Here is a 57,671-nt window from a genome sequence, read left to right on the forward strand (position 1 = left end):
CCAAAGAGCCAGTGACGCCGCCCGTTGGCAGCGACACAGTGACCAGCCTGCTGTTCCGCGTGCGCTCCGTCCCGGCAGCGCTTTACAAGGCCCTGGGCGGATTCGCCACCAATGGGGTGAATATCACCAAGCTGGAAAGCTATCTGGTGGATGGCCGCTTCGTTGCCGCCCAGTTCTATGCCGATGTCGAAGGCCATCCCGACGAACGGCCTTTGCAACTGGCCATGGAAGAGCTGAATTTCTTTGCGCGCGAGGTGAAAATCCTCGGCGTCTATCCGGCCCACCCGTTCCGTCGGGCGGCCAATCAACAGGAAGGCCAGGATTGACGGCTGATTCCTATCAATTGGTGGCGCAGGTGGTGGGGGCGGAGGATTGCTGCCGCCTGCGCCACATTGCCGGCATGTCGCGCCGCGATGTGGCGGCGGCGCGCATCGGCCTCGCCAACAGCTATTTCGGGGTGCATGTCCGCCATGGCGCCGAGATTGTCGGCATGGGTCGCATCATTGGCGATGGTGCCTGTTGTTTCCAGATTTGCGATATCGCCGTTGATCCGGCGCATCAGGGCAGGGGGCTGGGCAAGCAGATCGTGGCAGCCCTGATGGCGCATCTGCGGGCCCATGCGCCGGCCGGTGCCTATGTCAGCCTGATCGCCGATGGCGACGCCCGCTTTCTATATGCTCAGTTCGGTTTTGCCCCAACGGCACCCGCCTCCATCGGTATGGCGCTGAACCTTTGACCGGGGACGGTGTTACCTGATGGCAAATCTCCCGGCGGGTGGGCTGGCTGCCAGCTGTCCTAAACCTATATCTTTCGGGATAAGGCACAACGCTTAACGAAATCAGACACCAACCGCCTTAAATTGTTTTTTAGGGCAGGGGTGCCCAAGGCAAGCCAGGGATAAGCCGTGATGCCGCAGGGCCAGGGAAAGAATATTCTGATCGTTGAGGATGAGTTTCTGATCGCCATCCATGCGGCCGAAGTGATGGAAGGGTTGGGATTCTGCGTGGTCGGACCGGTCGCCACCATTGAACAAGCCCTGGAACTGTTGCGGGAGGGGGCATTTGACGGGGCGATTCTTGACGTCAACCTTTCCGGTACCCTGGTCTTTCCGGTTGCCGAGGCGCTGGTTGATCGGGGTATCCCCTTCATTTTGACCAGCGGGTATGAGGCCACTGGCCTGCCGGAACGCTGGCGCGATCGCCCCCATTTGCGCAAGCCGGTGATTGAACGCGATCTGGCGCGATTGGCCGGACATGTCTTCACCGCTGACACGGCCATGGTTGCTGCGAATGCCTGATGATGGCGCCGGCCCGTCGCTGGCGGAGCCTGAAAGGGCAGACAAGATGACAAGACAACGTATCCTGCTGGTGGAAGACAGTCCGACGCAGGCCCTGCGGCTGTTGTTTCTGCTGGAGGAGCAGGGATACGAGGTGGAGCATGTGGAAAGCGCCGAAGAGGCGCTGCGCGTGCTGAACCGCACGGTCCCGCATCTGCTGATTGTCGATCATCATCTGCCGGGATTACAGGGGGCGGACCTGTGTAGACAGGTCCGTTTGCATGTCGCCACCCTTTCCATGCCCATCCTGGTCCTGACGGCGGATGAAACACCGGCCCGCCAGCGGGAGGGGCTGGATAGCGGGGCCGATGATTTCCTGCCGAAATCCACCGATCCGGCCGTGTTGATGCTGCGCGTGCGCAACCTGTTGCGCCATGCCCGCCGGGACGCCGATGTGGATGTCTTGCCACAGACGGTGTTCCGCCAACCCCGCGCGCTACTGGCTGGCTTCAACATCGACGATGCCCGCGAGCTGCAGGCCCTGCTGCTGGAAGAGGGCTGTCTGGTACAGCGCGCCAGCGATGCGGAAACGGCGCAGCGCCTGCAGGAACAGATGCCGATGGATGGTATCCTGCTGGCCGAACGGTTACCGGGGTGCGGCTGGCTGGATTTTGCCCGCCAGGTGATCGGCGGCTCGCAACTGCCACCCGCCATCATCCTGGTGATGCGTGATGTCGCCGGCGGCCAGCTGACGCAGGAGATGCTGGAAGCCGGTATCAGCGACATCTATGTGCAGGGGGCTCCCCTGGCCCCGCTGCGGGCACGGCTGCGCGCCATCATGCGGCGGCGATTTCTGGAGGAACAGAACCGCCGCCTGCTGGCCGATTTCCGGGAACGGGAAGGCCGGGCGCTGATGCTGGAGGCAGAGCGCAATGCCGCCCAGGCCCGCGCCGCCCTGGCCGACCAGTTGGCCTTTGCCAATAAACGGCTGGCCGATCAGGCCCTGATCACCAGCACCATCACCCGCAATGTGCGCACCGGTCTGATCCTGACTGATGCGGCGGGTGCCATCACCTATATCAATCCACCGGCCCAGTCGCTGCTGGGGCAGGCGCCAACAGATGCCGACCGGCATTGCCTGTTTGCCCGCTTAGGCGTGAAACTGACTGACGGTCAGCTGCCCGGCGAAATCACCGACCGTTCCGCCATGCTGACGGCTTCGGATGGGCGGAATGTGCCGGTGCTGTTTTCTGTCACCCCCCTGCCGGGGGGCGGGCCGGAGCATGATGCGGAAGCGGTGGCCCCCTCCGGCGCGGTGGTGCAGATCATCGATGTCACCGAACGGCGTCAGGCAGAGGAGCGCCAGGCCCTGTTGATGGCGGAATTGTCCCATCGGGTCAAAAACACCTTGGCGACGGTGCTGTCCATCGGGGCGCAGACGCGCCGCCGCCACACAACCATTGACGGATTCTGGTCGTCGTTTGAGGGACGTCTGCGCGCCCTGTCGGAAACCCATAACCTGCTGGCCGAACATTTCTGGGAATGGGTGCAGTTGCGGGAAGTCATCGGGCATGAGGTGACCCCCTATGCCCAGACCCCGCAGGATGTGATGCTGGACGGGCCGGCCATTGAACTACGCCCCCGCGCGGCGCTGGCCCTGGCGCTGGTTTTCCATGAACTGGCAACCAATGCCGCGAAATATGGTGCCTTCCTGAGGGCGGAAGGGCGGTTGCAGGTGACCTGGAGCCTTGGGCAGAAGGAAGGCGGCCCGCCGGTCATTCTGCTGGAATGGCGGGAAATTGGCGGGCCGCCCATCAGCCCGCCATCACAGAACGGCTTCGGCTCCACCCTGATCCGCCAGAGCATCGCCTATGAATTGCGCGGGAAATCCAGCCTGGATTTCCCGCCCGATGGGCTGCGCTGCCATTTGGAAATTCCGCTGGGGCCGGATTTGCGGGTGATCGGGCCGGCTGGCTGACCCCGCCAGTCGATACCGTTTTCCCATAGCCCCTTCCATAAACAGCATAGAAATTCGGGGGGCCGAGACCGGCCACCCTATGTTAGGTTGCCAATATGGGGGAACGGAAAGAATAACGTGATGCAATCGTTCGATGCCCGGCAGGTAGTGATAGATGCGTTCGTCGCGCGCCTGCTGGACGGCTTCCACCGGGTCTATGGCCATCTCTACCCGGAACACAGCAATGCACTGTCGACAACGGCAGTGCTGGCCATGGAAGCGCTGGTGAATTCCACCGCCCCCTATCATGATTACGAACATTCCATCATGGTCACCATGGTCGGACAGGAGATTGTCCACGGCAAAATGCTGCGGGAGGGGAATGTCACCCCCACCGAATGGGTGAATTATCTGGTGGCCCTGCTGTGCCACGATATCGGTTATCTGCAGGGGGTGTGCCCCGGCGACCGGGGGGCGGTGGCGGTGATCAATGCGGAGGGCGACACGGTGACGGTGCCGCCCGGTATGACCGATGCCTATCTCACCCCCTATCATGTGGAGCGGGGAAAGCTGTTTGTTGGCTGGCGCTTTAAGGATGACCGCATCATTGATTGCGATTTTGTCTGCACCTGTATTGAAAATACGCGCTTTCCCGTGCCGGATCATGGGGAAAAGGCGCTGGAAAGCTGGCCGGGGCTGGTTTCCGCCGCCGACCTGATCGGCCAGATGGCTGATCCGGATTATCTGCGCAAACTACCCGCCCTTTATCAGGAATTTGAGGAGATCGGCGCCAATGCGCGCATGGGGAACAAATCCCCTGCCGATCTGCGCCGCACCTATCCGGCCTTCTTCTGGAATCATGTCCACCATCATATTCTGGGGGGCCTATCCTATCTGGAAGTGACGCTGGAAGGGCGTAAATGGATTTCCAGCCTGATGTCGCACGTCTTCGTGCAGGAACATACGGCCAAGGGCAGGGGGTAAGGCCATGTTCCGTCCAGCCGATATCGTGATTGAGATGCTGTTGCGCCGCCTGTCGGAAAGCTATGCAGAGCTGTTTCCGCTGGCTCCGGCGGAATATCGGGCCGCCTTGCTGCGGGCCTGCCGCATCGGCGCCACCCATGCCGCCCGTACCGACGCGCTTTACCATAATCTGGACCATACGGTGCAGGTGGTCTGCGTCGGTGTGGAGATGCTGAAGGGCAAGATGCTGCGCGACGGCGATCTGGACGCGCATGAGGCGATGCATTTCATCGCCGCCCTGTTGCTGTTCGCCATCGGCTTCAACCGCCGGCTCTTGCCGGGTGATCAGGCGGATCGGGTGGTGATCCAGCCCGATGGCACCAGCGTGGAACTGCCCGACGGGGCAACGGATGCGTTCCTGCGCCCCTATGCGCCGGAACGCGGCATGATGTTCGTGCGCGCCCATTTCGCCGACAGTGCGATTCTGGATGCCGATCTGCTGGCCGACTACATTGATTATACCCGTTTTCCGCCATGTCCGGAGCGCCAGCCGGACCTGACCGGCTTTCGCGGGCTGGTGCGGGCGGCCCGCCTGATCGGCATGGTCTCCGATCCTTATTTCATGAAGAAGCTGAAACCCCTGACCCAGGAGTTCCAGGAATCCGGGATGCTCGGCCAGCTTGGCGTGGCCGATGTGGTGGAGTTCCGGGCCAATTATGTCCAACTGTTCTGGAACACCCTGAACCCGCTGATCTGCGAAGGCATGGAGTTGTTGGATTTCACCAATGACGGCCGCGACCGTCTGGCCTCGATGCGCCTGCATCTGCTGCGCGAAGAGCATCTCAGCGCGATCCACCGCCGCCCGACCTGACGCTTTTGCGGAAATGCGCCGAGAACAGCTTTATGAGTTGAGTATATTTTCCATAAGATAACTTATTGATAATTTTGTTGTAGGCGCAACGTTAAAATGTCAGTGCCCCTCCGCACGCCTGAAAAGCGGACGTGCGGAGGTCGAGATTGTCGTCACTCAGCGATAAACCAGCACCGGCGTTGTCGAATGGGTCAGCACCTTCACCGTCTGGCTGCCCAGCACCACGGCCGCCAAGCCGCGCCGCCCGTGGGAGGCCATGGCGATCAGGTCGCATCCTGCCTTTGCCGCTGTCTCAATGATGGCTTCATAGGGATGATCGGCCTGCACCAGCGAGGTTTCGGCAGCGACACCGGCTTTGCTGGCCGCTTCCGCTGCCGCCGAGAGCAACTTTTCCGCATGGCCAACGGCGTGGCCTTCATATTCGGCGCGCGTCTGGGCCAGCTGTTCGGTCTCTACCGAGAAGACGTGGAACGGTTCGATCACGGTCAGGACATGGACCTGGGCGCCGATTTCCTTGGCAAAGGCCACCCCCTTATGCAAGGCGGTCAAGGAAAGCTCCGACCCGTCCACTGGAATGAGAATGCGCTTGTACATCGGCTTCCTCCAACCCTGATTATTGATTACGGGTTCAGGATACGACCTATCGGTCAGAGATGCCTTGATCCAGGTCAGTTGATGCAGGTTTCCAATTCGGCGCCCCGCTTGATCAAGGTCGGGGTCACGACATAGAAGGGGCGAAAAACCACGCTAAGCAGACAAATGGAGAACATCAGGCCGTGAGGCGTTCGGTTGGCGTTCTCAGCATCCGGTAGCCATCCTGGTCGAGCTTTGCTAGTTCCGCCCAAAGGTAGTCGCCGGTGAGGTTGATGTGCTGCCAGCCCAAGGGTGCCAGATAGGGCAGCAGGTTGTCGGGAATATCCTCGCCCTGCCCGCGCAGGAACCGGATAACGCGGTCCATGTAGACTGTGTTCCACAGGATGATGGAGGCCACGACCAGGTTCAGGCCGCTGGCCCGGTGCTGGCGGCTTTCCAGGGTCCGGTCCCGCAGGCGGCCGAGCCGGTGGAAGCAGACGGCGCGGGCCAGCGCGCGCAGCAGGGCGTGGTTTGTTGCGGCCAGCGCCGCATAATCGGTACCGTCATCGCGGGTCAGCTCGCTGGTCTCCGCCACGGCGGCCTTGAATTTCTCCCAGGGAATGACCGCCTCGATGGCTGCAAAGGCATCCGTGCCCTTGTCGCGCGCATTGATCAACGCCTCGCCCACCCTGGCCAGCAACCGAACCTTGTCATTCATGGCCCGGCTGTTTGCCTGGATCGTCTCGGCCGCGCGGCGTTCCGCCCGTCGGAACAGGCCGCCGATGAGACGGTCGAACATGCCGATGATATCGTCGGTGAGCCGGGTAATGGTTTCCAGCACGGTCATCGTCAGGATGGACTGCCGGCGCAGCGGTGCCAGGGCTGACAGATGCTGAGCCGATAATCGGCCGCCCTCCCGGATCAGGAGATGGACACGATCCACATGGATGCTTTCCCGGATCGCCGGATCGATGCCGAGGGCACGCAAGACGGACAGTTGTTCAGTCAGCCTGGACATGGCGCGATGACCCGTGGCGCCGGGCGGCTGACGTGCCCAGGCCAACAGGCTCATGCCTGTATCCGGACGTTCCACCAGCAACCCGTCAATGCCCTCGCGCTGCTCCACCGTCAGGGCGGCATCGATCTGCCTTTCGAGATGACGCTCGGCCTGCAACAGGGCGGTGGCCACTAGGCGTTCGATGGTGGAGGCAGCGGGAGCCGCGACCATCCGCCGCCGCAGTTCCTCCATCAGCAGGCCGGCCAGACCCATGTCGCTGGTGGTGGCCAGCGCGACCGGGAGCAGCCATTTGGCGATCTCACGCCGGATCGGTTGCGAGAAGGTGGTGTAGCCATAGATAGCGTACAGCGCTTCGAGCTGGTCATAGCGTGTCTGCTACCGGGTGGCATATTCCGCCAGCGCGTCGGGTGGCAGGTCCAACTGATCGGCGACGAAAGACAACACCTGGGGCGGAACCAGTTCCCCCGGTCGCAGCAGCCGGCCCGGGTAGCGGAGCGCGCAGAGCTGGACGGCAAAGCCCAGTTGGTTGTGCGGTCGCCTCCGCCGAGCGACGACGGCGATGTCAGCAGGGCTCAGCGTGTGATGGCAGATCAGGTCGGTCTCCGCCGTGGGCAGCGCGAACAGCGCTTCGGCCTGGGCATCGGTCAGTACGCTGCGGCGCGGCATGGCGGCTCTGTCCCAGTTGGAGTATAGTCTGTTTTGGACAACAATCGGCCCATAGAAATCAAGGCCTTCCGGCACCAAAATCCACGAGAGTTCAATTGGGACAACGAGCCGCCATCTATTGCCGGGTTTCGACCGCCGATCAGTCATGTGAGCGGCAGGAGCGCGACCTGGCCGCTTTCGCCCGCCGCGCAGGTTATGAGGTGGCCGCGATATTCAAAGAGACCGGATCGGGAGCGAAACTTGACCGTGCCGAGCGACGAAAGGTGATGGCACTGGCCCAAGCTCGTAAAATTGACGCGGTGCTGGTCACCGAACTTTCCCGATGGGGTCGCTCGACCATCGACCTTCTCAACACGCTACGCGAACTGGAAAGCTGGAAGGTCTCCGTCATCGCCATGAATGGTATGGCCTTCGACCTGTCGTCACCACATGGACGAATGCTGGCAACCGTCCTCTCCGGCATTGCCGAGTTCGAACGCGATCTGATCAGTGAACGGGTCAAATCCGGCCTCGCCGCAGCAAAAGCACGCGGCAAGAAGCTGGGCCGCCAAACCGGTGAACGGCCAAAATCAGACCGGCTCGGGCCCAAGGTCATGGCGCTTATTGCTCAAGGGCAAAGCTATCGATGGATCGCCCGCGAACTCGGCATCAGCAAAAACACCGTCAGCGATATCGCAAAACGATTTCGAACAGAAGACTCCAAGCTTTGGAAACCACTTTCCATCAAAGAGGTTGCCCTCCTATTCGCCGGCAGCCCCTTTCCATGGTGGGTTGCCGGTGGTCACGCGATAGAGCAATTTGTTGGTTCTGCTTTCCGATCCCACGGCGACATTGATGTTATGATGTTGCGCCGAGATTCGACCGCCGCTCGAAATCTATTGTATGACTGGGATGTGTGGATGGCAGATCCGCCAGGGCAATTGCGCCCCTGGCCTAGAAACGAGACCCTTCCTGCTCATGTGTCAGACGTTTGGTGTCGAAAACATGCTGATGATCCATGGCGCTTCCAGTTGATGCTGGACGAAGCAGATGGCCCTAAATGGAGATCGCGACGCTCCCCGGCGGTCTCGATGCCTGTCGGGTCACTCGGCTTTCACAATCGAGACGGCGTTCCGGTCCTCAAGCCAGAGGTCCAACTGTTCTACAAGGCAAAAGCTCCGCGACCCAAGGACGCGCTCGACCTCGAACGCTGCCTTGCATTGATGACCAACGACCAGAAAAAGTGGCTTCGTCGTTCAATCAAAACGGCTTATGGCGATGAAATGTCTTGGCTCGCCCTGATATGAGGCCAATTCTCGCTTAGGGTGTCATTCCGCCCTCAGCCGGAACCGACCCCATTTACTGCCGCGTGTCCACGGCCGATCAGTCCTGTGAGCGGCAGGAACGGGATCTGCTGACCCTGGCCATGCGGGCGGGGTATGAGGTCGTCGGCATCTACAAGGAAACCGGGTCCGGTGCCCGGCTGGACCGGGCGGAGCGGAAGAAGGTGATGGCGCTGGCCCCGGCGCGGCTGATCGATGCCGTGCTGGTGACGGAACTGTCACGCTGGGGCCGCAGCACTATGGACCTGCTGGACACGCTGCGGGAACTGGAGGCCCGCCGCGTGTCGCTGATCGCCATGAGCGGCATGGCCTTCGACCTGGGCACGGCCATCGGTCGAATGCTGGCTACGGTGCTGGCAGGGGTCGCGGAGTTTGAGCGCGATCTTCTGCGCGAGCGAGTGCGATCCGGTCTCGCCGCCGCCAAGGCCCGGGGCAAAGTGCTGGGACGCAAGTAGGGTCAGCGGCCCAAATCCGACCGGCTGGCCCCCAAGGTGCTGGCGCTGGTCGCGGCGGGGCGCAGCTATCGGCTGATCGGTCGGGAACTGGGGCTCAGCAAAAACACTGTCGCCGACATCGTCAAACGGGACGGGGTTGTAAAAAGCACCGATGTTCTGGTTATGTCCGCTTAGCGTGGTTTTTCGCCCCTTCTATGTCTTGACCCCTGTTCGGTCTCTACCGAGAAGACGTGGAACGGTTCGATCACGGTCAGGACATGGACCTTGGCGCCGATTTCCTTGGCAAAGGCCACACCCTTATGCAAGGCGGTCAAGGAAAGCTCCGACCCGTCCACTGGAATGAGAATGCGCTTGTACATCGGCTTCCTCCAACCCTGATTATTGATTACGGGTTCAGGATACGACCTATCGGTCAGAGATGCCTTAATCCAGGTCAGTTGATGCAGGTTTCCAATTCGGCGCCCCGCTTGATCAAGGTCAAGGCCCTTCCCTTCCCGATGTGGGACGCTCCAGACCTCACAACCGGAGAGGAAGCGTGCCATGCCAGCCAAAATGAAGGCAGCCATCTTTGTTGAACCCGGCCGGATCGTGCTGGAGGACAAGCCGATCCCCGATGTGGGGCCGTTGGATGCGTTGATCCGCATCACCACCACCACCATCTGCGGTACCGATGTCCATATTCTGAAAGGTGAATATCCGGTCGCCCGCGGTCTGACGATCGGGCATGAACCGGTGGGCATTATTGAGAAGCTGGGTTCCGCTGTTACCGGATATCAGGAAGGGCAGCGCGTCGTGGCTGGCGCCATCACACCCAGCGGCCATTCCCATGCCTGCCTGTGCGGGTGCTCCTCCCAGGATGGCGCCGGTACACGCCATGGCTTCAAGCCGATGGGTGGCTGGCGCTTTGGTAATACGATTGATGGTACCCAGGCGGAATATGTGCTGGTGCCCGATGCCATGGTCAATCTCAGCCCGGTTCCTGACCATCTCAGCGATGAACAGGTGCTGATGTGCCCGGACATCATGTCGACCGGTTTTTCCGGCGCTGAGAGTGCCAGTATCCGCATCGGCGATACGGTGGCCGTTTTCGCCCTCGGCCCCATCGGGCTATGTGCCGTTGCCGGTGCCAAACTGATGGGTGCCACCCGGATCATCGGGGTGGATACGGTGCCGGAACGACTGGCCATTGCCCGCAAGCTGGGTGCCGATGATGTGGTGGATTTCCGCGCGGGTGACCCGGTGGAACAGATCATGGCCCTGACGGAAGGGCGCGGGGTGGATGCCGCCATCGAGGCGCTGGGCACCCAGGGTACCTTTGAGGCGGGCTTGCGGGTCATCCGCCCCGGTGGCACCTTGTCCAGCCTGGGCGTCTATTCCACTGACCTGCGCATTCCGCTCAGCGCCTTTTCCGCCGGTCTGGGCGACAATCGCATTGTCACCAGCCTCTGCCCCGGCGGCAAGGAGCGGATGCGCCGCTTGATGGGGGTGATCGCCTCGGGCCGGGCCGATCTTTCGGCCCTGGTGACCCATCGCTTCAAGCTGGATGATATCGAAAAGGCCTATGATCTGTTCTCGCACCAGCGTGATGGCGTACTGAAGGTTGCCATCACGCCCTGACTGTTCAAGCCCGGCTGGCCAGCATGGATGAGTTTTCCTCAGCCTTGTTGGCCGGTCTTCGCCTTTGTCGGCTTGCCCTTACCACCTTATGCTGACCCCTTCCGGACAAGGGAGGGGTGGCGGTGCAGACAGAAGCGAAACGGGACAGGGTACTGTTTCTGGTTATCCTGGCAGGGGCGCTGGTCATCAGCGCCGCCCTGGGCGCGCGCCAGACCTTTGGCCTGTTCTTGGCCCCGATCTCCCAGGAACATGCGGTCCCCCTCACCCTGGTCGCCCTTGCGGTGGCATTGCATAATCTGACATGGGGTTTTGCGCAGCCCTTTGCCGGCGCCCTGGCTGACCGGTTTGGTGCCGCACCGGTGATTGCGGCGGGCGCGCTGGCCTTGGGGCTGGGGCTGGCCATGACCGCCCTGTTCTCCGGCGCCCTGCCTCTGATCCTGGGCATGGGGCTGCTGGTCGGGCTGGGGATCAGTTGCACCAGCTTTGGTGTGGTGATGACGGCAGTGGGCAAGCGCGCCCTGCCGGAACAGCGCAGCATGGCCATGGGGATTGTCAGCGCTGGCGGTTCGGTGGGGCAGGTGTTGATGGTACCGCTGGCGCAGATGGTCCAGGCGGGTTGGGGGATGCAGGCCGGGCTGCTGGCCCTTGTTACCGTGGTGCTGGCAGTGGCCCCGCTGGGCCTGTTGCTGGATGGTCGCTACCGGGGGGTAAAGCCGGCTGAGGAAAGCATACAGACGACGCAACCGCCAGCGCTGCCGATGCGCCAGGCCCTGCTGTCGGCCTGGAATCATCCAGGATACCGTCTGCTGACGCTGGGCTTCTTCACCTGTGGCTTTCAGCTGGCCTTCATCGGCACCCATCTGCCCGGCTATTTGCAGCTCTGCCATATGCCGGCCGGCCTCAGCGCCACGGCCCTGGCGCTGATCGGCCTGTTCAATATGGCAGGAAGCTGGATCTGTGGCTGGCTGGGCGGGCATTTCCGCCAGCATCATGTGCTGGGCTGGCTGTACCTGCTGCGGGGGGCTGCCATCGCCCTGTTCGTGCTGGCACCCAAGACGGAATGGTCGGTGATGCTGTTTGCTGCCATCATGGGCATGGCCTGGCTGGGCACGGTGCCGCTGACCAGCGGGTTGATCGCCCGCTTCTTCGGTGTCCGCCATCTGGGCACCCTGTTCGGCATCTGTTTCATGAGCCATCAGGTCGGCTCCTTCATCGGGGCCTGGGCCGGGGGTGTCGTCTTCGACCTGACCGGTTCCTATGACCTGATCTGGGCGGCAACGGCCTTGTCCGGCGCCATGGCTGCGGCCCTGCATTTCCCCATCAAGGACCGACCGGGCCCCATCGCCACGCAGCCAGCCTGAAAAGCAAAGCGCCGCCGGGGCGAGCCGGCGGCGCTGCGGTTACGAACCGAAAAGAAGGGTCAGTGCTTCGGTTCCTCGCTGATTTCCACCGGTGCCATGCGGGGGGTGAGCAGATGCACCACCAGCAACGCCAGTAGATAGGCCGTAGAGGCGACGATGAAAATCGGCGTGTAAGTACCAACCTTGTCCAGCACCCAGCCGGCATATTTGGCCATGGCCATGCCGCCGATGGCCCCCAGCATCCCGCCGATGCCAACCACCGAGCCCACCGCCGCGCGGGGGAACACATCGCTGGGCAGCGTGTAGAGATTGGCGGAAAAGCCCTGATGCGCTGCCGTGGCCAACCCAATGATCAAGACTGCCACCCACAGCGTATCGGCATTGGCGGCAAAGGCCACCGGCAGGGCGAACAGGGCGCAGATCAGCATGGCCAGCTTGCGGGCGCGGTTGATGCTGTAGCCGCGATGCATCAGGCGGGAAGACAGCCAGCCACCGGCCACACTGCCCACATCGGACAGCAGATAGATGGCGACCAGCGGGATACCAAAGGTCTTCAGGTCCAGCCCATGCCGCTTGGCCAGGAAATCCGGCAGCCAGAACAGAAACATCCACCAGATCGGGTCAATCAGGAACTTGCCCAGCGCATAGGCCCAGGTTTCCCGCACCCGTAGCAGCCGGAACCAGCCGATCCGGTGCCCCGGATCGGGCGGATCGCTGCTGATATAGGCCAATTCCGACTGAGTGACCTTGGGGTGCTTGGAGGGATGGCGATAGAGGATCAGCCACAGGGGCAGCCAGATCAGGCTGAACAGGCCGGTGACAATGAAGGCCATCTCCCAGCCCCAGGCCAGGGTGACAGCCGGCACAATCAAGGGAGTGGCGATGGCGCCGATATTAGTGCCGGCATTGAAAATGCCGGTGGCAAAGGCCCGTTCCTTCTTGGGGAACCATTCGGCCACCGCCTTGATGCCTCCCGGAAAACCACCGCCTTCGCCCACACCCAACACGATGCGGGCCAGGATAAAGCCCATCAAATCGCGGGCGGCCGCGTGGGCGAAATGGCCAATGGTCCAGATGGTGAACGCCAGGGCGAACCCCAGCCGCGCGCCCAAACGATCCACAATATTGCCAAAGACGATATAAGCAATGGCGTAACTGGCCTGAAACCAGAAGATGATGTTGGCATAGTCGGTTTCCGACCAGCCCATTTCTTTGGAAAGGGTGGGTTTCAACACCCCGATCATTTGACGATCAACATAGTTGATGGCCATCGCTGCGAACAGCAACGCTACAACAACCCAACGATAGCGGCCGATCGGGGCCGTCGGTTGTGGAACATCATTCACGCCCGACATGGGTTTCCTCCCTGAATGACATGGTCACGGGCGAAAGCATGTCCGCCCCAGGCTGACACCAAAGGGGGTTGACCTCCCCCTTTATTCGCTTTCCATGCCGCTCTATTCACGAACGGCGATAGTTTTTCTTATTCCAGTGGCTGGGCGGGGACAAAACGAACTTTCAGTTCTCCCACCCCTTCCATCGTCACCAATGCCTCGTCACCCGGTTCCACCCGATGGACACCGGTGATGGCGCCGGTGGAAATCCAGGCCCCCTGTGGCAAAGTGATCCCGCGCTGTCCCAGATTGCGCAGCAAAAAGCGGAGGGCGCGGCCCGGCCCGCCGGGAATGGCGGTCAGCGGCTTCTGACCGATCCGTTCGCCATTCACCAGGGTTTCCACCTGCAAAGCCGGCGGTTCCGGGCCCAGCAGCGTTTCCAGATCGCCCGCCAGCCGCTGCCCGATAACCACCCCGGCATTATTGCCAAAGTCGCTCACCACCACGGCCGGCCCCAGATCATTGATGGCGGACAGGGGGCTGCCCGCCGGTTCAATGCCCAGATGGGCAGCGGCAACCAGGGGGGCCAGCGGTGCATCTTCCGCAATACTGCCAGGGGCAATGTCACAGGCGATCTGCAGCAGAAGTTCCGCCTCCACCGCCGTGAAGCCGCCCTCGATGGCGCGGATATCGACAATCTCGCCCGGCTCTGCCGTGCGGATGGTACGGGCGAAGATCGGGCCCGCCAACCGCTCCTGCGGATAAAGGTCCCGGACGCCGGGAGCGATAAAGCCGACCTTCCAACCCGCAACCGCATCCGGCCACTCCTGGATGGCCGCATTCTGAATCAAATAGGCCGCTTCCAGCGTTGCCGGAATCTGCCCCGGATAATCCGGCAACGAACGCCCTGCCCGGCGCGCTTCACGAAAGGCGCGCCGGATGCCGGCTGTCAGATCATCGCCATCGTCAGGCATTCACGCCCTCCCCGCTTATTGTCTTCAGCCTGGGCCGAAGAGATTGTCATTCGTTCCAAAAAGGACTATAGGAAACCGGTGTCATTTACAAGACACCAAATTGAATTTATCGCCGAACCTGGCGAGAGGGAGGATCGTTCAGATGAACATTGTAAAGACCCGCCGACCGGCTGCCCGCTCCTTACCGGCCCGGCTGATGCTGGCCACGGCGCTGGCCCTGGTGGCGCTGCCTTTCTCCACCGCCATGGCGGTGCCGCCCGTCACCCAGGTTGCGGCCACCACCACCGGCAAGCTGGCCTTCCCCGGCGCGCTGGGCTGGGCTGCCGATACGGTTGGCGGCCGGGGCGGTGAAATTATCAAGGTCACGACATTGGCCGCCGATGGCCCCGGCTCCCTGCTGGAAGCGTTGAATCACAAGGGCCCGCGCACCATTGTTTTCGAGGTGGGGGGCGTCATTGATCTGGGCAATAAGACCGTCAAGCTGACGGAGCCCTTTGTCACCATTGCCGGCCAGACCGCCCCCTCTCCTGGCATTACCCTGATCAAGGGCGGCATGGATATCGCCGCCCATGATGTGATCATCCAGCATATCCGCATCCGCGTGGGTGAGGCGGGTCAGCCCAAGCGCAGTGGTAATGATCATGACAGTATCAGCACCATTGGCGGTGCCTATAATGTCATTGTCGATCATTGCAGCCTAACCTGGGCCACAGATGAAAATCTCTCCGCCTCCGGCCCGCGTTTCAAGGGAAATACGCCGGAAGAATGGCGGCGCAACACCTCCCACCGTATTACCTTCTCCAATAATATTATCGCCAACGGCTTACGTTACTCAACCCATGCCAAGATTGAGCATTCCAAAGGGTCGCTGATCCATGACAATGTCACGGATATTCTGATCTATGGCAATCTCTACGCCCATAATGTCGAACGCAACCCCTTCTTCAAGGGCGGTGTTCACGGCGCAATTGTCAATAATCTGATCTATAATTCCGGACAGCGGGCTATTCATTACAATCTGATGGCCGAGGAATGGGGCAATATGCCTTATCAGGTCGGTAAGATGACCGCCGTGGGCAACGTGTTCCGCGCAGGTCCGGATACGCCGGCGCATATGGCCTTCCTGATGATCGGCGGTTACGGCGATCTGGAATATTACGGCAAGGATAATATTGCCGTCGATCAGACGGGCAACCCGATTCAGCAAATCGGCCGCTATACAACAGCCCCGGCCAAGGTGATTGAGCTGAAGCGGGCCGAGATTTGGCCGGAGGGATTGACCGCCATGCCGGCCACGGCGGTGCAGCAGCATGTACTGTCGCAGGTCGGGGCCCGCCCTTGGGACCGCGACAAGGAAGATGTGCAGTTGATTTCCGATGTGGCCGAGGGGCGCGGCAACATTATCGATAGCGAAAATGACCTGCATGGCTATCCGCAACAGGTGCCCAGCGCCAAAATCTTCAATCCCGATGATTGGAATCTGGATGATATGACGCCGAAGCGGCCGGACGTGCTGGACAGCGCCACCAAGGCGAAGGGAACGTGATTGTGGCTGGGGAGGCGCCGAATGGTGCCTCCCCTTTCCGTCTCAACGAACAATATCTGCCAGATATGTCTCCAGCGCCGTATAGCCGTCCGGGCCCGGCCGTCGGCTGTCAGCCGCGTCATGGGGATCAAGGCCGCGCTCCTGTTCAACAGCGTCGGGAATGCCGTCGCCATCACTATCCAGGGGACCGCGTATTTCCGGCAGCGACGGCCAGCCGCCAACATCCTGCTGGCTGTTGATCACCTCCCCCTTGCCGTCCCGCACCTGTGCCAGCACCCGCTGATCCACCGGGTCACGCCGCAGGGACGCGCCTGCATAGGCCAATACTTTGCCCTGGGCGGTCAGCGCATCCTGTGTAGTAACCGGTGACACCTCCGCCGGTTGGCTGAGACGATAGCCGTCGCGCTCACTCCCCATCACCAGGGACCAGGGGTCGGCTGGCACCGCCCCCGCCATGGCATTGCCCTGAAAGAAGGCCCGAGCGAGCGGCGCCGATTCCCGGAAGGCCATCTGTCCCTGGCTGCCGGGACCGGGAAGATAGGCGTTATTGATGAAATTATACGTCGTTATCGCGTTCTTATCGACATTGTATCCGCCGGCTTCTCCGTGCCAGTCATAAAAGACATTGTTGCGGAAATCCATGATGGCGCCGTCCGGGTCGGCATCCGCCTCAATGAAGTTGCCGGGGCGAGGCATCCGTGATTTGTGATGGGCCCACAAATTATGGTGGAAACTATAGCGCGCACCATAGGAGCCGCGGACCAGGCTGCCATAGCCATGCTCCCCCTTGCTATGAACGGATTTGTTCAAGCTTTCGCTGATCAGGCACCATTGTACTGTGACATGGTCCAACCCCTTCATGTCCGGCTTCCATTTCTGGGAGACCGACAGGGTTTCATCCACCGACCAGCTGGCGGAAATATGGTCCAGAATGATGTACTGCCCGTCGGTGACGGACACAGCATCATCCTCTGTCCGGCTGAGATCGCCCAGGCGGACGCGTAAATAACGCATCGCCACATGGTTGGCCGCAATGATCAGCGGCTGGTCCGCCAGGGTGATGCCATCGCCCGGCGCGCTCTGGCCCGCAATGGTGATGAAATCATTATGTATTTTCAGCGGTTTTTTCAGGTGGATGGTCCCGGAAATGGCAAAGACCACCATACGGGCCCCGGTTGCCTCCACCGCTGCCCGTAGGCTGCCGGGGCCAGCATCCTCCAAGTTGCTTACGATATGCACGGCCCCTGCCCGGCCGCCTACAGCATAGGCACCCGCCCCTTCCGCACCGGGAAAGGCCGGAATGGGACCGGGGGGAACCTGCGGGAAAGGCACGGCGGCCGGGGCCACACCGCCGACCATTCCCCAGAAAAGCGCGCTGAGTAAAATCCGCCGCATGGGCTCTCTCCAGGCCGATTGATGGCACAGAAAAACGGCCATCACTGACAGGCAGTGATGGCCGAAGGCAAAGGAAACGGGAAGGCGGAAATCAGTACTTGTAGCTGGCACCCAGGAAGAACTGCCGACCGCTATGGACATAAGTGTCCATGGCCTGCAGGTCACGACCAACCCACTTATCATCATACTGGTCGGTCAGGTTGATCGCCTCGAAGGAGACGGTGAGGTGCTCATTGATATTGTATGAAGCATTCAGATCGAGGTTGAACGTGGAATTCTTGCCACGGACATCGATATTGTTACCTGGCGCCACATTGGTCAAATAGGCATCGCGGAATGAACCGGACACACGGACGCTGAACTTCTCCGTTTCATAATAAAGCGTTGCGTTCAGGGAGTTCGGGGACAGGTTTACCAGCGGCTCCGTCCGTTGGACATTGGTGGCCCCGTTCGGCAGGTTATAGACAATGTTCGACTTAACATGGGTATAGTTGAGGATACCACCCAGATTGTCGAACGGTGCCGGCAGGAAAGTGAAGGGCTTCTGCACACTGATTTCAAAGCCTTTCAGCGGCCCACCTTCGGTATTTTGTGCCCGTGTCACGGTATAAAGATTATCCAACTCTGCGGCTGGCAGCGATTCCAGGGGCAATTCCACCGTGCGGAGTACCTGGGTACTGGCTACGTTCTGGATATAGGTCTTGATATCCTTGTAGAAGTAACCGACGGAAACCAGGGTCTCGCGGTCCGGATACCATTCCAGGCCGATATCCACCGTATTGGCGCGGTAGGGTTCCAGATCCGGATTACCGATGGTCAGGGTCTTGGACTGGGTATTGATGGAGCCGCCCGGCGTCAGATCCGGCAGGCGCGGCCGCGCCATCACCTTGCCGGCGGCGAAGCGGACGAAGACGTCTTCCGTGGCTTCCACGGACACGTTCATCGATGGCAACGTGTCCCAGTAGCTGCGATCCGTGGTCGTCGGACGGCTGCCGACATAACCAAAGGCGTTCTGTTCGGTTTTTACCCGGCGCAGACCGATATTACCGCGGACCGCCTTACCCATCACCTCAAAGTTGAAATCGGCCTGACCGTAGAAGGCCAGATCCTTTTCCGTCACGTCGCGGTTCTGGCCAAGCTGATTATCCTTGGACAGGGTGAAATTACCGAACTGGTTGGTGCAGTTGCAGTAAATGCCCAGAATATCACTGATCTTATCCAGATCGGGGACAATCCAGCTGCTGGGTGTACCTGCCGGCATGTCCATATGGCGACCGAAGCCGGAGAACAGCTTGGAGATTTGCGCCACACTGGTGCCAGCTGGAAGAGCAACAGCATTTTCATTGATGCGCCGCCATTCCTCCGTCTTGAAATCATACTTCTTCCAGGCAAAGCCGGTCTTCAGGGTCACATTATCAGTCGCATCCCACAGCAGGTCAGCGCGATAATTGACAAACTCGTTCTTCGTCTTGTTGGGACGCATCCGGATCAGGGACGCATCACCCTGGGCGGAAGAGCTGCTCCAGGCCCAATTGGCCGGGTTGGTGACGTCAAAACCATAATCAAAGCCCGGCAGCTTCTTATTACCGGTGAAATCATAGCTGTATCCGTTGGAGTTATAGCGCTCCAGCGAGACGGTGGTCTGTTCAGGATTATCCTGCGTGTTGCTGGACCAACCGGCCAGCAGTTTCAAAGTAACGCTCTCGCCAATCCCCTGGTCCAGCCCTACCGAATATTGCAGGAAGTCAGCATTCAGCTCATCCCGACGGAATTCGGTGCGCATATCGACACCGTTGAAACGCCCCTGGACCAGGGCATTCTTATCATCAATGACACCGCTCACCACGTCGGTGCCGCCCATGCCGGCAGCACCGGTACGGCTGAAGGAAATGGCCTCCAGATATTGTTCTGTGCGATTCTGCTTCAACTTGGCGTAAAGAACATTCAAATCGATGCGGGTATTATCGAAAGGCTGCAGCTGGATCGCCCCCGTCAGGCCCAGGCGGTCCTGATCATAATCCAGCCGCCCATAGCGCGGAATACGCGGATGCCAAGCCTGCTGTGCGGCCAGATTGGCCGGCACGCTGCGGAATTTCGTGTTGGGGTTGGGCGCCGTGGTCGGGCTGGGAACCGGCACCTCCCAACGGGTGGTCGAAGCCCCCTCTTCAAACACATTGCGTGTGGAATAGGCTGCCGACGCCAGCACACCAATCTTGTCGTCCAGGAACTTATCAGCAACCAGAAGGGTTGCGCGCGGATTATATTTCTTCGACAGGTCGTTATAAGTACCCTTAGCCGAAGCGGCGAAGGTGAAATCCTTATAATCAAAGGGCTGCCCCGTCTGCAAATCGACCGTGGCACCCAGCGAACCCTCTTCAATCTCCGCCGATTGCGACTTGTTCACCTTGATATTGTTGAACAATTCAGAAGCGAAGATGTTGAAATCGAAACCGCGGCCGCGGTTCGCACCGCCGGAACCATCGGTGCCGCCGGTGGTGGCCAGCGCCTCCAGCCCGTTCAAACGCACGCGGGTGAAATCAGAGGAAAGGCCACGCACCGTAATGGTACGGCCTTCGCCGCCATCACGATCAATGGCAATGCCGGGAATACGCTGCAAGGATTCCGCCAGATTGAGATCAGGGAACTTGGCGATATCTTCCGCATTCACCGCGTCGACGAAGTTGCTGGCGTTCTTCTTGGTTTCAATCGCGCTGGCAAGGCTGCCACGGAAGCCGGTAACAACGATTTCTTCCAGTGTATTGTCACCGGCCTCTTGCGCCGAAACAGGGGCGGCCAGGGCCGCCGCGCAGGAGGCCGCCATCAGCCACATCGGCGCTTGCCGATAGTGCCGCCCGATAGTCTGCCGCCCCAACGTGTTCTTTTTCATTTCCATTCCTCCCAATTCGGCCGCTTTGGCGCAGGCCAGATTTATTGCCGCGAACAAAAGAGCATGAGAGATGCAAAGATCGCGTTTGTAAGATAAAGGCGCGCTCCCCAGCACCGCCAGCCATCCAACCCGACCGGATGACTTTGTTCTTATGTTCCGGCTTGGCTTAAGTAACCGGTGTCATAACCGGATCATGATCTGGATACACAGTGATGTCAATGCGCAGAAGTCATTCAAACCGCACCGGAACTTGATCCGGTGCCAGTGTCGTTTTTATGCAACCGTTACCGCGCCAGCCAGCCGCCATCGACGGCCAGGACATGGCCCTGGACATAGTCGGCGGCACGGCTGGCCAGGAACACGGCGGCCCCGCCCAGATCATCCGGCTCGCCCCAGCGGCCGGCGGGGATGCGGGCCAGGATGTCGCGGTTGCGGTTTTCATCCGCGCGCAGGGCCTCGGTATTGTTGGTGGCGAAATAGCCGGGTGCGATGGCATTCACATTAATGCCCTTACCGGCCCATTCATTGGCCAGCAGCTTGGTCAGCCCCGCCACGCCGGACTTGGATGCCGTATAGCTGGGCACCCGGATGCCCCCCTGGAAGCTCAACATCGAGGCGATGTTGATGATCTTGCCGCTGCCCCGCGTCAGCATATGCTTGGCGGCCGCCTGCGACAGGAAGAAGACGCTTTTCAGGTTGGTATCGATCACATCATCCCAATCGGCCTCGGTGAAATCCACCGCGTCGGCCCGGCGGATGATGCCGGCATTATTGACCAGAATGTCCAACTGGCCGAAATGGGCCAGCGTGTCGGCCACCAACCCCGGCAGCCCATCCATCTTGGACAGGTCGGCCGTCAGTTGCAGGCAGCGCCGGCCAGCGGCTTCCACTGCAGCTGCCGTTTCACCGGCATCGCGGCGGGCCACGGTAACAATATCGGCCCCAGCGCGGGCGAGTGCTATGGCCAGTGACTGGCCCAGGCCGGTATTGGCCCCCGTCACCATCGCCACCCGGCCGGTCAAATCAAACGGGTTCATCGGCTTTTTCCTCTGGAAGATAGGCAACAGGATGGCAGGGGGGCCAACGCGCGCCCCCTGCCCCTTACGCCAGCTGGCAGATATCCAGCACCTTCATGTCGGTATAATCCAGATTCTCGCCACCCATGGCCCAGATGAAGCCATAGGCACGGGTGCCGGAGCCCATATGGATGGACCAGGGCGGGGAGATCACCGCCTCATGGTTCTTCACCACAATATGGCGCATGGCATCCGGATGGCCCATGTAATGGAACACGCGATCCTGCTCCGGCAGGTCGAAATAGAAGTAAATCTCCGAGCGGCGTTCATGCAGGTGCGGCGGCATGGTATTCCACACCGAGCCTTCCTTCAGGATCGTCACGCCCAGCAGCAACTGGGCCGAGGCGCAGACACCCGGCACGATATATTGATAGATCGTGCGCTCGTTGGAGGTCTCCAGGGCGCCGCGCTGCAGCGGGTTGGCCTTTTCGATCGGCAGATGCTGGATCGGCAGGGCGGCATGGGCCGGCGTGGAGGCCAGATAGAACAAAGCCGGGTTGGCGGCATCATCCGAGGCAAAGCTGACAGCGACAGAACCCATCGGCACATAGAGCCCGTCGCGGGGGCCCATGGTGAAGCTCTGGCCATCGACGGTGATGCGCCCAGGACCGCCGACATTGACGATGCCCAGCTCCCGCCGCTCCAGGAAGGGGCGGCCGACAGCGGCGGCGGGTTCGGTCTGGGTGGGCAATTCCAGAATGCCATCCACCGGGGCGGCCCCGCCGATGACAAAACGCTCATTATGGGAATAGTTCAGCACCACCCGACCCGGCTGAAAAATCTCCGTCACCAGATAACGGTTACGCAGGTCACCCGTATTCGCCGCTTCCAGGCTGTCCGGATGCGTGGCGTGGAACGTCTTCTCAAACATCGAATGTCTCCCCCCAGGAAGGTTTTAGCCGCGTGGGTCCGCAGGCAGATTATTCAGGCGATAGGCACGGCGCGGCAGCGTCCAGGTCAGGTCAAAGGCCAGTTCTGCCGCCTCATCCTCATCCAGCCGCTGTTCCGTCACCAACCGCGCCAGGAAGGCGCTATCCACCCGGCGGGCCACGTCGTGGCGGGCGGGGATGGAGAGGAAGGCGCGGGTATCGTCGTTGAAGCCGGCGGTATTGTAGAAGCCGGCGGTTTCCGTCACCTGCTCCCGGAAGCGGCGCATCCCTTCCGGGCTGTCATGGAACCACCAGGCCGGCCCCAGGGTCAGGCATGGATAATGGCCGGCCAGCGGCGCCAGCTCACGCGCATAGACCGTTTCATCCAGGGTGAACAGAATGATGGACAGGCGCGGATCATTGCCATGCGCACCCAATAGTGGGCGCAGCGCCTGGACATATTCGGTCTGGCGCGGAATATCGGCACCCTTGTCACGGCCGTAAGCCGCGAAAAGCTGTGTGTTATGGTTGCGGAACGAACCGGGATGGATCTGCATCACCAGACCGTCATCCAGGCTCATCCGTGCCATTTCGGTCAGCATCTGGGCGCGGAACAGCTCCGCCTCCGCAGCATCGGCCTTGCCGGCCACCACCTTGGCGAACAGGGCTTCCACCGCCGGGCGCGACAGGTCGGCGGTGGCGGCGGTGGGGTGGCCATGGTCGCTGGCCGTCGCCCCCATGGCGATGAAATCAGCGCGGCGCTTGCGGTGGGCAAGCAGATAGCCGTCCCAGCTTTCCACATCCTCCCCCGTCATATTGCCAAAGCGCGCCAGGGCCCCGGCGAACTCCTCATGCTCCGGATCGACGACGGAATCGGGTCGATAGGTGGTCACGACATTGCCATGCCAGCCCTCCGCCCGCATGGCGCGGTGATGGGGTAGCTCATCCACCGCCCCTTCGGTGGTTGCCAGCAGGGCGATGCGGAACCGGTCAAACAGGGCGCGGGGACGGAAAGCCGGCGTGGCCAGGGCGGCAGTGATGCCGTCATAATACTCATCAGCCGTTTCCGTGGAGAGTGCCTGGGTGAAACCAAATACCTCCCCGAACACATGGTTCAGCCAGATGGAGGAAGGCGTGCCCCGGAACAGGTGGAAATGGCTGGCGAACAGCCGCCAGGCCTCCCGCGGGTCCGCCCCGCTCGGCCCCTGGCGCGAGGGCACACCCAGCTTTTCCAGCGGAATCCCCTGGCTGTAGAGCATCCGGTAAAGATAATGGTCTGGTGCCAGCAGCAGCGATGTCGGGTCGGTCCAGGCGGCATTTTCCGCAAACCAGGCCGGGTCGGTATGGCCATGCGGGCTGATGATCGGTAGGTCACGGATTTCGGCATAAAGCCGCGCGGCCACCGCGCGAGCTGCCGGATCGGACGGAAACAGACGTTCCGGGTGCAGGCGCAACGTTTTCGCCACCGCAAATCCCCCCTTGTCGCCCCCCGTTATGCCGGGATGGAGCTTCTGCCAGAATGATCACCGGCATCTTGTAGGCTTCGATGGTAACCGGTGTCAACGACGGTCGCAAGTAATTTGATGCTGGTCGTACCAGGATGTGAAATCGCTGTTCGCCTCACCCTTTCGGGGGGGCCGTCGATGAACGGATGGTCAGCCGCGCCTCATAGGCGGGGGCCGCGCGCCGGCGCTTGGTTTCCTGGTTATCCAGCAGCAATTCGGCCGCACTGCGCCCCATGTCGCGGATCGGCCAACGTACCGTGGTCAGCGGTGGCCACATGCGCGATGCCAGCGGCGTATCGTCAAAGCCGATCACCGACAGGTCTTCCGGGATGCGCAACCCGCGCAGATAGGCAACATGGTAGAGCCCGGCCGCCATTTCATCATTGGAGGAGAAAATGGCAGTCGGTCGCGGCTCCAGGCTCAACAGCCGTTCGGCAGCCGCCACACCAGATTCAAAGGTATAACCGCCGCGCACAATATGATCAGGGGACAGCGTGATGCCCCGCTTATCCAACTCACCGCAGAAACCTTCCAATCGCTCCCGCGCGGAGCGGTAACCTTCCGGCCCGGTGATGACGGCGATTTCCTTATGCCCCAGATCAAGCAGATGGGCGGCCGCCTGGGCCGTGCCAATCCGATCGTTGGAGGCGACCATATGCGCCGGCTCATCCAGCGCGGCGGAGGCGATGCGGACATGCGGGCAACCCAGTTCCCGCAGCATCGCCACCAGGGCATCATTCTCTGACACCGGGGGCAGCAGCACGACGCCGGCCAGCTTCTGCCGTTCCACAAAGGCGCGGATATCGTTGAACAGTGACGGGCTGCCCCGGTCGCAGGGATAAACCACCAGCTCAAATTCCGACCCGCGCAGCCGATCGAGAATGCCATATTGCGAGATGACGATCGTTTGCGCGTTCGGGTTGTCATAGATCAGCCCGATCAGGAAGGAGCGGCGAAAAGCCAGACCGCGCGCCTGCGGGTCTGGCACAAAGCCGCTTTCCGCGATGGCGGCATTCACGCGCTGCCGCGTCTCCTCACTGACCAGGGAGGAACCGTTGATCACGCGGGAGACCGTTTTCTTCGATACCTCCGCCATCCGGGCGATATCGTTAATGGTCGGTCGGCGTTTCGGCACCGGGGCGGTACGCTCTTGGGGGGCCGACAGATCGCTGTCCGACATGGTTTCCGTTTCCTGATCCTGGGCTGAACCGCCGGCCACCTCTTGCGGGCAGCCTTAGCGGTTCAATCTCATATAGTAATAGGGAGGCTTGGGCGAAAGCAATCGATCGCCTCAGCCTGCCAGCGCGCGCGCCACCGCCTCCGCATCGCCCGGTGCCAGGGCGGCATAGGCGCTTTCCAGTGCGTGCCGGAAGCGGGCATCCGCCGCCAGGGCGGGCGGGAACACCGCGTCGAGTGCCAGGAAGGCGGCGACATCGCTGCCTGCCTCCCCCTTGGTGCCGGCTGCAATGGTCAGCAACCGTTCCGCCAGCGGATCGACCAGCTTCGGCTGGCCCGGCTGGGCGCGCTGGCGCAGGAAATGCAGCCAGCCCGCCACGGGCAGGCAGAGCGCATCCACCGCCCTGCCCTGCGCCAGTGCATCGGCAATGGTGCCCAGCAGGCGCACCGGCAGCTTCTGCGACCCATCCCAGGCGATCTGCGACAGCAGATGCCGGATGCCCGGATTGGCAAAGCGGGCCAGGATCGCGCTGATATAGACATCCAGATCGAACCCATCCGGGGCTGGCACCGTGGGGGCAATATCCTCCCGCATCAACCGCTCAACAAAGCGGGACAGCAACGGGTGCCCCACAGCATCGGCTACGCTTTCCAGCCCCAGCAGCAGGCCCAGATAGGCCAGGCTGGAATGCGGGCCGTTCAGCAGGCGCAGCTTGGCGCGCTCGAACGCCGCCACATCGCTGGTCATCTGCACGCCGACACTTTCAAAGGCGGGGCGGCCATTGCAAAACCGGTCCTCCACCACCCATTGGGTGAAGGGTTCCCGCTGTACCGGTGCGGCATCCGCCACGCCCAAGGCCTCGGCAACGCGGGCCTTCAGCGCCTCATCCGTGGCCGGCGTGATACTGTCCACCATGGTGCAGGGGAAGGCCCCTTCCGCCTCAATCCAGCGGGCCAGGGCGGGGTCCAGCCGGTCGGTAAAATCCACCAGCGCCCGGCCCAGTTTGCGGCCGTTGTCAGAAAGATTGTCGCAACTGACCACAGTGAACGGGGGCAACCCATCGGCATGGCGCAGGCGCAACCCCTCCACCAGCCAGCCAATCAGGCTGGTGGGGGCCTGCGGGCTGGCCAGATCGGCGCGGATGGCGGGGTGATCGGCATCCAGCAGGCCGGCGCCGTTCAGGCAATAGCCCTTTTCCGTCACCGTACAGGTGACGATGCGGGTGGCCGGATTGGCCAGCCGGGCCATCACGGCGGCCCGGCTGGTGGGGGCGTGCAGCACCTCCCGGATTGCGCCGATGACGCGGTATTCCGCCTTTTCGCCCAAGGTAGCCAGCGTGTAGAGCCCCTGTTGCGGTGTCAACGCATCGGCAATATCGCGGCTGTTGAGCGAAATGACGGAGAGCGCCCAGTCGCCCCCCTGTTCCAGCACACTGTCAATATAGCTGGCCTGATGGGCACGGTGGAACGCGCCGGGGCCGATATGGACAATGCCGATCCCGACCGCTGCCCGGTCATAGGCGGGACGGCGAATGGCGGCGGGCAAGCCGGCAAGGCTGGTGTCGGTCAGTCGGCTCATAAGGTCACCCCACTTTTCCACAAGGCGATTTCACGTTCGCCATTGGTTTCATTTCGGGCCGGTACACCGCTGGCGGTGACGGCAATCAGGTCCAGCAACCGGTCGGTTGCCGCCTCCATCCCGCCTGCGCCCAATACCGTTCCGGCATCGAAATCGATCCAGCGCGGCTTGCGGCTGGCAAGGTCGCTATTGGTGGCAATTTTCAGCGTCGGCACGGGGAAGCCCAGCGGCGTGCCCCGCCCGGTGGTAAACAGCAGCAGCGTGGCCCCCGACGCCACCAGGGCGGTGCAGGAAACCGCGTCATTGCCGGGCGCTTCCAGCAGGGCAAGGCCCGGTCCGCTGACCCGGCCGCCATAGGGCAGCACCTGGGTGACGATTGCCCGCCCACCCTTTTGCACGGCCCCCAGCGATTTTTCTTCCAGGGTGGTGATGCCACCGGCCTTGTTGCCGGGGGATGGGTTTTCATGCACTGGTTGGCCATGGTTCAAGAAATAGCGTTTGAAGCCATTCACCACGCCGACCAGATCATCAAACACCTGCCGGCTGGCGGCACAGCGCATCAACAATTCTTCAGCGCCGAAAATCTCCGGGATTTCGGTCAGCACGGCCGTGCCGCCGCCTGCCGTCAACCGGTCTGTCACCCGGCCCAATAGCGGGTTGGCCGTCAGGCCGCTGAACCCGTCCGATCCGCCGCATTTCAACCCCAACACCAGATCAGACAGGGGGCAGGCTTCCCGGTGGTCCCCCTCCGCGATGGCGACCAGTTCTTCCACCGCCGCCAGCCCCTCCTCCAGCTCATCCCCCACCTTCTGGGCGGCGAAGGCGCGCAGGCGAGCGGCGTCACGGTGCGGCATCTCCGCCAGCAACCGGTCCAACTGGTTGGATTCACAGCCCAGCCCCACCAGCAGCACGCCGCCGGCATTGGGATGCTGGGCCAGGGCGGCCAGCACCGACCGCGTATGGTCCAGATCATCGCCCAATTGCGAACAGCCAAACGGGTGCGGGAAGGCATGGACCCCATCCACGCGGCCAGCAAAGCGGCGATTGCCTTCCTCTGCGATCAACCGGGCCGTGTTGGCGACACAGCCCACGGTGCACAGCACCCAGATTTCATTGCGCGTACCCACCCGCCCGTCGGGGCGGCGGTAACCCTGGAAGGTCGGCAAGACCCCAGCAACCGCAGGCGATGGTGGGTCCGGCTGGTACTGGTAATCCAGTTCGGCATCCAGGCCGGTCTTCACATTATGGCTGTGAACATGCTCCCCCGGCCCGATGGCGGCGGTGGCAATCCCGATGGGCCAGCCATATTTGCGCACCGGCGCACCGGCCGCGATGGGATGCAGCGCCAGCTTGTGGCCCTTGGGGATATCGGCGGCCAGGGTGATTTCTGCATCCCCCACCATCACCCTTTCCCCCGCCGCCAGGGGGCGCAGGGCGGTGGCGACATCATCCTGTGGGTCGATCCGCCAGACGCCCGGCAGTTCATGATCAACATTGGACATGAAGCACTTCTCCCCCCCTGCCCGACAGAACCACCGCCATGCGGGCGGCGCGTGCTGCCACAGGATCAATTGCCAGACAAATGAATGCCACCGGAGTGCCACCCTGTGCAACCGGTGTCATGCGCAAAATCGTCGCCCCTCAGGTGCCTTGCTGAATGAACGGCACCTTGGCGAAAAGCTGACGTTCCGCCCCGCGCGGATCGCTGGCCAGTTCGGGGCGGACATCGAACAGCATCGTCTCCCGCCCCTCCAGACGATAGGGGCGCCATGCCGGCAGGCCGGTATGGTTGGGGTTGCCGCTGCGGGCAAAGGCGATGAAGGCATCCATCATCTGTTGTGAGACGGCAGCGGCATCCACCCCGGTGCCGGTGATGGAATCCGGTGCGTCCAGCGTGCCGAAGACCAGCGGAATATCCAGCGTATGCGGGGCCCCCCATTTGCCACCATCCTTGGGCGAGCCCCAATTCAATTGATAGGCAAAGACGGGGGAGCCCTGTTGGGCACGCAATTCCGCCTCCACCACAGCGCCACGCCAGGAGCGGCCGGCGGTGGTGGCGGCGAAAAACACGTCGCTGGGGCTATAGGCTGGGTAAAGCCGGCGATATTCCGCCACCACTATTTCCGGGGTGATATCCACCCGCATATGCTTGGCCAGCCGGGCCGGCAGTTGCTCCCAGGTCAGGGTGAAACTATCCGGCTCCCCGCCGCCGATCAGGCTGCGGGTTTCATCCTTGGTATTGCCGATCATCATCGGGATATCGGCGGAAAGGGCCGGGGCGTCGGGATAGAACGGGTGCCGCGTCAGGCTGCGTTCATCCAGCACCGGGCCGAAATAAATCCCGCCGCTGCCGATCACCGGGTCGGTGGTTTTCAAGGCCGCCACCAACTTTTCCACCGGCAGGCGTGCCACCTCCGCCGCGCGATCCGGCGTCAGGCCCAATGCGGCCAGATAGGTTTCCGCCCGCCGGGCGGCGTTCAACGGGCCGGAGGCCGTCAATTGCTGCCCGCTCATCGTGGCGGCGCGGTGGAACAGGCCGCGTGCGGCCGGCATGGCCATCAAGGTGGCGATCTTGGCCCCGCCGCCAGACTGGCCGAACAGCATCACCCGGCCCGGATCGCCCCCGAAAGCGGCGATATTATCCCGCACCCATTGCAGTGCCAGCACCAGATCCAGCATCCCCGCATTGCCGGAATCCGCATAATCGCCGCCCACCAGCCGGCCCAGCGACAGGTAACCGAACAGGTTCAGCCGGTGGTTCAGCGTCACCACCACCACATCACCCCGGCGGGCCAGCTTGCTGCCATCATAAAGCGGGTTGGAGCCGGAACCGCTGGCATAGGCCCCACCATGGATATAGACCATGACCGGCCGGCGCGCAGTATCCAGCCCCGGCGTCCAGACATTCAAAAACAGGCAATCTTCCGAGGTCGCTTCATTGATGCGGCCCTGCGGGCAGGCGGCGCCAAATGTCAGCGCCTCCTGAACGCCTTTCCAGGACTGGGGCGGGGCCGGCGGCAGAAAACGGCGCGGGCCGGTATCAGCGCCATAGCGGATGCCCTTGAACTGGTGGATACTGTCCAGGGTGCGCCCGCGCAGCTTGCCATAGGTGGTTTTCACCAGGGGCGCGCCCTGCCCCGCCGCCCAACCGGTTCCGGCCCAGCCGGTGGCAAGGGTAGCGGCCGCACCACGCAACAAGGTGCGCCGGCCAAAGGCGTCATCCGCCCGGTCGATCATCCCGATATCCTCCCCAACGCGTGGGCCTGTGCCGGCCCTTGTCTTCTCTTAAGGGTGCGATCATAAGGAAACCGGTGTCAATAGCCAATACATCTCTTTGACAGGGGCGGACGCAACCGGCGATAAACCGATCAGCACGCTGGGAAGGATACCCCATGATCAATCGCCGCCGCTGGCTGGGCATGACGGCCCTTGCTGCCACCCTCATCGGGACTATGACCCGGGATGCCCAGGCTGAACCGGGGGCCGATTTCCCGCTGACCGGGCCGGACCCGGCAGAAATATTGCCCCTGTGGCCCAGCAGCCCGCCGGGCGGACCGGTACCGGGGCTGGTGGAACAGGTGGAGGATCGGGCCAAACCCGGTGGCCTGAAGGATCGGGCGGCACTTCACATCACCCAACCGACGCTCAGCGTATTCCGCCCCGCCAAGCCCAATGGATCCGCCCTGTTGCTGATCCCTGGCGGGGGCTATGCGCGGGTGGTGATGGATAAGGAAGGGTTTGAAACCGCCCGGCTGCTGGCAGCAGAGGGCATTACCGTCTTCGTGCTGCTTTACCGTCTGCCGGGCGATGGCTGGGCCGGTGGACCGGACACACCTATGCAGGATGCACAGCGGGCCCTGCGGCTGATCCGCCATCATGCCCCTGCCTATGGCGTGGCACCGGGACGCATCGGCGTCATGGGCTTTTCCGCCGGCGGGCACTTGTCGGCCAGCCTTGCCACCCGTTATGAGGAAAAGCTTTACGATCCGGTGGATGCCGCCGATGCGGTCAGCGCCCGCCCGGACCATGCCTGTCTGGTCTATCCGGTCATCACGCTGGCCCCGCCATCGGCCCATACCGGTTCCGCCCATAATATGTTGGGGCACGATCCGGCCCCGGATCGGGTGGCCCGCTATTCCCCGCAAAATGGGGTCACGACGCAGACACCGCCCAGCTTCCTGCTGCACGCACTGGATGACAAGGCCGTCTCGCCGGAAAACTCCCTGCTGATGCTGGCGGCACTGCAGCGCGCGGGCGTGCTGGCGGAGGCGCATTTCTTCCAGGAAGGCGGCCATGGGTTTGGCCTGCGTGGGGCGATGGGCAAGCCGGTAGCCGCCTGGCCGTCGCTTTATCTCGCCTGGGCGCGGCGCAACGGTTTTATCCCGGCCTGAAAAAACGAAGGGGGCGGCCAACCCGCCGCCCCCTACCCCGATCAAGCCGGCATATGGCCTTCGCTGTTGGCCAGATACCAGCGCGCCAACTCTTCACGCGTCGGCCACCAGACCCCATCCAGGCTCTTGGCATATTCCAGAAACTCCCGGATCGCGCGGACACGGTAGGCGCGGCCGGAGACATGCGGATGCAGGCCGACATTCATCAGCCGCGCCGTCTTCTCCCCTTCCTTGTGCAGCACCGACAATTCCTCGATCAGCGTATCGCGGAAGGCATCGGTGGTCAGGCCCCGCCGGGTCAGCAGGGTGAAATCGTTCAGCTCGTTGGAATAAGGCACGGAGACCAGCGGGCCATTCTCGGTCTTGATCCGATAGGGCTGGTCATCATTCATGATGTCGCAATAGAACAGGAAACCCTGTTCGGCCAGAATACCCGCCGTGTTCAGCGTGCCGCGCAGGGAGGAGGACAGCCAGCCCAAGGGCCGGCGACCGACATTGCGCTCATACATCTCAATGGAACGCAGGATGATGTCGCGTTCCTTGTCCGGCTGCTTGGCGAAATTGGTCAGCAGCTCGCCCTGTTCGTAATTATGGGCCAGCAGTTCCCAACCGCGTTCCAGGCAGGCTTCCACCATGGCGCTGCGCCGTTCGAAGGTCACGGCGTTGGTGGTGCAGCTTGCCTTCACGCCCAGCTCGTCGAACAGCTCATAAAGCCGCCACAGGCCGACGCGCTGGCCATATTCACGCCAGGTGAAATTGGGAAAATCCGGCGTATCGCCCGGCAGCACGTCCGGCAGAATGGCCGGGCCGCCCGCATAATAGGGCTTGTCGGTATCCTTGGTCAGATCCCAGGTTTCCAAATTGAAGGTGAGGATCAGGGCGACCTTTTTGCCGTCCGGCCAGCGCAGGGGCCCGCGCTTGGGCATCGGCACGTAATCATAGCTCAACATGGATCAGAAATCCTCAAGCAGGCGGCCGAAGCCATAAACCTTGTCCTGGATGCCGCTGGCGCGCAGGGCGTGCCAGTATGTCGCCGTATTGATGGCGATCACCGGCTTGCCCAGCACCAGCTCGGCGGCGGCGGCAAAGCGCATCATGGACAGGTTGGTGCCGACCTGGATGATGGCATCCACATCATCACCATCCAGATATCGCAGCGTCTCGCGCAGTTTCTGGTCGGTGACCTGGGCAATGGCGGTCCAGGTGGGGCAGCGCAGCGGCGCGTCGCGCACCGTCTCATATCCATAATCAGACAGGAAGTTGCGCACCTGTTCATTCGCCACCGGATAATAGGGCGACAGGAAGGCCACTTTCTTGATCCCGCCATAGGCGGCCAAAGCGGCGGCAACCGATTCAGAACCGGTGGACAGTTCCACGCCGCTGATCTCGTGGATCTGCTTGTGGAACTTGCGCGCCCCTTCGGCCCCGCCATAGAAGGTGATGGCTGACATGCCCATGACCAGATAGTCCGGGTTGCAGGTCATCACCGATTTCACGGCGTCGATGGTGTTATCGGCGATGGCCTGGGTGCCGGCCAGAAAGGTCTCGTCACTGATCGCCTGGGCATTGGCGACGATGATGCGGCTGTAATGGTTGGTCACACCGGCGGGGCGCAGATCGTCATAATCGGGCTGCACCGTGGTGTTGGTGCTGGGGCCCAGCACGCCGAACAGTTTGCGCCAGCCCCGATTATCCTTGCCTTTGACTTCCATGATGAAATTCCTTTGCCTCTGCGGAGGGATCAAGCGATAGCGGCAGCGTCGGCCAGGCTCTGGAACATGGCCTGGCGCAGCAGGAACTGGCGGCGCTTGGCCGGATCGGCTTGGGTAGCGATCAGCTCGTCCCGGCGCTTGGCCTGGGCCTCGGCTTGGCTTGCCTTCATCATTTCCATGGTCTGGATGGTCTGGGCCTGCACGAAGCTGCGGGCGGCCCCCCGGCGCTGGCGGCTGAACTGCTCCAGGCTTTCCTCATCCGGGCCGTTCTTGATGATCTTGGTCAGGCGCTGGCACAGGTTGAAGGCATCATGGATGCCGCTATTCATGCCGAACCCGCCCAGCGGGTTGTTCAAATGCGCGCTGTCACCCACCAGGAAGGCGCGGCCCTGGCGGAAGTTTTCCGCCACGCGCTGATGCATCCGATAGATGGTGCGATGATAGGTCTGCACCCCGGTCTTGCCGATCAGGCGCTGGAACACGCGGTCGCGGTTCTCGTCAGAGGTCAGTTCGGCATCCGGCGTATCCGGCTGGGCCGGCAGCAGGATGCGCCAGACCGACGGCACGCGCAGCAGCACCAGCCATTCCTCCGGATCGGCCACATAATTCACATGGGCCAAATTGGGGAAATATTCTTCCAGCGGTTCCTTAGTCGAAAGGCAGAGGAACTTCTCTGGGTAAGTGAAGCCCTCAAACCCGATGCCCAGCCATTTGCGCACGGCGGAATTGGCACCATCGGCCCCGATCACATAATCGGCCCGTACCTTTTCAATGGCAAAGGGGGTTTCAAAGGCCAGATCGACACCGGTGTCGTCCTGGTTCAGGTAGACCAGACGGCTGCTGAACTTCACTTGCGCCTTGGGGTGGGATTCCAGCTTTTCCGCCAGGGCACGGGCCAGATGATATTGTTCGCACTGCAGGCGATAGGGATAGCGGGTGATATCCGACAGTTCGCCCAGATCGAACTCCACCACCGCGCCTGTGCGGCGGTCGCGGTAATGGTAGAGCGGTGCCTTCAGGCCCTTATCCAGCAGGAAGGGGGTGATGCCCAGCTCATCCAACATTTCCAGCGTCGGCGGATGGAAGGTGGAGGCGCGCAGATCCTGCGCGCAATCGGGGCCGGCTTCCAGCACCAGCACATCAATACCCTGCTGTGCCAGATAATATGCGGCCACCGTCCCCACCGGGCCGGCACCGGCGACCACCACCTGCGTTCTGATCATCGCCCTGTTTTCCTTGCTTGGTGTATTGGCGACGTGCCGGCGTGACAAGCCGTTCGTCGCCCCCTGTTCTGTGGAGGCACCGTGAAGCCGCATGTCGCTGCGGTATCCAGCGGTGGCGAGTGCCCGTTCCGCCGGAATGGCGGAAACGGGCGAAAAGCTTATTGCGTCGCCTTGTGCAGATAGGCGATCAGCGCGTCCCGGTCTTCCTTGTTCGGCAGACCGACAAAGGCCATGGTGGTGCCCTGGATCAGGCTGGTCGGCTTGGTCAGCCAGGTTTCCAGCGTCGCATCATTCCAGGCCACACCGCTGTTACGCATGGCATCGGAATATTTGAACCCTTCCGCCATGCCCGCCTTGCGGTCGAACAGGCCGTGCAGATTGGGGCCGACCTTGTGCGGCTTGCCGGCGGTGATTTCGTGGCAGGTCTTGCAGCGGATGAACAGACGCTCACCCTTGTCAGCCGTCTGAGCGGATGCATCCTGGACCAGCCCGCCCGGAACAGCCCCCAGGGCCGCCATCGCCAGCGCAAGGATGGCGATCTTACGGGCCAGCGGATGGGCTTTGGTGCTACGGCCGGGCACTCGGGTCAAGGATGCCTCCTGATCAAGAAATCCGTGGGAATTTCAGCACCCGTTTCCAGGTACCGTCCATGGGGGATATCTGACGGTTGATCGGGCGGCTGGTCGATCAGCACATCCGCATTTGGCCACACAGTGGATAAAAACGGGGCTTCAAATGACAGGTGCCGGGGCGAATGGTTAGGCTGCCAACCGTGGCCCAAGATTGGGGTACACATTTGGTTCCCGGTGACTTTACCCCGGCGCAGATTTTGCGCCGGGGCCATTTCCATATTTCAAGGGACGGGTGATGACGCATCGTCTGAAGGCCATTCTGCTGCTGACCACCGGCCTGCTGGCCACCTTCCCCGCCCCCGCCCCCGCCCAGGATGCAGAAGCCATTTATAAGCAGCGGCTGGAAAAGCTGCTGACCGGTGCGCCACTGGATACGCTTTACCAGCCGCTGGAAGCGGTGCCCGGTGCTGCCACCCTCACTGCCCTGTCCCAGGCCAGTGCCGCGCAACGCACGATCACCGATGCGGCCCTGGCCGATGCCGCCGCCTATGCGGCTGACAGCAAGGCGGCCGCCTTCATCGTCTGGCACAAGGGCAAACTGCAGGCGGAAATCTATGGCGATGGTGTAACGGCCGCCACGCCGCTGCCGTCCAAATCGCTTTCCAAGCCGATGACGGCCATCGTCATCGGTCGGGCCCTGCAAATGGGGCTGATCAAATCACTGGATCAGCCGGTGGCGGATTTTGTCACCGAATGGCAGGGCACGCCCAAGGCGGCGATGCTGATCCGCCACCTGCTGGACATGCGCACCGGCTTTCTGGAACAGGGCTTCAATGCCGATCCGGATCACCCCTGGAATCGCGCCTATCTCAGCACCGATCACGGCAGCTACATCGTCAAGGATTACCCGCTGACCGATGCGCCGGGCAGCCGCTATGGCTATTCCAATGCCACGTCGGAACTGGTGGCCTTGGTGATTGAGCGGGCATCCAAGCGTCGCTATGCCGATTTTGTCGGGCAGGAGGTGCTGGCCCCCGTCGGCGCGCCGGGCGGCCAGGTCTGGGTGAACCGGGTGGGCGGGCTCGCCCATTCCGGCTGCTGCATGATGGTACCGGCAGAGGTGTGGCTGCGTCTGGCCATCCTGCTGCTGCATGATGGGGTGGCCGATGGCAAGCGGCTGCTGCCGGCAGGCTATGTGAAGCAGATGGTCACCGGCACACCGCAGAACCCGCATTACGGCCTGGGCGTCTGGCTGGCCGGTTCCTATGTCGAACGGCGCGGTTTTGGTGCGCCGGGTGCACCCGGTCCCAGCATCCTGCACAGCGAGCCTTATCTGGATCGTGATCTCTACCTGTTCGATGGCAATGGCAGCCAGACGGTATTCATCTCCCCGCAGACCGGCTTGATCGCCCTGCGTCTGGGCAATAACCCGCCCAAGGGGATGGATTGGGACAATAGCCGCCTGCCCAACATCTTGATCCGGGGTTTGAAAGACAAAGTGAAGATCGAACCACAATCACGTTGATTTTTAGAGCGTATTTCCGCTGGCCGGAAACACGCTCTAACATTTCGTTTTCCTCAATCGCCGGCGCTGCATCCGCAGCTTGGCTACGCCGCATATGCGGCGCGGCGGCAGTCGCCGCCGGAGCTGTTTTCGGTTGACCGAAAACAGCTCTAAAAAAAGGGCGCCGCATCGGGCGCCCTTTTTTCATTTCACTTTGCCCATTTCTTCTCAAAGGCCCAGACATCCTCGAACCCGATCAGGGAGCAGAATTCGCGGAAGCTGAACATCGGAATATCGGGCGACAGGCTGGTGCCGGTTTCCTTCAGATGTTCCATGGCCTTTTCCATGGCGGCAGCGGCCACCAGGCTGTTCATGGCCGGGAAGATGGACATGGCATAGCCCAGGCCTTCCAGCGTCTTGGCATCACGGATGGGGGTCAGGCCGCCATCGGCCATATTGGCCATCATCGGCTTATCGACGGAGGCGGTGACGGTACGGGCTTCCTCGTCGCTGGTCAGCGCCTCGGGGAACAGGATGTCGGCACCGGCTTCGGCATAGAGCTTCATGCGGTGCAGCACGCCTTCCAGCCCCTCACTCTGCCGGGCATCGGTGCGGGCGATGATCAGGAAATTCTCATCCTGGCGGGCATCTACGGCGACACGGATCTTCTCCGCCATGTCTTCGGCCGGGATCACCCGCTTGCCGGGCGTGTGGCCGCACTTCTTGGGGAATTCCTGATCTTCGATCTGAATGGCGGTGACGCCAGCCTGTTCATAGGCGCGCACCGTGTGATGCACATTCAACAGCCCGCCAAAGCCGGTATCGGCATCGGCCACCACGGCAGCGTTGCAGGTGCGCACCAGCGTGGCCATGCGGTCCACCATCTGGGTAACCGACGCGATGCCGGCATCCGGCAGGCCATAGGCCGATGCCACCGTCCAATAGCCGCTGCCATAGACGACATCGAAGCCGACCTTGTTGGAAATGACCGCGGTGATCATGTCCTGGATGCCAGGGGCGGTGATGAACTGACGGGCGGCCAGTTTCTGGCGCAGGATGGGATTGGCCATGATGTTAACTTTCTATATCAACCAAGCCAGGGAAAGCGCTGACGGCGCTGGGTTTCATATTGCGCGATGGCATCGCTGCGCTGGTTCAGGATGGTCATCACCTCGTCCCAGCCATTCAGCAGCGCATCGCGCTTTTGCGGATCGATGCTGATGGCGACGGTCGACCCATCGGGCCGGGTGATGAAACCCGCTTCCAGATCGACATGCAGTTCCAGGCCCGCTTCGGCATCGGCCAGCAGGGCGGCGTGTGTGGCTTCATCCACCACCACCGGCAACATGCCGTTGCGATAGCAGTTGCCCCGGAAGATGTCCCCGAAGCTGGGGGCGATGATGCAGCGGATGCCCTGATCCAGCAGCGCCCAAGGGGCCTGTTCACGCGATGAACCACAGCCGAAATTGGCCCCCGCCACCAGGATGGCGGCTTGGCGCCACGGTTCCCGGTTCAGCACGAATTCCGGCACTTCACGCCCCTGCCCGTCGAACCGACGGTCATGAAAGGCATAGCGGCCCAGGCCCTTCTTGGCCGTGATGGTCAGGAAGCGGGCGGGATAGATGATATCGGTGTCGATATCTGCCTCGTTGAACGGGGCGGCGACGGCGGACAGGCGGATAAAGGGTTCCATGGGCTTACACCGCCTCCAGATAATCACGCGGGTCGGCAATATGGCCGGCGATGGCCGATGCCGCCGCCATGGCCGGCCCCATCAGATGGGTGCGGGCCCCCTGGCCCTGCCGCCCCTCGAAATTGCGGTTGGAGGTGGAGGCACAGCGCGCACCCGGCGGCAGCCGGTCATCATTCATCGCCACGCACAGCGAACAGCCCGGCTCCCGCCATTCAAAGCCGGCATCCAGAAACACCCGGTCCAGCCCTTCCTGTTCGGCCTGGGCCTTCACGGCACCCGATCCCGGCACCACCAGCGCCGTAACCCCGGCGGCCACCTTGCGGCCCCTCAGCACATGGGCGGCCATGCGCAAATCCTCGATCCGGCCATTGGTGCAGGAACCGATGAACACATGGTCAATGGCGACATCGCGCAGCGCCTGCCCCGGCACCAGCCCCATATAGGCCAGCGCCTTCGCGGTCTTTGCGGCCTGTTCAGCATCATTCAGGCGGGCCGGGTCGGGCACCTGGCCCGTGACATCGGCCACCTGATCCGGGCTGGTGCCCCAACTGACCTGCGGCACCAGACGGGTCGCATCAAGGGTGATTTCCCGGTCGAACACCGCCCCTTCATCACTGGGCAGGGTGCGCCAATAGGCGACCGCCGCATCCCAATCGGCCCCTTTGGGGGCCTTGGGCCTACCCTTCAGCCAGGCGAAAGTCGTCTCATCCGGGGCGACAAGGCCGGTGCGGGAACCGGCCTCAATGCTCATATTGCACAGCGTCATCCGGCCTTCCATGGACAGGGCGCGGATGGCGGGGCCGGCATATTCGATGGCATGGCCGATAGCGCCATTGCTGCCCAGCTTGCCCACCACGGCCAGGATGATATCCTTGGCCCCGACACCGGGCGGCAGATCGCCGGTGACATTCACCCGCAGCGTCTTAGCCTTGGGCATCCGCAGGGTCTGGGTGGCGAGCACAGTTTCGCATTCGCCCGAACCGATGCCGAAGGCCAGCGCCCCGAAGGCGCCATGGGTGGCCGTGTGGCTGTCGCCGCACACCAGTGTCAGCCCCGGCAGGGTGAAGCCCTGCTCCGGCCCGGTGACATGCACAATGCCCTGGCGCGGGTCACCCAGGGTCAACAGCTCAATGCCGAATTCCCGCGCATTGGCCTCCAGCAAGGCCACCTGGGCGCGGGCCTGCGGGTCGGCAATCGGGCGGTCACGATGGCGGGTGGGCACCGAATGGTCGGCGACAGCCAGATGATAGGCGGGGTTGCGCGGACGCAAGCCCTTGGCCCGCAGGCCTTCGAACGCCTGCGGGCTGCTCACCTCATGCAGCATCTGCCGGTCGATATAGAGCAGGCAGACGCCATTGCCCTCTTCCGCCACCACATGGGCGGCCCATAATTTATCGTAAAGGGTCGTCGCCATCGCCCGTCCCGGTCCTGCGCCATTGTTTGTCATTATGGCCTGACCAGACCATGGATGGGCCAGAGGCTGCCAAGCCCACCGCGTATAATGACCACCTTGCGGACAAATGGTTTGCCCGGCCGCGCCCGACAGGCTGTCAGGGCATAGTTTTGCTCAGCAAGAAATAAAACCAGATTTCGGAGCGGGATTGATCATGCCTGACGCGGGAATGGCCGGAACGGTGCCGGCGCTGAAACAGGTTCTGGCCGGCATCGTCGGGGCGGCGCATGTTCATGAGGACGATGCCACCCGTCGCCTGCATAGCGGCGATATCTGGAGCGAGGCGAAGGAACCGGTTGCCCTGGTCGTTGCCCCGGATAATCTGGACCAGCTTTCCCGCCTGATGGCGGCCCTGCATGAAGCGGGCGTAGCCGTCGCCCCCCGTGGCGCGGGCATGAGCTATACCAGCGGCTATATCCCCAGCGTTGCCGGCACCGTCTCCCTGGATATGCGGCGGATGAACCGGGTGCTGGATATCCGGGCTGACGATATGGTGGTGACGGTGGAAGCCGGCTGCACCTGGGTTGACCTGAACAATGCCCTGGCACCGCTGGGCCTGCGCGCGCCCTTCTGGGGGCCGATGTCGGGCCTGACCTCCACCATCGGCGGGGGGATCTCGCAATTGAATGCCATGCTGGGGGCCGGTCATTACGGCACCTCCAGCGAAAGCGTGGTGGCGATGAGCGTGGTGCTGGCCGATGGCCGCGTGCTGCGCACCGGGGCGCGGGGTCCCGATGGCGAAACCCCCTTCTATCGCCATTACGGGCCCGATCTGGCGGGGCTGTTCGCCGGGGATTGCGGTGCCTTCGGCATCAAGGCCCATATCAGCCTGCGGCTGATCCAGGCCCCGGCGGCGGAAGATTACGCCTCCTTCTCCTTCAAGACCGGGGAAGAACTGATGCGTGCCATGGCCGCCATGGCGCGGGCCGGGGTCGCCAGCGAGATGTGCGCCTTCGATCCCGGCCTGACCAAGGTGCGGATGCAGCGTGCCTCCATGTCCGGCGATGTGAAGGCGCTGGGGGCCGTGGTGACGCGGCAGAAATCCCTGCTGCGCGGCCTGTGGGAGGCCGTGAAGGTGGCCAAGGCCGGCCGCAACTTCGTGGACCTGGAGAGCTACCCGCTGCACATCATTGCGGAAGGCCGCTGCGCCGCCAGCGTGGCGCATGACATGGCGACTGCCCGGCGTTTGGCCGCCGATCATGGCGGGACAGAGATTGAAAACACCATCGCCAAGGTGATCCGCGCCATGCCCTTCCCGCCGCTGAACAGCGTGCTGGGGCCGGGCGGGGAGCGCTGGATTCCCATCCATGGCCAGGTGTCGCTCTCCCAGGCCCCGGCCCTGTTCAGCGCCCTGCAGGCGTTGTTTGCCGAACTGGCGCCGGAGTTTGAGCGGTTCGGCGTGCGCACCGGCTATCTGTTCAGCAGCATGTCCACCAATGCGCTGGTCCTGGAACCGGTAATGTATTGGCCTGACGCGAAGTTCCCCGCCCATGATGCGGCGATGGAACCCGCCCATGCCGCCCGCCTGCCAGTGCAGCCGGCCAACCCCGCCGCCACAGCCTTCGTGGCGGCCACGCGCAAGCGCGTCATTGCCATATTCCAGCGCTTTGGCTGCGGCCATTTCCAGATCGGCCGGGCCTACCCCTATAAGGACAGCCGCGATCAGGCCAGTTGGGAACTGTTGGGCGCCATCAAGCAGGTGCTTGATCCCAAAGGGGCGATCAATCCGGGCTGTCTGGGATTGGATCATCGGAAGGGCTGATCGCCATGGTCACCACCAGTCAGGTTCTGCGCCAGTCCCGTTTCGCCCCATGCTTTCGGGATGCGGTCGATCTGGTGGCGGAACCCGTGCGCAATCCGGGGCCCGGTGAAATCCGGGTGCGCAACCATTGGTGCGGCGTCAATGGCATTTTCGATACCCAGATCGCCCGCAATGCGGTCAGCTATATGCCCGTCAGCCTGCCCACCTATACGGGGGTTGAGGCCATTGGCGTGGTGGAGGCGGTGGGCGAGTCTGTAACCGGGTTCAAGGTCGGGGACGCCGCCGTTACCGTCCGCTTCACCTGGGGATACCGGGAAACCGCCACCGCCCCGGCGGCGCATTTCATCCGCGTACCGGCCACCAACCCGGATTATCTGGCACTTTCCTCCACCGGGGTTTCGGCGCTGCTGGCGTTGCAACATACCGGCGCCCTGCGGCCAGGGGAGGTGGTGGCCATCTCCGCGGCCGCCGGTGGTCTGGGCCATCTGATGGTGCAAATCGCCAAACAGCGCGGTGCCCATGTGGTGGCGGTTTGCGGTGGTGCGCAAAAGATGGATTTCGTACGCGGTCTCGGTGCCGACCGGGTCATTGATTACAAGGCAGAGGATGTGGCCGCCGTGCTGGCGGCGGAATATCCGGGTGCGCTGGATGTGGCCATCGATACGGTCAGCGGCCCGATCTTCGATGCCTTTGTTGATCATATCGCCCGGCACGGGCGGCTGGTGGTGGCGGGTGCGGCCCAGGATCTGGATGGAAGACCGGAAATCGTCACCGGCCCCCGCATCGCCCACAGAATCTATTACAAGGGCGCCTCAATACGTGGGTTTATGAATGGTCTGCTGACCGACCTGTGGCCACAGGCGCGGGAAACACTGTTCAGCCTGCTGGATGAGGGCAAGATCAGGGTCACGTTCGACGCTGTTCGGTTCCAGGGCCTGCATCAGGTACCGGACGCCGTGGAGCATCTGCTGTCCGGGCGGTCGATGGGGAAGGTCGTGGTCGACCTGCGACCCTGATCGCCCCGATGGCCAGGCCATAGCTCTTTGTTTGCACGAAGGATCATTGGTGATGAGCAATAATATCGAAGCCCTGCGCCACGACATGCCGTTGCTGGCCCGTCACGAGGGCGTGTGGGAAGGTTGGTATCGCTATTATTCGGCGGAAAACGGTCAGTTGATCGACCAGCACCGTTCCCGCCTGCTCTGCCGCCTGACGGAAGATGGCCCCAGCCCCTATCACCAGACCAACCATTATTTCTGGGAAGATGGCCGCACGGAAGTGCGCGACTTCCCGGCCGATTATGCCGATGGCCGTATCTGGTGGGATAATGACCTGATCACCGGCTGGGCCGCTGCCATGAAGCCGGATGATTTCAACCGTTCCACCTGCCTGCAATGGACCCGCAAGGGGGAGCCGGACCTGTATCTTTATGAAATGATCCAGATTTCCGATTGTGGTCAGTTCCGTTCCCGCACCTGGCACTGGTACAAGGGCGGCCGCTGCTTCCAGCGCACCCTGATTGACGAGAAGTTCGTCACCAAGGACTGGAAGAATTTCAACGATCATACCGCGCCGAAGAACTGATACCAATCCGCCGAGGGCTTGACCCTTGGCGGATATGATGCCGGCGACCGCCGGCCCGGCGCCTGAGGGAACGCGAAATCTCCCTTGATCGGTCATGATCAAGGGAGATTGGTATGACAGGTTCGATGGGTTAGATTTGGGAAACGGCGCGGAAACTCTCTGCGCCGTTTTTATTTCAGGCGACGGCCAGCCGCGCATCTTCAACGACGCGGTGGCGCGACAGGTCGGGATAACGGCCCAGGGCCAGCAGCAGCACCGCCCCCAGCACAAAACCACCGCCCCCCAGCAGCAGGCCGGTGTCATAGCTGCCGTTCAGCACATAGATACGGCCGAAAATATAGGGACCGAAGCCCGCCCCCACGGCAAAGAAGGCATAAACCGCACCATAGATGCCGCCATAGGCGCGCATCCCGAAATAGCGGCTGACCAGGAAGGCCATGATGTCATATTCGACCCCGGCGGCAAACCCGATCATCGCCACGGCCAGCATCGCCATATGGCTGCTGATCGTGTCCCCGGTCATGGCCCAACAGGCCAAAGCCGGCACGGACAGCAGCACAAAGGCCACCCCCGGCGCCCAGAACCGGTCGATCAACCAGCCGCCTGTCAACCGACCGACAATCACCGCCGGGCCCAGCAGGCTGGCGATGGCCACGGCATCGCCACTCCCCAGCCCCTTGGACCCCAAAATCCGTTCCAGATTGGGGATCGGGCCGCCCACGGCAAAGGCAATGGGCAGGAAGGCCAGGGCCAGCACCCAGAAATGGCGGGTGCGTATTGCCTGCGCAAAGCTGACCCCTTCCAGCACCGCCGGTGCATCGGGACGATCTGCTGCCGGCTCCCGGTCACGGAACCAGGCCAGCGCCAGCGGAAAGGCCAGCAACAATGGCAGCAGCCCCAGCCCGACATAGGCCAGGCGCCAGCCCACCTCCCCAATCAGGAAATTGGCATAAAGCTTGGCCATGGTGCCAAACAGACCGGTGCCCAGCAGCGACAGGCCAAGCGCCAGCCCGCGATGCTTGTTGAACCAGTTATTGACCGGCCGCGTCCAGGTGATGGGCAGCGTGCCCGCCCCCACCGTGGCCAGCAGCAGCCAGTTCAGATAAAACAGGGTCAGGGAACCATTGCCAAGCGCGAACAGGGCCAGTGACAGGCCGAACAGCACCACGGACACCAGCGTCACCCGCCGCACACCATAGCGGTCGGCCAGAATGCCGATGATGGGGGCCATCACGGTGGAACCAAAGGTCTGGATCATCAGGCAGACCATGATCTGATCCACCGCCCAGCCAAACGCCGCCATCAGCGGCGCCACGAAAACACCCACCGTATAGAAGGGGATGGGCGACAGGCCGGTGCCGATGCCCATGGCCGCCGACACCACCACCTTCCATCCCCGTTTGAATTCCGATTGCTCCGTCATGACCCGTTCCCTGTTCTGCTTTTGCAGATATGTTAGGGCCGGGTCATGCTGCTGTGCGGCAAGAAGTTGCTAACGCTGTCCACCTGGCGGACAGTTACTCCTGAAACCGCGTTGGGAAGCGCCCCAGGGTGGCAACCAACCCGCCACCAATGACGAGACCGGTGATACAGGCCATCAGGCCGGCATGATATCCGCCCGTCATGTCATACAGCTTGCCCAGTGTGATCGGTCCCAGCCCGGCCCCCAGGGCGAAGAAAGCCAGTTGCCAGCCGTAAATCTGGCCGTAATTTTTCAACCCGAAATAACGGCTGGCCAGATAGGCCACCAAATCCACCTCTGCCCCGGCGGCCAGCCCGATCATCACCACCGCCAGGATGGACAGGGCCAACGGCGCGCCTGCCAATGTCAGCAGACCGCAGGCGATGGCGGCGATGATAAAGGAACCGAACGCCACATAGGGGGCGTGCAGCCGGTCCACCAGAAAACCAACACCCAGCCGGCCAACAATGATGGCAAAGCCCAGCAGGCTGGCGATCCAGACTGCCTGCGCCCTGTCCATCCCACCGCCGGCCAGGATGGAGACCAGATGCACAATCAGGGCGGCAACCGCGAAGGAAACCAGCAGGAAGCCCAGCCCCAGCATCCAGAACTGGCGGGTGCGCAGCGATGCCGCCATTGACAGGCCGGGCAAGGCCGACCTGTCCTGCATCTGCCGCGGCCCCGCGCCGCCATCCCGGAACAACAGCCAGACCGTGGGCAGGCCCAAGGCAGCCACCAGCACCCCTTGCCCGATATAGGCGGCCCGCCAGCCGTGATCGGCGATCAGCCATTGGGTGAAGGGCGGGGCCAGAATGGCGCAGACGCCGGTGCCGGTCAGCGTCAGCCCCAGGGCCAGCCCCCGCGCCTTGTCAAAACCGGCATTGATGGCACGGGTCCAGACCACCGGCAGGGTGCCTGCCCCCAGCACCATGGCCAGACCGAAGGCCAGATAGAAGCTGAGCAGATTGGGGCCGATCAGGCTCATCCCTGCCAATCCCAGCGCCAGCCCGCTCAACGATACCAATCCCACCTTGCGGCCGCCGAACCGGTCGGAGAGGCGGCCCACCAGCGGCCCCAGAAACATGGTGGTGGCCGTGGTCAGCAGCGTGGCGCCCGACAGGGCCGTGCGGGACCAGCCAAATTCCTGCCCCAGCGGCCCCATGAAAATGCCCAGCGTATAGAAGGTCAGACCGGTGATGCCCAGCCCCACCCCGGTTGCCGCCGCCAACACCAGTTTCCAGCCGCGCTGAAATTCCCCAAAGGCCGCCATCTCTGTCCCCAAGATTTTCTTTTCAAGATGTTATCGGCAAAATGCTGCACCGCAAAATGAATTAGGCCCGGAAAGGACAGGTTCCTTTCCGGGCCTTGATTCTGTGGGTCAGGTGCGCCCGAACCGCCAGAAAATCGCCGCCGCCGTCAGATTGAACAGCGCCGGCACCACGCCAAAGGCCAGCATCACCCCCGTGATGGCCAGATCGGTCTGGGCCTGACCCATCACGGCACGGGCGGAATCAAACCCGAAGCCGGAGAGCAGCAGACCCACCAGCAAGGTGCCGCCCAGGCCAAAGCCAATCTTGTCGACGGCGATCCAGGCGCCGGAATAAAGCCCGGCATGTTTTTGATCCTCGCCGGCAATGTCCGACATCATGGAAAAGCTGAGCAGGGCCCAACCGGAATTGAAGGCCGAGGCGATGAAGCACAGCACATAGGCAGCCACTGTGCCGGCATCGGCACAGAAGGCCCAGACCAGATAGGTGGTGCCATAGCCGATAGCAGACAGCAGATAAACCGGCTTCTTGCCCACCCGCTTTGCCAAGGCCACCCAAACCGGCTGGGCCAGGATGATGGCGGTGCAGGCAATCGCCACCAGCCCGCCGATCAATTGGAAGGCATCGGTACGGGCCATATTGTAGGTGAGGAAATACAGCATGGAGGCATAGGCCATGCCGGAACCGGCCAGTTGCAACAGGTTGGAGCCCAGCAGAACGGAGAAGCGCGGGGCCGCCAGCACCCGCAGCGCCTCTTTGAAGCTCAACCGTTTGGCCCTGGATGCCACCGCCGGGGCAACACCGGCCTGACGGGCGGCACGGGCCGCCCCGAAGAAGGCCACCCCCAGGGCCAGCGGGCAGACCAGCGCCAGGAAGCGGGCCATTTCCTCATAAGCGCCCTGCCCGCCGCCATTGGTCTGCACGATATAGGGGGCCACCGAACCGCCGACCAGCACGCCGATGGCGGTGAAGACCAGCCGCCAGGCCATCAACACGGTGCGCTGATGCGTATCGGATGACAACTCCCCCGCAATGGCCAGATAGGGGACGGAGAAGCTGGCAAACACCGCCATATAGAGGCTGAAGGCAGCGGTCACATAGGCGGCCTTGCCCGACATAGGCAGGTCCGGCACATGGAACAGCAGGATGAGGGCCAGCGGGGCACCAGCCGCCCCCACCAGCAGCCACCAGCGCCGGGCAAACCGGTGCTTCCAGCGGTCGGACAGGATGCCAACCGCCATATCACAGCCCACCCCCAGCACCAGCTTGGGCACAAAGATCGCCGCCCCGGCCAGGGCCGGCTCAATGCCCAGCACATTGGTCATGAAGAACAGCAGCAGCAGCGACGGCACGTCGCGGAACACCTGCCCCGCTACCTGTCCCACGCCATAGCCAGCCTGTGCCGCCAGCCCCAGTCGGCCGGTGGCGGGTGGTGGCACAATCTCGGACACCGCACTGGTCATCGCGCGGACCCCTTTCCAGATGGGTACAAAAGAAATCGCCATGGCGTTGGTGGCGCCATGGCGAAGTTTTCAGGAGGAAATCTTACTTACCCGGCAAGGTGCGCGGCGGCGGGGGCTGTGGCGGGGTCCACCCCGCCGGCACCGCTGCCGGTTTTTGCTCGCGGGCAAAATTCTCCAGGCTGGAGAGGGAGGGGCCGTAATCACTGTCCGGGGCGGACAGCCATTTCGGGTCCATGGCGCGGGCGGCGGCCGCCAGATCCGCAGGGATCTGGTTGATGCTGTCATAGGCGCCGAAGGAACAGAAATAGCTGATATGGCCGGGGGCCTGCCCCATCAGCATCCAGGGCAGCCAGGGCGTGATGCGCGACCAGGAGCCGACGCAGGGCACATGGGTCAGGGCCGCATTCTCCACATCCTTGCGCTTCACCACATAGGTGAACATTTCCGAGACGCGGTTGAAGGAACCGGCGGATTCGCGCGGCCATTTATCCGGCTGCAGGGCCGAGGGATAGAACAGGTGGATATCGGTGGTCAGGATGATGGTGTCATCCGGTCCTTCGCGCCAATCCAGCAGGAAGGGGCGCTTTGGCGGCTTTTCCTTGTTCAACCCACCATAGGATGGCGGTTCCGGCTGGAATTCACCAATGGTGAAGTTGAACGGATCATTGGCGATAGGCACAACCTTCACATCCTCGTTGGTGTACGGGTTGTGCCAGGTCTTCATGATCTCGCCGGTCTTGATGTCGCGGTAGAAGCCGATCTCCCGCAGCATCCGGCGCCAACTGCCATCTTCCAATTGCTTGGACCGGACAACGCTGAAACCATCCAGTACGAACAGGGGACGCACCGGTTCATTGTCGCGCACGCCATAGACATTGCCCCGGAACCAACCGACCTTCTGCTTGGTCGGGTCCAGGTCCATATCCAGCCGGGCAAAGGTGTCCCGATTCCATTTCGGGTCTTTGAAATCGATCTTGGTGACGAAGGACGGGGCGGCGGCGCGCGCCATGCCCGGCAGGGTGGCCGCGGCCCCCGCTGCAACGGCCAGCGCCGCCAGGCCAAAGCTTTCCCGTCTCGTCAGTTCCGGTCCGGACATCTGATCTGTTTCCCTGTTCTGGATTGTTGATCGGTTTCAGGGCGCGCCTGGCTTCCGCCGGCCACGGGCCCCTGTTCCAATGCTGCGAAATCTTTTACCCAACGCATCAAACGCGAAACAAGGCCGCGCGCCGACGTCCACCTGATGGACGTCGGCAACACTCACTTCAGCGTCAGGATGGCCGGCCCGCTGGTGGCCAGACGGCTGCGCAACACCTGAAGCGCACCCTGATCCCCCCCGGCATGGGCCCGCATGAACAGGACCGACAGGGATGCGGCAATGGAAAGGGCCGCCTCCTGCTTCGGTCCCGGCAATTCCGGCCGGCAGATACCGCCGCCGAAATAATGGTCGACCCCGGCCAGCACCAGGGCATAGCGGTTGCCCCCGGCCGCCGCATCATCATAGGCCAGCAGATGGCTGCGCCAGTCGGCGTTGCCCCCGGGGGGAACGTCACGGTCACCGGTCTGGATCAGGGCCGGCACGGCCAGACCGGCATAATCCCCCTGATTGACCAGCCCCATGCCGCCGCCCGGCGGGGAGAAGGCAACGACAGCAAGCGCGCGGGGATCACGCAGCGGAATCTTCACCGTTTCCGGCACCTTGGGCCCCGCCCCGCCCAGGCAAAGGGCGACCAGCGCCCCATAGGAATGGCCGGCGGCGATATAGGGGCCGCCTATATGGTCGGCCACGGCGCGCACATCCTCGATCCGGGCCGGCCAGCTCGCCATGCCCTGGAAGGCGGCACGGTCGGGATGGTCGGTCGAATCCACATGCAGCGGCGCCAGCACCTCATAACCGGCCTGGGTCCAGGCATCGATCAGCGACAGATATTTCCACGGCGCCGACAGGGCGCCGTGGGAAAACAGGATGCGCCCGCGTAGCGACCCGCCAGCAGCAGGCCAGCGATAGACCGCCACGGCGCGCCCAGCCGCTGTTTTCACCAAAAGCGGTGCAGCGTCCACGGACTGTCCGACGGCCGGCATCACCCCCAGCAGGCAAGCACCGGCAATCGCTGCCAGCAGGGAACGACGATCAAAAGCGATCTCTGTCATCTAGGGCTACCCTTTCCGCCACGGCTTACGGTGCCGCAGAGCCGGTTTCACGCTTCAGGATGGTGATGATGGCCTGCTGGCGGGCCGGATCGGTGATATTGCCGGAGGAGATGATCATGCTGGTTCCCGGGGCAAAGGCGTCCGGATTGGCCAGGAACTCGGCCAAGGCCGCATCGGTCCAAACCTCCCCCGCCTTGCCGCGGGCTGCCAGGCTCTCGCTATAGGGGAAGTTGGGGACAGAGGCCATGCGCTGGCCCATGATGGCATAGAGATTGGGGCCGACCAGATGCTCACCACCCTTGTTGAAGGTGTGGCAGAATACGCACCATTTGAAGGTCTCCGCCCGCACCTGCCGTTCGAAATCGGTTTCCGGCGGCAGTTGCTCCACCACCAGCGGCGTTTCATGCGAAGTGACATGGGCTGCCGCCTGCACCATTTCCCCCTTGGGGAAGGGGGAAACACGGAACAGGGCATAGGGGCCGTAAAGGCCAAGCCCGATCATGGCCAGCGCGCCGATACCGGCAAAGACCGCCCCCTTGGGCGCCCCTTCCCCGCTGCTGCCCGCTTTACCGCGTCGCACCAGACGCGCCAGCCCCCAGACCGCCGCACAGATCACCAGGAAGATGGCGACCACATAGGGTCCGCGATCATAGGATTTGAAGGTGGAGAGCGCGAACAGCGATACGGAGAAGCTGAGCAGCACATAAAGCCCGAAACCGCGCGGGAAGGCGGCAAACAGCCCCTTGCCATGCCGGAACAGGAAATAGACGGCAGAAAGCAGCACGCCCAGTTTCAGCACCAGCAGGCTGGTGCTGATGCCGGAATGGAAATAGCCGGTAAAGACCCAGACATTCCGGTTCTCCCCGATCAGGGCCGGCAATGCTGGCAGCGGACCGTAATGCACCGGCATATCGTGGCTCCAGGCCACCAGATAACCGAAAATCGGCGTGATGAAGAACAGGGCATAGGTTGCCAGCACCAACCCCATCGCCCAGGTCCGGGCACGCGGCGGCAAAGCCGGTACCGGTTGCGGTACCTGCCCCCGGAACCAGCGCCAGAGCCGGACAGCAGCCAGCGCCAGCAGCAGGGTTCCCACCAGATAATGCCAGCCGCGCAGTTCTTCCCGCATCGGCCCCATCTTGTCCGCGCGCGGCATCAGGGTGGTTAGAACATCCTGTGCCAGCACCAGCAAGGGCAAGGCGTAATCCAGCGCGATATCGCGCATTCCGGCATTTTTCTGCCCGCTCATCCTGTCCTCTCATCCTGCTGCGACCTTCCCTTTTTGGTGGGGCCGCTTATTCTGTTCTGGCTTTTCATAAGCACAGAAGGGGCTGAATATCCGCGATATTCAGCCCCCGCCCTGCCCACGTTCCTGCTTAAAGGCTCAAACCTTTTCAAGAATTTCCATGGCGGCGGCCTCACCCGTCTCCATGGCGGATTCCATGCCATGTTCCAGCCGGCGCAGATGTTCGCCGGCAAAATGGATGCGGCCGGACGGCTTGCCCATATCGGCGGCAAAGCGCTTGACCTGACCGGGGGCGTAGAAATGCTTGTTGCCGCCCACGAACGGGTTGCGCCCCCAGCTATAGCCCAGCTTATATTCAAGGGCGCCGGCAATGGCCGGGCGCACCTTGACCAGTTCGGCCATCACCAGATCGGCTTGCTGTGACACATCGCGGTCATCCCAGCGGGTGGCGCCGTCACCATTGACCCAGACGATCATCGTGTCGATCTCACCGCTTTCCGCCCCCTTGAGCGCGAAGGCGCGTTCAAAGGCCAGATCGGTCCAGAGCGAGGGTGGCAGGCCGTCCTTTTCCCAATAGGGCTTGGTGATGCGATAATGGAACTGGGTGGTGGCGGAATAGCGCGCACCAGCCACCGCATTGGCCGTGGCTTCCGGCAGGCCGGGGGTGAAGCGGATACGACGCAGCGCGCTGAAGGGCGCCGCCATCACCAGGAAGCGGCTGGTCAGCACCTCGCCATTGGCCAGCTTCACCTGCACCTTGTCGGCCGTCTGATCCACGGCGACCACCGGATTATTCAGCCGCACCGGGTTCTTCAGGGCCGCCGCCATGGCCTTGGGCAACACATCGGAGCCGCCGACAATATAGCTGCGCTCCATATTATTGACGCCATATTGCGGCTTGTTCGGATCGACATAGCCTTCCACCTGGGCCCGCGCCATGTCGCGGAAGATCGACAGGGCGGACACACTTTCCAGGCTGGACCCGTTCAGGTCGATATCGGCCAGCCGGATGGCCGCTTCTGATACACCCTTGGAGCGCAGGAATTCCGCCGCCGAAACATCATAAACCGTGTTGGCTGGCTCCAGCCAGGCATTGGTCTGCTTGAAGGGCAGCCACTGGAACAGCAGCTTGTTCTGTAACACATAGGGCAGGATATCGCGTTCCGCGCCGACGGTCATGTTGTTGGGAGCCTTCGCCCAGTCGGCCGGCAGAACAGACACGCCATCGACATGGATCAGGAAATCGGTCGGCTTGCCGCCCTTGTTGGTCAGGCCGACATTCAGGCGCTGGCAGGCATCCCGCACGCGCCCATACAGCGCGCCGACCTCGCTGGCCCCCAGCTCTGCCTGATATCCCTCCGCACGGCCGGTGCGCAGACGGCCGCCCACGCGATCCGATGCTTCCAGCACCTGAACATTGAGCCCCTGCCCTTCCAGGATGGACGCGGCGTTGAGGCCGGCCAGCCCCGCCCCGACCACAATCACATCGACATGTGCGGGACCAGCGGCCCAGCCCTTGGCAGCAACGATCAGCGGGGCGGCGATCATGCCCCCCACCAAGGCGCGACGGGAAACTTGCGGCGGGCGGATCTGGCTGGTCATGAGATTCTCTACCAATCGCGGATGGGAAAAAGGCTTCGGTACCAAGATCAGGGCAATTAACAACAGGGGCAGAACCGGACAGAAGTTGTTCAGTCAGCTAATAACCTGCACTGTTTTTTCACAAACACGCCGCCCCCAATTGACCGCGTAGTGGATGGGGTCAAAGCCGGGCCGTCACGGCCTTGGTTTCCAGATAGGCGTCCAGCCCTTCCTTGCCGAATTCACGCCCCCAGCCCGACTGACGATAGCCGCCGAAGGGGATATTGGTGGCGATGGCGCCATGGCAGTTGATGGAGACCTGACCGGAGCGAATGCGCGATACCAGACGGTGGGCCGTGGACAGGCTGCGGGTCCAGACACTGCCCGACAGCCCATAGACAGTATCATTGGCCAGCGCCGCAATTTCCTCAATATCCTCGGTTTCCAGCCGGTTGACACACATGACGGGACCGAAAATCTCCTCCCGGAACACGGTCATGTCGGTGGAAACATGGGTGAGGATAGTGGGAGGAACGAAATGGCCCGGCCGGTTCAACTTCCCCCCGCCCGTCACCAGGGTGGCACCCTGCTGCAGGCCATTTTCGATATAGCCACAGACGCGTGCCGCCTGCCCGGCGCTGATCAGCGGGCCGAACTGCACCGACGGGTCCAACCCATGCCCCAGCTTGAAGGACTGGACGAAGGCGGCCATGCCTTCCACCAGCCGGTCATGGATGGCGGCATGGGCGAAGATGCGGGTGCCGGCCATGCAGTTCTGGCCCTGCAAGAAGAAGGTGGCCATGGCGACACCGGGAATGGCGATGTCCAGATCAGCATCCGGCATCACCACCACGGGCGACTTGCCGCCCAGTTCCAGGGAGACCTTTTTCAGGTTGCCCGCCGCCGCCTGCACGATCTTGCGCCCCACCTCGGTGGAACCGGTGAAGCTGATCTTATCGACATCCGGATGCTGGGAGAGGCGGGCGCCCGCCGTTTCCCCCGGACCATTGACGATATTGACCACGCCGGCCGGGAACCCGGCCTCCGCAATCAGCCGGCCCAGCAGCACGGCCGACAGGGGCGTTTCTTCCGAGGGTTTCACGATGACGGTGCAACCGGCTGCCAGGGCCGGCGCCAGCTTCAGCACCAGCGTGGAAAGCGGCACATTCCACGGCACGATCAGGCCAACCACCCCCACCGCTTCCCGGATGGTATAGGTCAACGCCTCTGCCGTGGCGGTGACATGCGGCGGCGGGGTGGTGGTGGTGCCCTCGATCCGGAAGGCCCCACCGGCATAATATTCAAACATCTCCACGCAGTTATTCACCGTCAGCCGGGCGATGAAACCCGGCATCCCGTTATCCAGGATTTCCAGTTCGGTGAAGATATCGGCATCCCGTTCCAGCAACCGGGCCAGCCGCATCAGCAGCCGGGACCGTTCCGGCCCGCTGCTGCGCCCCCAGGGGCCGGCAAAGGCCCGGCTGGCTGCCGCCACAGCAGCATCAATCTCCGCCACACCACCGCTTTCAACCTCTGCCAGGGGCAAGCCGGTGGCGGGGTCGACGCTGGTGATCGCCTCCCCCGCCCGGCCCTTGCACCACTCCCCGCCAATGAACAGCAGGTGCGGTTCGCCAAGGAACGCGGCGGTGGCCGGGGAGATGGCGTGACCATCAAAGGGCTGTGGCGAGGCGGACATAGGAACCCCAGAAATGAAATGAAAAGAAGGGCTTGGAAGCCGACCGGTTACACAGGTATGGTGCGGCAGTCATAATCCAGAAGGCCGAGCGTGTCTTCATTGCGCAGCGCGGAAAGACCAAACAGTTCCGTATCCGCCGACTGCATCCGGTCGGCATTGGCGTTGGATTCCAACTGGATGAAGGTGGCCCGCTCATGACGGGCCGCGACATAGCGCGTCAGCCCCTCGGCAATGCTGTCCGACGCCACCAGGGCGCGGGTCAGCACGATGGCATCCTCAATGGCGCAGGCCGCACCCTGGCCCATGAAGGGCGTCATGGCGTGGGCGGCATCGCCCAGCAGGGTCACCTTGTCGTCGACAATCCAGCTCGACAGCGGCTTGCGGGCATTGATCGCCCATTTATACAGCCGATCCTCCGGCACGGCGGCGATCATCGTCTGCACCTCCGGCGACCAGCCGGCAAAGGTGTTTTCCAGATCGGCGCGACTGGCCGGGATGGTCCAGCCATCCTGCACCCAACCTTCCTGGCGGGCGAAGAACACCATGTTCACTATCTTGGACTGGCGCACCGGATAGCGCACCACCATGCGGTTGGGGCCGATATGCATCCCCGGCCATTGCACCAGATCCGCCAGGCTGTCATCCACCGGCGCCAGGGCGCGCCAGGCGACATGGCCGGTGAAATGGGCTTCCGCCGGTTCAAACAGGCGACGGACCACCGATTTCAAGCCATCGGCACCCACCACAAGGTCTGCCTCCAGCCGGCGCCCATCATGCAGGACAACCGTGCTGCCCTCCATCGCCACCGCCGCCGCATCGGTCAGCAGGGTGACACCGGCGCGGGCCGCCGCATCCACCAGAATCGCGTGCAGATCGGCCCGGTGGATATAGACATAGGGTGCGCCGTGCTTGGACCGCATGTCGGCGCGTTCCATCGCCCGCAGCAAGTGCCCATCCTGCCAATGCTGGATGCGCTGACGCTGCGGCTCCACGCCCGCCGCCGCAATCTGCTCGCTCAGGCCGATATGGATGAAACCCTTCATCGCATTGGGCGACAGGGTGACACCGGCCCCAACCTCCCCGAAGGCAGGGGCCGCCTCTGCCAACGTCACCGTGAACCCCTGTTGTTGAAGCGCGATCGCGGCCGTCATGCCGCCGATCCCGCCCCCGACGATGGTGATCCTCGCGTTATTCATTTGTTTGGAAAACCTTCAGGTCCGTGTCCCGACGGCCCGAAGCCGTCCCCGGCTGGAATTAAGACGGGGTGGCATAGGTGGGGCATAGATGGACACAGCCCCCTGTCCGCATGGTGGTCGCCCCCGTGCCGGCCTGACCGGAGGCCGGACAAAATTCGTCCACCAAACGGACAAAATGTGACGATTCAGGCTTCCCTTTTTTTACAGGAATAGCGATTATGCGAAAAAAGATGATCTAAAATTATGCCAATAGAACAGGCATACCAAAACAGGCAACGATAACAGGACAACGGAGAACGGGTATGGACAAGGTTAAACCAGTTCGCGCGATGCTTCGGGTGCTTGATGTGCTGCAGGTGCTGAACAGCCGCAATGGCGTCACCGTCACCGATGTGGCGAACGCCATTGACCTGCCGCGCACGACGGCCTATCGGGTGTTGGAAACGCTGTGTTCCGCCGGCTATGCGGTACGCGATGCCTCTGACGATCATTACCGGCTGACGGTGCTGGTGCGCTGCCTGTCGGATGGCTATGACGATGAGGCCTGGGTGACGGAGGTGGCGCAGCCGGTGCTGTCGCAGTTGGGCCGCAAGCTGGTCTGGCCGGTTTCCATCAGCACCAACCAGGGCAACGGGATGCTGGTCCGCTATACCACGGACAAGCAGAGCCCGCTGGCGCTGGAACGGTATAATGCCGGCGTGCGGCTGCCGCTGCTGAACAGCGCCACCGGCCGTTCCTATCTGGCCTTCAGCCCGGCGCCGCAGCGCGCCGCCCTGCTGGATATTGCCCTGGGTTCGGGCGGGGAAATGGAAGGGGCCGGGCGGGAGCGCGCCCTGATCGAAAAGACGCTGAGCCATATCCGCAAGGTCGGTTATGCCATCAGTATCCGGCAATATCGCGGGGAGTCGACGGCGGCTGTGCCGATCTATAGCGGCACCAACCTGCTGGGCTGTGTCGGTATGCGCTTCATGGACAAGGCCGTTACTGAATCCGTGTTCGCCGCCAAGTATCTGCCCGACCTGAAAATGGCTGCCGCCGAAATTGGTGAGACCTTTGCTGAATGGAAGGAAACCCGCGACCTCAACCACCAGCAGCCGCTTACCCCCACCCGCCGTTGGGACTGGACGCTGGAACGCCGCGTCGAACATTGACGCCGAAGATCAACATAGGTTGTGAAGCTTACGCTTCACTCCAGTGAAACCAGGGCCGCGTCACGTGACGCGGCCCTGTTCATTTTTACAACACGGCGCAGACCGTCTTCCAATCCAGGTAATTATCCAGGGCTGCCAAACCGCTGTCGCGGCCATAGCCTGACTGTTTCACGCCCCCGATGGGCAGGCTGGCATCAAACATGGAATGGGTATTGATCCAGACCGTGCCGGCATTCAGCCGGCGCGACAGCCGGTGCGCCTGGGAGAAATTCTGCGTCCACACACTGGCCGCCAGCCCGTAAACACTGTCATTGGCAGCATCCACCACCTGATCCAGATCGGTGAAGCGCTGCACCACCAGTACCGGGCCGAACACCTCCTCCTTCACAATCTCCGCCGCCGGATCGACATTGGCGATGATGGTGGGGCGGATGAAGGTGCCGGCCGGTCCCAGCCGTTCCCCCCCGGTCAGCACGCTGGCACCGGCCTTGCCGGCACCCACGACCAGCCCTTCGACCCGCTGCGCCTGTTTGGGGGAGACCAGCGGCCCCATTTGGGTGGCCGGGTTCAGGCCATGGCCCAACTGGATGCCATTGGCCGCCGCCACCAGCCCTTCCAGCACCTTGTCATAGATATCGGCATGGACATAGGTGCGCGAACCAGCCACGCAGACCTGTCCGCCATTGAAGAAAATGGCATTGGCCGCACCGGGAATCGCCAGATCCAGCTCCGCATCGGGCAGGATGATCACCGGCGATTTGCCGCCCAGTTCCAGTGTCACCCGCTTCAGATTCCCCTTGGAGGCATCCAGGATGGCGCGGCCGGTGGCGGTGGAGCCGGTGAAGGCCACCTTGTCCACCCCGCCATGCCCGGCCAGCGCCGCCCCCGTTTCCGCCCCCCGGCCGGTGACGATGTTCAGCACGCCCGGCGGCAGGCCGGCTTCCTGCATCAATTCACCCAGGCGCAGGGCGGTCAGCGACGTATCCTCCGCCGGTTTCAGCACGATGCTGCACCCGGCCGCCAGGGCCGGGGCCAGCTTCATTGCCGTCAGCACCAAAGGCGAATTCCAGGGCACGATAGCCGCCACCACGCCCACCGGTTCCCGCACGGTCCAGGCATGGACCTGTTTGCCGGGCGGCTGATAGGTGACCGAGGGGGTGATGGTGCGGCCTTCAATCGCCAGGGCCTGACCGGCGAAGAAGCGGAACTGCCCGATGGCGCCGGGGATTTCCGCCCAGCGGCCGACATAGAGCGCCTTGCCCTGGTCCAGGGTTTCCAGCTCCGACAGCTCGTCAATATGACGTTCCATCAGATCGGCAATCCGGTTCAAAATCGCCGCCCGTTCCGCCGGCACCGTGGCGGCCCAACCGGGGAAGGCGGCGCGGGCAGCGGCAACCGCCCGATCGACATCCGCCGCCCCGGCATCAGGGATTTCCGCCAGAATCCGGCCGGTGGCGGGATCGATGGTGGGGATGGTGTGGCCGGACTGGGCCTGCACCCAGTCCCCGCCGATCAGCATGGCGCGCCGCGCCGGGGCGGACAGCAGGGCGCGGGCGGCCTCACTGCTGGGGCTGGTGGCTTCTAACAAGGTCATGGTCGGGTCGCCTCCCGGGAAAAAGGATGGCAGGATTTGGCGGGACGCACCCCCTTTCAGGGCAGCGCTTTCATCGCCGCTATCCACCATGCGGATGGTGGCGGGGCGGAAATTGTCCATCAGGTGAACAAGGGGGGGCACCGGGCTTCGCAGAACCGGTGCCAGGCCACACCATCGCTGAAAATCACCGACATACAGGGATGGTGGAGATGCTGAACACGTTCCAGCAGGCGCCGCACGCGATGTTGCCGCAGGCCACGACCGATGAAGCCTCACGTCAGGAATTCAGCAAGAGCCTGAAGCAGTTTATCCAGAAGGGTTTATTGCCCGGCCTGGGCCCCATCTACAAGACCCGCGCGGTTGACCGCTACAAACAGGAAACCGGCAAGGCTCCTACGCCCGACCGCCACGGCATCCGCAAGGCGATGGTGCGGGATGTCTATTTCCAGCACTATGCCGCCGTCAACCGCATCAGCCAGGAATTGCTGTGGGATTCGGTGATTGACAGCATCGAACGCCAGGAAGGCGATCTGGCCACCACCGCCAAGGAAT

The 57,671-nt window shown here is 62.6% G+C and carries 47 protein-coding genes and 3 pseudogenes (2 of these 50 only partly in view); 18 read left to right on the top strand and 32 right to left on the bottom strand.

From position 1 onward, the window contains the following. The 6 genes from PCJ49_RS01910 to PCJ49_RS01935 form a co-directional block, all read left to right on the top strand. Positions 1-326: the 3' end of a prephenate dehydratase gene (locus PCJ49_RS01910; RefSeq protein WP_269909458.1), read on the top strand. The gene continues 535 nt to the left of window position 1, outside the view; 326 of the gene's 861 nt are visible here — the last part of the coding sequence; its start codon lies off the left edge, out of view; it ends in the stop codon at positions 324-326. Next, positions 323-736, top strand: a complete 414-nt coding sequence (locus PCJ49_RS01915) for a GNAT family N-acetyltransferase (RefSeq protein WP_269909459.1) — start codon at positions 323-325, stop codon at positions 734-736. The genes PCJ49_RS01910 and PCJ49_RS01915 overlap by 4 nt, the downstream gene beginning before the upstream one ends. 171 nt (positions 737-907) lie before the next feature. Further along, a complete protein-coding gene (locus PCJ49_RS01920) occupies positions 908-1,297 on the top strand; it encodes a response regulator (protein WP_089287171.1) in 390 nt (129 codons plus the stop codon). A gap of 46 nt (positions 1,298-1,343) precedes the next feature. After that, positions 1,344-3,254 (top strand): response regulator, encoded by a 1,911-nt coding sequence (locus tag PCJ49_RS01925; protein WP_269909460.1) that lies wholly within the window; start codon positions 1,344-1,346, stop codon positions 3,252-3,254. Positions 3,255-3,374: 120 nt separating this feature from the next. Continuing rightward, entirely contained in the window at positions 3,375-4,217 is an 843-nt protein-coding gene (locus tag PCJ49_RS01930) for a metal-dependent phosphohydrolase (protein ID WP_153204440.1), read from the top strand. Between the two features lie 4 nt (positions 4,218-4,221). Then, positions 4,222-5,067, top strand: coding sequence for a hypothetical protein (locus PCJ49_RS01935; RefSeq protein ID WP_269909461.1), 846 nt, complete (start codon positions 4,222-4,224; stop codon positions 5,065-5,067). 156 nt (positions 5,068-5,223) lie between these two features. On the opposite strand, the gene PCJ49_RS01940 is transcribed toward PCJ49_RS01935, so the two are convergent. From PCJ49_RS01940 to PCJ49_RS01950, 3 genes and pseudogenes are all read right to left on the bottom strand, one after another. Beyond that, positions 5,224-5,661 carry a universal stress protein gene (locus PCJ49_RS01940; RefSeq protein WP_269909462.1) on the bottom strand — a complete coding sequence of 146 codons (438 nt, stop codon included), beginning with the start codon at positions 5,659-5,661 and terminating at the stop codon, positions 5,224-5,226. Between the two features lie 175 nt (positions 5,662-5,836). Further along, positions 5,837-6,163, bottom strand: a complete 327-nt coding sequence (locus tag PCJ49_RS01945) for a Tn3 family transposase (RefSeq protein WP_269909815.1) — start codon at positions 6,161-6,163, stop codon at positions 5,837-5,839. Then, positions 6,155-7,324 (bottom strand): annotated as a pseudogene (locus PCJ49_RS01950) (DUF4158 domain-containing protein); the annotation flags it as partial. The pseudogene PCJ49_RS01950 and the gene PCJ49_RS01945, both read right to left, overlap by 9 nt. Positions 7,325-7,419: 95 nt before the next feature. Here PCJ49_RS01950 and PCJ49_RS01955 point away from each other — a divergent pair. Next, a pseudogene (locus tag PCJ49_RS01955) lies at positions 7,420-8,007 on the top strand (recombinase family protein); the annotation flags it as partial. Between the two features lie 653 nt (positions 8,008-8,660). Then, positions 8,661-9,275 (top strand): annotated as a pseudogene (locus PCJ49_RS01960) (recombinase family protein). On the opposite strand, the gene PCJ49_RS01965 reads toward PCJ49_RS01960, so the two are convergent. Next, positions 9,272-9,667 (bottom strand): universal stress protein, encoded by a 396-nt coding sequence (locus tag PCJ49_RS01965; protein WP_269909463.1) that lies wholly within the window; start codon positions 9,665-9,667, stop codon positions 9,272-9,274. The pseudogene PCJ49_RS01960 and the gene PCJ49_RS01965 overlap by 4 nt on opposite strands. Between PCJ49_RS01965 and PCJ49_RS01970 the strand changes: the two genes are divergently transcribed. Together PCJ49_RS01970 and PCJ49_RS01975 are read left to right on the top strand one after the other, a co-directional pair. Further along, positions 9,642-10,718, top strand: a complete 1,077-nt coding sequence (locus tag PCJ49_RS01970; RefSeq protein WP_269909464.1) for an NAD(P)-dependent alcohol dehydrogenase — start codon at positions 9,642-9,644, stop codon at positions 10,716-10,718. The two genes, PCJ49_RS01965 and PCJ49_RS01970, sit on opposite strands and share 26 nt — an antisense overlap. 122 nt (positions 10,719-10,840) lie before the next feature. Further along, positions 10,841-12,079, top strand: coding sequence for an MFS transporter (locus PCJ49_RS01975; protein ID WP_269909465.1), 1,239 nt, complete (start codon positions 10,841-10,843; stop codon positions 12,077-12,079). Positions 12,080-12,138: 59 nt separating this feature from the next. Here the strand turns inward: PCJ49_RS01975 and PCJ49_RS01980 are convergent, their stop codons facing one another. Next, positions 12,139-13,434, bottom strand: a complete 1,296-nt coding sequence (locus tag PCJ49_RS01980; RefSeq protein ID WP_269909466.1) for an MFS transporter — start codon at positions 13,432-13,434, stop codon at positions 12,139-12,141. 128 nt (positions 13,435-13,562) lie between these two features. Continuing rightward, on the bottom strand, positions 13,563-14,387 hold the full coding sequence (locus PCJ49_RS01985; protein WP_269909467.1) for a hypothetical protein: 825 nt from the start codon (positions 14,385-14,387) through the stop codon (positions 13,563-13,565). Between the two features lie 142 nt (positions 14,388-14,529). Between PCJ49_RS01985 and PCJ49_RS01990 the strand changes: the two genes are divergently transcribed. Then, entirely contained in the window at positions 14,530-15,933 is a 1,404-nt protein-coding gene (locus PCJ49_RS01990) for a hypothetical protein (RefSeq protein WP_269909468.1), read from the top strand. 42 nt (positions 15,934-15,975) lie between these two features. On the opposite strand, the gene PCJ49_RS01995 is transcribed toward PCJ49_RS01990, so the two are convergent. From PCJ49_RS01995 to PCJ49_RS02035, 9 genes are all read right to left on the bottom strand, one after another. Then, positions 15,976-17,328 (bottom strand): hypothetical protein, encoded by a 1,353-nt coding sequence (locus PCJ49_RS01995; RefSeq protein ID WP_269909469.1) that lies wholly within the window; start codon positions 17,326-17,328, stop codon positions 15,976-15,978. A gap of 91 nt (positions 17,329-17,419) precedes the next feature. Next, on the bottom strand, positions 17,420-20,215 hold the full coding sequence (locus tag PCJ49_RS02000; RefSeq protein WP_269909470.1) for a TonB-dependent receptor: 2,796 nt from the start codon (positions 20,213-20,215) through the stop codon (positions 17,420-17,422). A gap of 284 nt (positions 20,216-20,499) precedes the next feature. Continuing rightward, positions 20,500-21,252: a 2-dehydro-3-deoxy-D-gluconate 5-dehydrogenase KduD gene (gene kduD, locus PCJ49_RS02005; RefSeq protein WP_269909471.1), complete on the bottom strand. Its 753-nt coding sequence runs from the start codon at positions 21,250-21,252 to the stop codon at positions 20,500-20,502. Between the two features lie 64 nt (positions 21,253-21,316). Beyond that, a complete protein-coding gene (kduI, locus tag PCJ49_RS02010) occupies positions 21,317-22,162 on the bottom strand; it encodes a 5-dehydro-4-deoxy-D-glucuronate isomerase (RefSeq protein WP_269909472.1) in 846 nt (281 codons plus the stop codon). A 24-nt stretch (positions 22,163-22,186) separates the two neighbouring features. After that, positions 22,187-23,626 (bottom strand): glucuronate isomerase, encoded by a 1,440-nt coding sequence (gene uxaC, locus PCJ49_RS02015; protein ID WP_269909473.1) that lies wholly within the window; start codon positions 23,624-23,626, stop codon positions 22,187-22,189. Positions 23,627-23,780: 154 nt separating this feature from the next. After that, a complete protein-coding gene (locus PCJ49_RS02020; protein WP_089289929.1) occupies positions 23,781-24,845 on the bottom strand; it encodes a LacI family DNA-binding transcriptional regulator in 1,065 nt (354 codons plus the stop codon). Between the two features lie 111 nt (positions 24,846-24,956). Beyond that, on the bottom strand, positions 24,957-26,420 hold the full coding sequence (locus PCJ49_RS02025) for a mannitol dehydrogenase family protein (RefSeq protein ID WP_269909474.1): 1,464 nt from the start codon (positions 26,418-26,420) through the stop codon (positions 24,957-24,959). Continuing rightward, positions 26,417-27,922: an altronate dehydratase family protein gene (locus PCJ49_RS02030; protein WP_269909475.1), complete on the bottom strand. Its 1,506-nt coding sequence runs from the start codon at positions 27,920-27,922 to the stop codon at positions 26,417-26,419. Before PCJ49_RS02030 ends, PCJ49_RS02025 begins: the two co-directional genes overlap by 4 nt. Positions 27,923-28,061: 139 nt before the next feature. Continuing rightward, positions 28,062-29,657: a carboxylesterase/lipase family protein gene (locus PCJ49_RS02035; RefSeq protein WP_269909476.1), complete on the bottom strand. Its 1,596-nt coding sequence runs from the start codon at positions 29,655-29,657 to the stop codon at positions 28,062-28,064. 155 nt (positions 29,658-29,812) lie between these two features. Here PCJ49_RS02035 and PCJ49_RS02040 point away from each other — a divergent pair, with 155 nt between their 5' ends. Next, positions 29,813-30,811, top strand: coding sequence for an alpha/beta hydrolase (locus PCJ49_RS02040; protein WP_269909477.1), 999 nt, complete (start codon positions 29,813-29,815; stop codon positions 30,809-30,811). A 41-nt stretch (positions 30,812-30,852) separates the two neighbouring features. Here the strand turns inward: PCJ49_RS02040 and PCJ49_RS02045 are convergent, their stop codons facing one another. From PCJ49_RS02045 to PCJ49_RS02060, 4 genes are all read right to left on the bottom strand, one after another. Then, positions 30,853-31,761 carry a hypothetical protein gene (locus PCJ49_RS02045; RefSeq protein ID WP_269909478.1) on the bottom strand — a complete coding sequence of 303 codons (909 nt, stop codon included), beginning with the start codon at positions 31,759-31,761 and terminating at the stop codon, positions 30,853-30,855. Between the two features lie 3 nt (positions 31,762-31,764). After that, complete coding sequence (locus tag PCJ49_RS02050) at positions 31,765-32,523, bottom strand: aspartate/glutamate racemase family protein (protein WP_089289855.1); 759 nt, start codon at positions 32,521-32,523, stop codon at positions 31,765-31,767. Between the two features lie 29 nt (positions 32,524-32,552). Then, positions 32,553-33,746 carry an NAD(P)/FAD-dependent oxidoreductase gene (locus PCJ49_RS02055; RefSeq protein WP_269909479.1) on the bottom strand — a complete coding sequence of 398 codons (1,194 nt, stop codon included), beginning with the start codon at positions 33,744-33,746 and terminating at the stop codon, positions 32,553-32,555. 158 nt (positions 33,747-33,904) lie between these two features. Next, positions 33,905-34,327 carry a cytochrome c family protein gene (locus PCJ49_RS02060; protein WP_269909816.1) on the bottom strand — a complete coding sequence of 141 codons (423 nt, stop codon included), beginning with the start codon at positions 34,325-34,327 and terminating at the stop codon, positions 33,905-33,907. Positions 34,328-34,613: 286 nt separating this feature from the next. Between PCJ49_RS02060 and PCJ49_RS02065 the strand changes: the two genes are divergently transcribed. Then, entirely contained in the window at positions 34,614-35,843 is a 1,230-nt protein-coding gene (locus PCJ49_RS02065; RefSeq protein ID WP_269909480.1) for a serine hydrolase, read from the top strand. 188 nt (positions 35,844-36,031) lie between these two features. Here PCJ49_RS02065 and PCJ49_RS02070 read toward each other — a convergent pair whose 3' ends face one another. From PCJ49_RS02070 to leuC, 3 genes are read right to left on the bottom strand one after another with little or no spacing between them, the layout of a single operon-like run. Further along, complete coding sequence (locus PCJ49_RS02070) at positions 36,032-36,892, bottom strand: isocitrate lyase/PEP mutase family protein (RefSeq protein ID WP_269909481.1); 861 nt, start codon at positions 36,890-36,892, stop codon at positions 36,032-36,034. A 17-nt stretch (positions 36,893-36,909) separates the two neighbouring features. Further along, entirely contained in the window at positions 36,910-37,515 is a 606-nt protein-coding gene (leuD, locus tag PCJ49_RS02075; protein WP_269909482.1) for a 3-isopropylmalate dehydratase small subunit, read from the bottom strand. A gap of 4 nt (positions 37,516-37,519) precedes the next feature. Next, positions 37,520-38,929 carry a 3-isopropylmalate dehydratase large subunit gene (leuC, locus tag PCJ49_RS02080; protein WP_269909483.1) on the bottom strand — a complete coding sequence of 470 codons (1,410 nt, stop codon included), beginning with the start codon at positions 38,927-38,929 and terminating at the stop codon, positions 37,520-37,522. A 193-nt stretch (positions 38,930-39,122) separates the two neighbouring features. On the opposite strand from leuC, the gene PCJ49_RS02085 reads away from it, so the two are divergent. From PCJ49_RS02085 to PCJ49_RS02095, 3 genes are read left to right on the top strand one after another with little or no spacing between them, the layout of a single operon-like run. Further along, entirely contained in the window at positions 39,123-40,730 is a 1,608-nt protein-coding gene (locus PCJ49_RS02085) for an FAD-binding oxidoreductase (protein ID WP_269909484.1), read from the top strand. A gap of 5 nt (positions 40,731-40,735) precedes the next feature. Beyond that, positions 40,736-41,746 carry a zinc-binding dehydrogenase gene (locus PCJ49_RS02090; RefSeq protein ID WP_269909485.1) on the top strand — a complete coding sequence of 337 codons (1,011 nt, stop codon included), beginning with the start codon at positions 40,736-40,738 and terminating at the stop codon, positions 41,744-41,746. Between the two features lie 52 nt (positions 41,747-41,798). Next, positions 41,799-42,314, top strand: a complete 516-nt coding sequence (locus PCJ49_RS02095) for a hypothetical protein (protein ID WP_269909486.1) — start codon at positions 41,799-41,801, stop codon at positions 42,312-42,314. Positions 42,315-42,489: 175 nt separating this feature from the next. Here PCJ49_RS02095 and PCJ49_RS02100 read toward each other — a convergent pair whose 3' ends face one another. The 9 genes from PCJ49_RS02100 to PCJ49_RS02140 form a co-directional block, all read right to left on the bottom strand. After that, a complete protein-coding gene (locus PCJ49_RS02100) occupies positions 42,490-43,737 on the bottom strand; it encodes an MFS transporter (protein WP_269909487.1) in 1,248 nt (415 codons plus the stop codon). Between the two features lie 94 nt (positions 43,738-43,831). Next, complete coding sequence (locus PCJ49_RS02105; RefSeq protein WP_269909488.1) at positions 43,832-45,046, bottom strand: MFS transporter; 1,215 nt, start codon at positions 45,044-45,046, stop codon at positions 43,832-43,834. A gap of 108 nt (positions 45,047-45,154) precedes the next feature. Continuing rightward, positions 45,155-46,507 (bottom strand): MFS transporter, encoded by a 1,353-nt coding sequence (locus PCJ49_RS02110; protein ID WP_269909489.1) that lies wholly within the window; start codon positions 46,505-46,507, stop codon positions 45,155-45,157. Between the two features lie 82 nt (positions 46,508-46,589). Continuing rightward, positions 46,590-47,603, bottom strand: coding sequence for a DUF1838 family protein (locus PCJ49_RS02115; RefSeq protein WP_269909490.1), 1,014 nt, complete (start codon positions 47,601-47,603; stop codon positions 46,590-46,592). 161 nt (positions 47,604-47,764) lie between these two features. Next, a complete protein-coding gene (locus tag PCJ49_RS02120) occupies positions 47,765-48,655 on the bottom strand; it encodes an alpha/beta fold hydrolase (protein WP_269909491.1) in 891 nt (296 codons plus the stop codon). A gap of 25 nt (positions 48,656-48,680) precedes the next feature. Then, on the bottom strand, positions 48,681-49,904 hold the full coding sequence (locus PCJ49_RS02125) for a hypothetical protein (RefSeq protein ID WP_269909492.1): 1,224 nt from the start codon (positions 49,902-49,904) through the stop codon (positions 48,681-48,683). Positions 49,905-50,039: 135 nt separating this feature from the next. Next, complete coding sequence (locus PCJ49_RS02130; protein WP_269909493.1) at positions 50,040-51,503, bottom strand: NAD(P)/FAD-dependent oxidoreductase; 1,464 nt, start codon at positions 51,501-51,503, stop codon at positions 50,040-50,042. Positions 51,504-51,663: 160 nt separating this feature from the next. Then, the gene (locus tag PCJ49_RS02135) at positions 51,664-53,178 is read right to left on the bottom strand and encodes an aldehyde dehydrogenase family protein (protein ID WP_269909494.1); all 1,515 of its coding nucleotides are present in this window, start codon (positions 53,176-53,178) and stop codon (positions 51,664-51,666) included. Between the two features lie 47 nt (positions 53,179-53,225). After that, positions 53,226-54,374 carry an FAD-dependent monooxygenase gene (locus PCJ49_RS02140; RefSeq protein WP_269909495.1) on the bottom strand — a complete coding sequence of 383 codons (1,149 nt, stop codon included), beginning with the start codon at positions 54,372-54,374 and terminating at the stop codon, positions 53,226-53,228. Between the two features lie 302 nt (positions 54,375-54,676). Between PCJ49_RS02140 and PCJ49_RS02145 the strand changes: the two genes are divergently transcribed. Next, positions 54,677-55,525 carry a helix-turn-helix domain-containing protein gene (locus tag PCJ49_RS02145; RefSeq protein ID WP_269909496.1) on the top strand — a complete coding sequence of 283 codons (849 nt, stop codon included), beginning with the start codon at positions 54,677-54,679 and terminating at the stop codon, positions 55,523-55,525. Between the two features lie 85 nt (positions 55,526-55,610). Here the strand turns inward: PCJ49_RS02145 and PCJ49_RS02150 are convergent, their stop codons facing one another. Continuing rightward, positions 55,611-57,119, bottom strand: a complete 1,509-nt coding sequence (locus tag PCJ49_RS02150) for an aldehyde dehydrogenase family protein (RefSeq protein ID WP_269909497.1) — start codon at positions 57,117-57,119, stop codon at positions 55,611-55,613. Positions 57,120-57,328: 209 nt separating this feature from the next. Here PCJ49_RS02150 and PCJ49_RS02155 point away from each other — a divergent pair, with 209 nt between their 5' ends. Next, positions 57,329-57,671, top strand: the 5' portion of a protein-coding gene (locus PCJ49_RS02155) for a class I SAM-dependent methyltransferase (protein WP_269909498.1). 872 nt of this gene lie beyond the right edge of the window; the window shows 343 of its 1,215 coding nt (coding positions 1-343); its start codon is at positions 57,329-57,331; the stop codon falls past the right edge of the window.

Origin of the sequence: Niveispirillum sp. BGYR6 (assembly GCF_027568365.1) — a bacterium.
Lineage (GTDB): Bacteria > Pseudomonadota > Alphaproteobacteria > Azospirillales > Azospirillaceae > Niveispirillum.

What these genes read in the sequence shown, in the direction of transcription:
- PCJ49_RS01920 (WP_089287171.1), top strand. Translation starts at nt 908, where the DNA reads ATGCCGCAGGGCCAGGGAAAGAATATTCTGATCGTTGAGGATGAGTTT.
- PCJ49_RS01925 (WP_269909460.1), top strand. Translation starts at nt 1,344, where the DNA reads ATGACAAGACAACGTATCCTGCTGGTGGAAGACAGTCCGACGCAGGCC.
- PCJ49_RS01930 (WP_153204440.1), top strand. Translation starts at nt 3,375, where the DNA reads ATGCAATCGTTCGATGCCCGGCAGGTAGTGATAGATGCGTTCGTCGCG.
- PCJ49_RS01935 (WP_269909461.1), top strand. Translation starts at nt 4,222, where the DNA reads ATGTTCCGTCCAGCCGATATCGTGATTGAGATGCTGTTGCGCCGCCTG.
- PCJ49_RS01940 (WP_269909462.1), bottom strand. Translation starts at nt 5,661, where the DNA reads ATGTACAAGCGCATTCTCATTCCAGTGGACGGGTCGGAGCTTTCCTTG.
- PCJ49_RS01970 (WP_269909464.1), top strand. Translation starts at nt 9,642, where the DNA reads ATGCCAGCCAAAATGAAGGCAGCCATCTTTGTTGAACCCGGCCGGATC.
- PCJ49_RS01965 (WP_269909463.1), bottom strand. Translation starts at nt 9,667, where the DNA reads ATGGCTGCCTTCATTTTGGCTGGCATGGCACGCTTCCTCTCCGGTTGT.
- PCJ49_RS01980 (WP_269909466.1), bottom strand. Translation starts at nt 13,434, where the DNA reads ATGTCGGGCGTGAATGATGTTCCACAACCGACGGCCCCGATCGGCCGC.
- PCJ49_RS01985 (WP_269909467.1), bottom strand. Translation starts at nt 14,387, where the DNA reads ATGCCTGACGATGGCGATGATCTGACAGCCGGCATCCGGCGCGCCTTT.
- PCJ49_RS01990 (WP_269909468.1), top strand. Translation starts at nt 14,530, where the DNA reads ATGAACATTGTAAAGACCCGCCGACCGGCTGCCCGCTCCTTACCGGCC.
- PCJ49_RS01995 (WP_269909469.1), bottom strand. Translation starts at nt 17,328, where the DNA reads ATGCGGCGGATTTTACTCAGCGCGCTTTTCTGGGGAATGGTCGGCGGT.
- PCJ49_RS02000 (WP_269909470.1), bottom strand. Translation starts at nt 20,215, where the DNA reads ATGAAAAAGAACACGTTGGGGCGGCAGACTATCGGGCGGCACTATCGG.
- kduD (WP_269909471.1), bottom strand. Translation starts at nt 21,252, where the DNA reads ATGAACCCGTTTGATTTGACCGGCCGGGTGGCGATGGTGACGGGGGCC.
- kduI (WP_269909472.1), bottom strand. Translation starts at nt 22,162, where the DNA reads ATGTTTGAGAAGACGTTCCACGCCACGCATCCGGACAGCCTGGAAGCG.
- PCJ49_RS02020 (WP_089289929.1), bottom strand. Translation starts at nt 24,845, where the DNA reads ATGTCGGACAGCGATCTGTCGGCCCCCCAAGAGCGTACCGCCCCGGTG.
- PCJ49_RS02025 (WP_269909474.1), bottom strand. Translation starts at nt 26,420, where the DNA reads ATGAGCCGACTGACCGACACCAGCCTTGCCGGCTTGCCCGCCGCCATT.
- PCJ49_RS02030 (WP_269909475.1), bottom strand. Translation starts at nt 27,922, where the DNA reads ATGTCCAATGTTGATCATGAACTGCCGGGCGTCTGGCGGATCGACCCA.
- PCJ49_RS02035 (WP_269909476.1), bottom strand. Translation starts at nt 29,657, where the DNA reads ATGATCGACCGGGCGGATGACGCCTTTGGCCGGCGCACCTTGTTGCGT.
- PCJ49_RS02040 (WP_269909477.1), top strand. Translation starts at nt 29,813, where the DNA reads ATGATCAATCGCCGCCGCTGGCTGGGCATGACGGCCCTTGCTGCCACC.
- PCJ49_RS02045 (WP_269909478.1), bottom strand. Translation starts at nt 31,761, where the DNA reads ATGTTGAGCTATGATTACGTGCCGATGCCCAAGCGCGGGCCCCTGCGC.
- PCJ49_RS02050 (WP_089289855.1), bottom strand. Translation starts at nt 32,523, where the DNA reads ATGGAAGTCAAAGGCAAGGATAATCGGGGCTGGCGCAAACTGTTCGGC.
- PCJ49_RS02055 (WP_269909479.1), bottom strand. Translation starts at nt 33,746, where the DNA reads ATGATCAGAACGCAGGTGGTGGTCGCCGGTGCCGGCCCGGTGGGGACG.
- PCJ49_RS02065 (WP_269909480.1), top strand. Translation starts at nt 34,614, where the DNA reads ATGACGCATCGTCTGAAGGCCATTCTGCTGCTGACCACCGGCCTGCTG.
- PCJ49_RS02070 (WP_269909481.1), bottom strand. Translation starts at nt 36,892, where the DNA reads ATGGCCAATCCCATCCTGCGCCAGAAACTGGCCGCCCGTCAGTTCATC.
- leuD (WP_269909482.1), bottom strand. Translation starts at nt 37,515, where the DNA reads ATGGAACCCTTTATCCGCCTGTCCGCCGTCGCCGCCCCGTTCAACGAG.
- leuC (WP_269909483.1), bottom strand. Translation starts at nt 38,929, where the DNA reads ATGGCGACGACCCTTTACGATAAATTATGGGCCGCCCATGTGGTGGCG.
- PCJ49_RS02085 (WP_269909484.1), top strand. Translation starts at nt 39,123, where the DNA reads ATGCCTGACGCGGGAATGGCCGGAACGGTGCCGGCGCTGAAACAGGTT.
- PCJ49_RS02090 (WP_269909485.1), top strand. Translation starts at nt 40,736, where the DNA reads ATGGTCACCACCAGTCAGGTTCTGCGCCAGTCCCGTTTCGCCCCATGC.
- PCJ49_RS02095 (WP_269909486.1), top strand. Translation starts at nt 41,799, where the DNA reads ATGAGCAATAATATCGAAGCCCTGCGCCACGACATGCCGTTGCTGGCC.
- PCJ49_RS02100 (WP_269909487.1), bottom strand. Translation starts at nt 43,737, where the DNA reads ATGACGGAGCAATCGGAATTCAAACGGGGATGGAAGGTGGTGGTGTCG.
- PCJ49_RS02105 (WP_269909488.1), bottom strand. Translation starts at nt 45,046, where the DNA reads ATGGCGGCCTTTGGGGAATTTCAGCGCGGCTGGAAACTGGTGTTGGCG.
- PCJ49_RS02110 (WP_269909489.1), bottom strand. Translation starts at nt 46,507, where the DNA reads ATGACCAGTGCGGTGTCCGAGATTGTGCCACCACCCGCCACCGGCCGA.
- PCJ49_RS02115 (WP_269909490.1), bottom strand. Translation starts at nt 47,603, where the DNA reads ATGTCCGGACCGGAACTGACGAGACGGGAAAGCTTTGGCCTGGCGGCG.
- PCJ49_RS02120 (WP_269909491.1), bottom strand. Translation starts at nt 48,655, where the DNA reads ATGACAGAGATCGCTTTTGATCGTCGTTCCCTGCTGGCAGCGATTGCC.
- PCJ49_RS02125 (WP_269909492.1), bottom strand. Translation starts at nt 49,904, where the DNA reads ATGAGCGGGCAGAAAAATGCCGGAATGCGCGATATCGCGCTGGATTAC.
- PCJ49_RS02130 (WP_269909493.1), bottom strand. Translation starts at nt 51,503, where the DNA reads ATGACCAGCCAGATCCGCCCGCCGCAAGTTTCCCGTCGCGCCTTGGTG.
- PCJ49_RS02135 (WP_269909494.1), bottom strand. Translation starts at nt 53,178, where the DNA reads ATGTCCGCCTCGCCACAGCCCTTTGATGGTCACGCCATCTCCCCGGCC.
- PCJ49_RS02140 (WP_269909495.1), bottom strand. Translation starts at nt 54,374, where the DNA reads ATGAATAACGCGAGGATCACCATCGTCGGGGGCGGGATCGGCGGCATG.
- PCJ49_RS02145 (WP_269909496.1), top strand. Translation starts at nt 54,677, where the DNA reads ATGGACAAGGTTAAACCAGTTCGCGCGATGCTTCGGGTGCTTGATGTG.
- PCJ49_RS02150 (WP_269909497.1), bottom strand. Translation starts at nt 57,119, where the DNA reads ATGACCTTGTTAGAAGCCACCAGCCCCAGCAGTGAGGCCGCCCGCGCC.